We start from the raw sequence: 57,671 nt of genomic DNA, 5'->3' as shown, positions 1-57,671 counted from the left end.
GTCCGGGGAGTAATCCCGCGGTACTCGCTACATTTAAAATCCTGCCGCTGTTTCGCTCAACCATCCATGGTAAAAATAATCGGGTAAGTTTTGTCAAAGCCTTAATATTCAAATCTATCATCCGCTGCTGATACTCGTCATCCTGCTCGTGAAAATATCCATGACCGCCAAAACCGGCATTATTAATCAGGTATTCTACATTAATTCCTTCTCTCTTGATCTCCTCATGAATTTCCTCACAAGCATTTTCAGCAATCAGATCTTTAGCAATAACCTTTACTTTTACACTATATTTGGCCTCCAGCTCTGTTTTCAATTCCTTGAGTTCATGATCGCGCCGGGCAACAATAATTAAATCGCTCCCTTTTTCAGCATGAATAGTGGCGAGATCTCTTCCAATTCCGCTGGATGCTCCGGTGATAAGTGCTGCTTTTTGCATGTGTGATTTTTGGGGGATTATTGTCTTTAATTGATGAATCTTTATAAAGGAAGGTTTTTTTAGCCTCTTTATCTAATCTCCTTTACCTTTCAGCTAACGCTTATTTCAAAACAAACATTTAGATTTAGCCTATGAAAACCATTGCTCAGCTTACTTACATTCCTTTATCAGAAGAAGATCCTCGTGAAAAAGTTCAAGACTTGCTCGAACATCTGGCTCAATATGATGTTGAAATTGAGGTAGGCTATTTGTCAACTACGGTAATTGGGGCTCCGAAAACTATTTTTGAGATTATCGAAGATCTCTACGACACCATGTCTCTGGAAAGTGAGAAGTTCCGTTTTCATATAGAATTGCTTAGTCCTGAGAAATAGGTTTTAGGGGCAAGGTGTAAGGTTTTAGTTTCATTAGTCATCCTGAGGATACCTCCGAAGGATCTGCAAAAGTTAGACACGTGAAGATTCTTCGCTATCGCTCTGAATGACTTAACTAAAACCTTGTCCCTACCCCCTATAAAAGTTTTGAAGCCAGGTTCGCCAGATCAGAGCGCTCTCCTTTTTCAAGGTTGATGTGCGCATATAGCTCATTGTTGTGCATTCGATCTACCAGATAACTCAGCCCGTTACTTTGGGCATCCAGGTAAGGCGTATCAATCTGGAAGATGTCTCCTGTAAAGACCACTTTCGTATTCTGTCCTGCTCTAGTAATAATGGTTTTGACCTCATGTGGAGTCAGGTTTTGAGCCTCATCAATAATAAAAATCACATTTGAGAGACTCCTCCCTCTAATGTAAGCCAAAGGCACAATCCGGAGTTTGTCCGTTTGCAGCATCTCGTCAATTTTCTTGAACTGCTTGCTGGTTTCTTTGTACTGATTTTTGATATAGCTCAGGTTATCCCAAAGCGGCTGCATGTAAGGATCTATTTTAGCATTTGCATCCCCGGGCAGAAATCCAATGTCTTTATTGCTCAACGGAACAATCGGCCGTGCCAGATAAATTTGTTTGAAGTTACTTCGCTGCTCAAGCGCGCTGGCAAGTGCTAACAATGTTTTCCCGGTTCCAGCTGCACCGGTTATGGTACTGCATAAAATGTTAGGGTTTTGAAGGGCATGCATCGCAAAAGTCTGCTCTGCATTTTTGGGCTGAATGCCATATGCATTCGTTTTTTCCACCACTTCCACATGCTTACTCTTAGCATTATACCAGCCCAGCGCAGACGACCCGTGGCTTTTCATGATGTAGTAGTGATTGCAAAGAGGGTCGCCTTCCATCAGGTCAGCAGGTTTAATTTTCCCTTTCTCATAAAACTTACTGATCACCGAAGGATCTTCGATTTCGAGCGTTGTCTTCCCCTTGTACAAATGCTCAATATCCTGAATCCGAATCGTTTCATAATCTTCTGATTCCAGATTCAGTGCACGGGCTTTCAGCCTTAGATTGATATCCTTGGAAACTAAAATAACCTTTTGATTGGGGTTTTCTTCTTTGAGGTGAAGAGCGGCGTTGATAATGCGATGATCATTCTTATCCGAACCGTACACTTTGGTGGCATCCAAAGAGTTCTTGCCGTTGGTGATAACCCGAAGTTTTCCGTGCGACCGGCCATTCATTGGAATCCAGTCCTGAAGCATATTGTCATCCGATATACCATCCAAGTACCGGATAAATTCCCGAGCATGTAGATTAATTACGTTGTTTCCTTTTTTAAAAGTATCCAGCTCTTCAAGAACTGTGATGGGAATTGCTACATCATTTTTCTCAAAGTTTCTAACTGCTTCATAGTCATATAAAAGAACGGAAGTGTCGAGGACGAAGATCTTCTTAGATTTCTTCTTAGGCATAGATGAGATGGTTTAATTAGTCTTGCCAGTGTACCAGCCATTTGTCTGTAGTCGATGATTGAAAAGAACGGCTCTCGAAATAAAGCTAAAGCCCAACCCATATGCAACGGGTGGAAAAGATTTAATCCAATTTTAATGGGGAGGTTTTTGAGGATCTTGATATGGTGATTAGGTGATATAGTATTCCCACCATATCACCTAATCACTTTATCACTCAAACACCACAGAGCAATACTTACCGCCACCCCCGCATTCAAACTCTCAACCTTATCCTGTCCGGGAGCCGATTCTATCCTGACTTTCTTTCTTCCCGAGTTCAATAAATTCGGGCTGATTCCATTTCCCTCATTCCCCACAACAATAATCGTTTTTTCTGCGGGTTGAACCGATCCGAGCTTCACACTATCCGCTCCGCCATCCAGCAGCAGGACTTCCCATCCTGATTTTTCCAGCTCTCCAAAAACACCTTCTAGCTCTCCACTGAACACCGGAATACTCCCCGTTGCCCCGGCCGTACTTCGAACTACTTTCGGGTGATACACATCCACACTCCCCTTTCCGGCAACTAAAGCCTTTGCTCCAAACCAGGCCGCTGTTCGCAAAATCGTACCCATATTTCCAGGGTCTTGAATAGCATCCGTAGCAACAATTATTCCGGAATCGCCGGCCAATTTCTCAGGCTGAATTTCTTCCGGCATCTTACACAGTGCCAAAACCCCTTGTGGACTTTCTGTATCAGCCACCTCAAACAATACATCCTCTTCTATCAAAACACTGAAAGCTGTCAGCTGATCGCTGATCGCTTTCCCATCAAGCACAAATATAGTCTCCACTTCCACCAGGCCATTTTCAACAACCTGCTCAACCGCCCGCTCCCCTTCAACTACAAACCGCTGTTCTTTTTCGCGGTACTTTTTGCGTCCGAGTTTGCGAAGTAATTTTATCTCATTGTTAGATGCTTTTCTCATACATCAAGAATACAGAACTCAGGATTCAGAATACAGTAATTAAAGTGAGGTTTGACTGCTGTATTCTGACACCTGACTTACCTATCTTCACCAAAAAACAACAGATAAATTATCGTTATGGAGTTTCTGAAGGCATTAGGCATCGAAGGCATCAATCCCGGAACTAGTACGGGGCGCAAACATCATGAAAGCAAAAACACGATCAGCAGTTTTACCCCTACTGATGGAAAGAAAATTGCGACCGTTGGTGTAACAACCCGCGAGCAATATGACAGTGTCGTAGAAGAAGCACAAAAGGCTTTTGAAGTATGGCGTGAAATGCCGGCTCCACAACGCGGCGAGATTGTCCGGCAGATCGGGGACAAACTTCGCGAATTCAAGGAGCCGCTTGGGAAACTGGTCACCTACGAAATGGGTAAAATCTATCAGGAAGGTCTGGGCGAAGTTCAGGAAATGATTGATATCTGTGATTTTTCAGTCGGTCAGTCCCGAATGCTTTACGGGAATACCATGCATAGCGAGCGTCCTCAACACCGTATGTATGAGCAATGGCACCCCCTTGGGATTGTGGGCATCATTTCGGCATTCAACTTCCCGGTTGCTGTGTGGAGCTGGAATGCTATGCTTGCTGCTGTCTGTGGCAACGTGATGATCTGGAAAGGCTCCGAAAAGACGCCATTGTGCGGAGTTGCGGTTCAAAAAATTGTTGCTAAAGTTCTGAAAGAAAATGACCTCCCTGAAGGTATTTTCAACTTGGTTACCGGAGACCGGGAAGTCGGCGAATGGATGACTGAAGACAGTCGTATTCCATTGATTTCAGCAACAGGCTCCATCAGAATGGGTAAAGAAGTCGCCAAAACTGTGGGCGGTCGATTAGGAAAAACCATTCTCGAATTGGGCGGAAATAACGCCATCATCATCTCCGAAAATGCCGATCTTGAGATGGCTATTCGAGCAACCGTCTTTGGTGCGGTAGGAACTTGTGGTCAGCGCTGCACCAGCACCCGCCGGCTGATTATACACGAATCGGTGTACGATCAGGTGAAAGAACGGCTGCTCAGTATCTATGAGAATATAACTATTGGTGATCCTCTGGATGAAAGCACTTTGGTCGGACCTATGATCGATCAGGCTGCAGTGGATCAGATGCAGAAGGCACTTAAAGAAATCGCTAAAGAAGGCGGAACGGTAATCACCGGCGGCGAGCCTCTTGATGAAGATGGGTTTTATGTAAAGCCGGCTATCGCTGAAGTGGAGAATCATTACGACATCGTTCAGGAAGAGACTTTTGCTCCTATCCTCTATCTCATCAAATACAAAACCATGGATGAAGCGATGAAATATCACAATGGTGTGAAGCAGGGACTAAGCTCCGCCATGTTTACCCTGAATATGCGTGAAGCTGAAAATTTCCTGAGTGCCCATGGCTCTGACTGTGGAATTGCCAACATCAACATTGGAACAAGCGGTGCTGAGATTGGTGGTGCTTTTGGAGGCGAAAAAGAAACCGGTGGCGGACGTGAATCCGGCTCCGATGCCTGGAAAGCATACATGCGCCGACAAACCAACACCATGAACTGGGGCGATTCGTTGCCGTTAGCTCAGGGTATCGACTTTGATGTTTAGGGCTTAGTCACAACCCAAATTATCAAATATTGTCATCCCGAGTGCAAAGTAAAGAATAAAGGATTATGAGCTTGAACACGAGGGATCTCAAGTTCTAAATTACATCCTAATACAAACTTTGAGATCCTTCGCGAAAACCAACTTTGGCCTATTTGTTCATTTAAGCGCTCAGGATGACATTCTTGTCCCTTAAATAGTATTTATGATAAACGAAGCGCAAAAATTAATCACCCACTTCGACCTTCAGGAACACCCTGAAGGCGGCTATTTCAAAGAAACCTATCGTAGTGAGGGTGAAATTCCGGAGGGAGTTCTTCCCGAAGAATTTGAAGGAGATCGAAATTATTCCACCGGTATCTACTTTCTCCTCACTTCCGATGCTTTTTCAGCTTTCCATAAAATCTACCAGGATGAAATGTGGCACTTTTATCAGGGTTCGTCGCTTACCATTCATATGATTAGTCCCGATGGTAAATATTCAAAGCAGGTTATTGGGTTGAACTTTGATGAGGGTGAGCTTCCTCAATTCACAGTTCCTAAAGAATACTGGTTTGCCGCGGAAGTGAATGAGCCTGACAGCTATACCTTTGTGGGATGCACGGTCTCACCCGGCTTTGATTTTCGGGATTTTGAGTTGGCGGAAAAAGATGCACTAACCAACCTTTATTCTAACCATTCAAAAATTATCGGAAGACTTACACGAAGCTAAACCCTCGTAATTCAAAAAGTACTCCTAGCCCAACTTTAGCCTTAATCATCCAAAGGACGGGCATTTTGTTTTTGATTCTGTTTTTCGGATAATAGAGTTAATGCTAAACCAAATGATCTGATTATGAATAAGTTTCTTCTCTTTCTCCGTGGATGTGCACTTGGTATTTTATTCTTCGGTATCATTCTTTTCTTTTCAGATGGTGGCCTTCTTGGTGAAAAATCCTTAAGCCACATCCTTGCGATTATTGGTGGCATTCTTCTTTTCGGTTATAGCTCTATGAAATTTCCGGAAGAGTTTTGGAAAGCTTGGCTTCCTAAAAAAGAAGCTTAGGCTTCAATTTTCTATTCAGCTGGTTAGCTCTTCAACAAATTCAGCTTGCTCGGGTATCATTTCACAGCTTAACAGAGCCTGATATCAAGATAAGTGGTAGGTATAGAATCAGAAATCACGCTATACAAAAAATTTCATCCAGCCAAGTGTTACAAATAGTAGTATGAGGCGATAGGTTTGAATCAGGGGTATGAAAGCGGCATTTAGTAAAATAACTTTCCCTGCTTTTTTCCATAGACTACCCGCAAAAAAGTCACGGTACAGAAAAAACGCATAGATATTAAGGATTAAAAGCAACGTAACTGATAAGCTCATCTCAGATATCAAATCCATCATTCCCGAAATCTCAAATTGTGTTGAAATCAATAAGTACGTTCCGGGTAGCACGGAGCACAAAATAAAAACCAGAAAAGCACTCAATACTAAGTTGTAATTAATATGATGCAGGAATGGCTTTTTCTCCCTTAAGCTCAGGTTCAGTATCCATGTAGCTCCTGAAAAAAGTAAAGGAATGAGAACCAGCAATGCCTTTGAAAGTATCTGAGTCAGCTCATCATATTCTACAGCAAATTCAGTATAGTTCAAACCAGATGCCGCAATGAATGAGTCAATAAAACCTTTGGTGTATTCGCTGTAAGGAAGCCGATTCAGCTGAGTATCTAATGAAGTTTTAAAGGTATCTACGGCTGGAAATATAAAGTAAAAGGCATTGGCAAGAATGAAAACCTTGATAGGTGAAAGATATTTTTTTCGTGCTCCGGATAAATACTCAGTCACATATTGATGTGGCTTAATAAGAAAAGCTTTAAAGGTATTCAGGAAGCTGTTTTCAAAATTGAGCCAGCCACTTAAAAATTCATTGAATAGAACGGTGACTTTATGATCTTTCTCAGATAGCTTCCGCTGCCCACATTGTGGACAATATGAGGTATTAAATGGCTCATAACCACAGTTTGGGCATTTTTCAATATCGACCAATTCCGCCATGGCCGACTATATAACTTTTTCAATCCTTTGGAGCAACTCCTCCGCAAAAGATTTCTGCTCCGGTTTCATAAACACGCTCCTCAAAATAGTGACCTGCTCCGAATCCACTTCATATTCCGGATGCAGCCGATGAAAAGTATCCGCCTGTATTTTATATAGCGAAAGGTAAAACGACTGCTCTCTCATCCCCGCATCAAACACCTCTTTTGACTTCGCTGAAATCTCTGATGTCGAACTTACATTGGCTGGGAAATATCCTAAGATATCTAATTCCGGTTTTTTGAAAGCCTTCAGCTTTTCGCTCTTTTCCAGCAATTCGTACATATTCCGAGCCGCTTGCAAGCACTTTTTAAGAACCGGTCCAAAACCCTCTTCTTCCTTTAAAGGAAACATCTGTAGCGTTGCCCAAAAAGCTACGGCTGCAGCTCCGGCTCTTGAACATTCCAGACTTATCTCCCCTAAGTGTAAATCATCGGAGGTAAAATAGGTGTATGGCGAATCGTGTTTATAAAACTTCCCAACAGCCGGATCTTTAAATAGTACACATCCACAACCATAAGGCTGCAATCCATGTTTATGAGGGTCCACAACTATGCTGTCGGCTTCCTCCATCAACCTCCAGGAAGTACCATCAATGATATCTGAATCCTTTAGCGCTCGGAAAAAACCGCCATAAGCCGCATCAATATGAATTCGAATTCCGTGTTCCTTTGCCCAGGGTAAAATCTGATCCAGCGGTTCAACTTCTCCCAGTCCGGTAGTTCCAAGCGTTACAACTATAGTCCCAATTTCTTTTGGGTTGATGGCATCGAGATCAAACTGACCATTTTCTTGAACCGGCACTTTCAATCCTTCAACCCGCAAAACGCCACACATTCGTCCATGGGTGTAATGAGAGTTTTCGGAAAAGGCGATTTTCTTCTTTGGATGAGATTCTCGTGCTACCCAAAGGGCTTCAAGGTTTGCAATGGTACCGCTGGCTGTTAAATGCCCAAGAAAACTATCTCCATATCCAAAGAAATTAGCTAATTCAGCGACCGCCTCTTTTTCCATCTCTGAAGATGGCGGACCACCATCCAGCGCGTGGTTATTGGGATTGATGGACATCGCCATAGCATAAGCCGCCCAGGTTAGTGGGTGTGGTGGCTTCAGCATTTGCCCGGCATAAACCGGATGATGAAAAGGGAAATTACATTTCAGGCGCTGGACCAATCTGCTGAAAACTTGCTCGACTTTTTCATCAGAAATAGAAAGCGTGGGATCTGTTTCCCACGCTCCAAAAGAGTTTTTCCATTCTGAGATTTGACTCAGAGCTTGATCTAATTTCTTTTTCGAAGATTCATCCATTAGTAAAGATTTACAGAAACACCGGCAGAAAGCACTTGTTTGAGCTGCACTTCGCTTGAAAAGTCATTGTCATACCGAAGCTCAAATTGGAAAGAAGCACTTACCACATTATTGATTTGTCCGACCAGCTCATTTCCCCAGGCTACGTCCGTCTCGCTAATGGGAATCAAGAAGTTCGTAAAAGTCTCAAGGCTGCTGGAATACAAAATATTTTCAGCAATCGCTTTCTCGAAATTAATACCGGTCGTCAAACCACCCTCACCCCTAAAATTATCGCCTTGATTCAGTCCATAATTTGGAGCCAGCTCGCCATCACTGATTATTGTTTGTTTCAGTCCAAGACCTGCCTCAAAAATAAAACTCTGGGTGGGTGCATACGCTAAACCAATTCCTTCATTGAAATAACCAGGCGCCATGAAATTTGAGATAAGAGAGTCACCACCGGCCACTTTGGCATCGTAATTAAAACCTCGGTCAAACTGGGTTTTAAAGCCTATTACACCATATGCAGAAAGCGTACCATCCTCTTCAAATGTATAGGTAAATCGATTTCGAATAGAAATAAGATCATCAGTCTTACGAACACCATCACCATTAATGCGTGCTTGTCCGTACTTTAGATTAGTTCGGAACCCATAGGCGAACTTTCCATCCCGAAAAAGGAGAGTAAATACTGAAGATCCTGTTCCACTTACTGAGCTTACCCCACCCTGAGACCAGTTACTATAGGCCGCTTGTGACCCATTAAGGCTGGCTACCCATTGTTGTTCCCATCCATTTAAGGTATCAGGAATTGACACTGTTTGAGCTGATGTACCGGTCGCTATAAAAAGTGCAACGATTAATGATAAAATTGATTTAATCTTAGAATCCATCTTGTTCATTTAGTATTTATTGGTTTTTAAATAATATTGCTTGATCCAGACTTCCATCTTTCAGCATTACTTCAATATGCTCGCCTAGCTTTGTAGGTAATGTAAGACCTGTTAAATCGGTTCTTAAAGGATACTTTCGATGTCCGCGATCCAACAGGGCCGCAATTTCGATACTGGTTGGTTCATATACATTGCAAACTGCAGAAAGAGCCCGGAACATTGTTTTACCTGAAAAAATCACATCATCAACAAGCAGCACAAATGTATCGTTGCAGTCTGGCAGGTTATTCTGTGAAGTACTTCCCTGAACATCATATCTATGAACAGTGATTTTTGTTTCCATCAGCTTTTGGAGTTGCTCAACCAAGAGTTGTGCCGTCGCCTCTCCACGCTCATTAATCCCAATTACAATAAGCTCATTTTCACTTTCCTTACTTAAGCGTTCCCATGTTTGAATCGCCATTCGTTTAATTGAGCGCTCTATTCGGGCACGATCCATTAAAACAATCTGCTTTTTCATATCCTCTATTTAGATTTCACTCCAAGGTAGCGTTTTCTGCACTTAGTGTTAAAAATATCAAAAAAATTAGGGTGAATTTCTTACATTAACAGTGTTAACCTAAACCTTAAAAAGAGAGATTTATGAAACGATTAATTGGAACCGTATTGGTTGGTGCTACTGCCTTTGCAGGTGGTGTTATTTCAGGACTTCTGCTAACACCAAAAAGCGGAAAGGTGAATCGCCGCTGGATTAGTATGCAAGGCAAAGAAACTAAAGACTGGCTGGAAGAAAAAGGCCGGAAGTTTAAACAAGAAAATGAGCACCGCATTGATAATTTTTCCAAAGGCGTTAAGAAGACCCTGAAAGATGCTGTTCCCAATCTCTATGAAGCCACTGAAAACCTTCACTTTTCTGAAGAAGAAGGGATTGAAGAAATAACACAGCATGGATAGTACCGGCTTTCAACATTCTGAAGCCTTCCTGCAGTGGATTTGGGAAAACCTGCTATTCGACTTTAGCCGGTTGGAAACCACTGATGGAAAACAAATACAGATTCTCGATCAGGGGAAATTGAATAATTCCGATGGTCCGGATTTCAAACGTGCCGCCATTGAAATTGACGGGTTAACCTGGCACGGGGATATTGAAATACATACTCAAAGTGAGCATTGGAATTCCCATGGGCACCATAATGATCCAAATTTTGATGCCGTCATACTGCATGTTGTTACAGATTACAGTGCCTCACCGGTTCAAACTCAAAATGGCAGCACTCCGAGTACCCTGAACCTATTGCCCTATCTTTCTCAGGAATTGCATCTTTTCTTAAAGAGTTTTGCCAGCCCTTCAGAACTGCCCTGCAGCTCAGGGCTCCATTTTATTTCCGAAGATGCTTTTTATGCTCAGATTGAGAAAGCTCATCATGAGTACTTTGAAAAAAAGTCCAATGACTTTATCCGATTTTATGATCCCAACCTGACACCATCCAAAGCCTGGAAACACGCTCTTGTTATTTCTCTCTGGGATGGGCTTGGGATTTCACACAACCGTGAACCAATGCAAACTACTGCAAAAGAGTTACTTGAAACGTGGGATGGACTCTCTGTTGAAGATGGGATTAAGATTGCTTTACAGATTGCCGGGCTCTCAGCTACTGATGCAAATACAGATTCACTTTTAGACTGGAGTTACAAATCAGTAAGACCGGCAAACCACCCAATAAAAAGAATTGAACAAGCCACATCAATCAGTCAGTTTATTTTAAACCAACCGTTTGAAGATTTTCTCACAAAAGACGCTCCTGATTTATGGAATAGCTGGCATCAAAAGTCCTCACTTAAAAATTCCGGACGCATGAAAATCCTCTATGGAACAGTTTTTTTACCGGCTCTATATATGCTTGGGAAATTGTTCGCATCTCATGCGTTAGCTGATGCTTCACTCTCAACATGGAAACATTTAAAAACACCAATACCACCAACTTTACTAAAAAAGTACACCTCACTAAATGTCGGCAACCCCGCTTATCGCAAAAAATTAGGCGCTGTTCACCAATTAAAAACCTATTGCGAGGCTTCTAGGTGCTCTGAATGTTTTGTACTAAAAAAAGCGATTCAGTCTTGATTGCTTTTAAAGTGATTTCTATCTTTGGAGTCTGTCAATGACACGTATTGCCCGGTCGTCTAATGGCAGGACACCTGGTTTTGGTCCAGGCAGTGGGGGTTCGAATCCTCCCCGGGCAACAATTAATACAAAGGATGACTGTTAAGCCATCCTTTTTGTTTATAAATCACTGATTCGATTTTAAACAATTTGTATGTAAACCTGAACTGAAGGCGCTCAAAGTGGACACACCTCTGGCGATTTTTTCCGGTACAAGTAACCCGGCTTTAGCAAGAGCAATTGCTGAAGAATATGGTACATCACTTGGTGATGTAACTATTAAGAAATTTTCGGATGGAGAACAGTACGTTAAGTACGAGCAAAGCATTCGGGGCGAAGATATTTTTGTAATACAATCTACTCCCCCTCCCGGTGATAACATTATTGAGTTATTGCTTTTGTTGGATGCCGCAAAACGAGCTTCAGTGAAGAGGGTTACAGCAGTAATTCCATATTTTGGCTATGCCCGCCAAGATCGCAAAGATCAGCCCCGGGTTTCAATAGGTTCAAAATTAATGGCAAACTTGCTGGTTAAAGCTGGCGCTGACCGAATCTTAACCATGGATTTGCACGCTGCTCAGATACAAGGATTTTTTGATATCCCGCTCGACCATTTATATGCGAGCCGGGCTTTTATTGATCACTTTACCTCGAATCCAATCGATAATTTGGTTGTGGTAGCTCCGGATGTAGGCAGTCTGAAAATGTCTCGTGCTTACTCCAAGAAGTTAGGAGCTAGTCTTGCTTTTATAGATAAAAGAAGACCTAAACCCAATCAATCCGAGATCATGAATTTGATTGGCGAGGTCGAAGGAAAGAATGTGTTAATTGTCGATGATTTGATCGACACCGCCGGAACGTTGACTAATGCAGCAGCTGCTTTGAAAGAAAGAGGTGCTTTAAACATTATTGCAATTTGTACACACCCGATTTTGTCGGGTCCGGCATTTCAGCGAATCGAAGATTCGCCCATTGACGAGTTGTTGGTAACAGATACAGTTCAGCTTCGCCAGCCTTCAGATAAGATTAAGGTGTTGAGCATTGCGAATATTTTTGCTGAAGCTATACAACGCATACATACTAACGACACTATCAGTGCACTGTTTGATAATTAATGATTAAGGTAAACGCATTATGGCATACCCAGAATTAGTAAAACTTGAAGGAAAAGTAAGAGATACCAGCAAACAAGCTAATAAAGCTCTCAGGGAAGAATTACGTGTTCCTGCTGTTCTCTATGGTCCCGAAGTTGAAGAAAACGTTCATTTCTCTATTGACGAGTTAGAGCTTGAGAAAATTTTACGCAAGCCTCAAACCAAGCTACAAGAACTTGTTGTTGACGGAAAAACCTACAAAACCCTTCTGAAAAGAACCGAATATGATCCTGTTACAGATCGTCCACTCCATGCTGACTTTTATGTATTGGCTGACGATCAAAAAGTAACACTCCGTGTTCCTATCAAAATTTCAGGAAATGCTAAAGGAGTTGTAGAAAACGGTGGCCGTGTATTTAAGCCAATGAATTTCATTCGTATCCGTGTTCTTCCAGCTGATATCCCTGCAGAATTTGAAATTGATATTTCACCTCTTGAAATTGGACAGTCATTCCATATTTCTGACTTAGAACTCGATGGTATTATTCCATTGGATGATCTAAGCCGAACTATCGTGACTATACGTCCTCCTAAAGGTGCTGACTTCCTCGAAAATCTTGTTGCAGGTATTGCTGATGAGACTGAAGAAGAAGCTGTTGCTGAAGGTGAAGAACTTGCTGAAGGCGAAGAATTGGCCGAAGGTGAAGAAGCTGCTGAAGGCGAAGAAGGTGCTGATTCTGAAGACAAAACAGAAGAATAGCATTCTCTTTTAATACGGAGAACCGAAACGTGATCCCCGCTTGATATGCCCCTTATTGTTGGACTAGGAAATATCGGGCAAGAATATGATGGGACACGTCACAACATAGGATTTGAAATTGTTGACGCAATCGCTGAAACTCTTTCCACAACATTTGGCCCAGGTAATGGGCCTTTTGTGGTTGCAGAGGGAAGGCACAGAGGGCGGAATGTAGTGCTTATAAAGCCAACTACTTATATGAATAAGAGTGGAGTCGCGGTACGAAAAGCTCTCTCTGAGTACAAAACTGATATAAGAGACTGCCTTATTGTTTACGACGATCTTAACCTGGATGTCGGGGATGTCCGGTTAAAATCTCAGGGCAGTGCAGGAGGCCATAACGGAATCTCCAGCATTATTGACCTTTTAGGCACTCGAGAATTTCCCCGATTGCGTTTTGGGATAGGAAATGATTTCCCCCGGGGCCGTCAGGTTGATTTTGTACTTTCGCCTTTTAACAATTCAGACCAAAAATATTTAGAAGAGGGCATTCAAAATGCCCATGATGCCTCCCTTTATTTTGCTCGGGAAGGAATCAACAAAACGATGAACAACTTTAATTAATGAATGCCGCCAGTGTTAACCTGTTGGCGCATCAAACATAAACTAACGTAACGGGAAACAATGCAAACTATAGTCTATTTAATACCGGTCGCCGGAGTCTTAGCGCTTCTGTACACCATATTCAAGTCATCTTGGGTATCTAAGCAGGAAATTGGAACAGAACGCATGGAACGTATCAGCAAGAGTATTGCGAGTGGCGCAATGGCTTTCCTAAAGGCTGAATATCGTGTTCTTGCCATTTTTGTTTTTGTAGTAGCTATCATACTTGGTTTAAGTGCTGATCCAACAACCTCAAGCTGGATGGTCGCCATCTCTTTTATTGTTGGTGCCATTTGTTCAGGATTGGCCGGATTTATTGGAATGAAAGTAGCAACCAAAGCAAATGTAAGAACAACTCAGGCAGCCCGTACCAGCCTTGGTAAAGGTCTTGAAGTTGCTTTTGCCGGTGGTTCTGTAATGGGATTAGCCGTTGTTGGCCTTGGTGTTCTTGGCTTAAGTTTGTTGTTTATCATTTTCGGAATGCATTTTGGACTTGAAGGAGCCGGTGCTGTTAACAAGGTATTAGCCGTTGTAACAGGATTTTCTTTTGGTGCTTCTTCTATCGCTCTTTTTGCTCGGGTAGGCGGCGGTATTTATACCAAAGCAGCTGATGTTGGTGCCGACCTTGTTGGTAAAGTTGAAGCAGGTATTCCTGAAGATCACCCCCTAAACCCTGCTACAATTGCAGATAACGTAGGTGATAACGTTGGCGATGTTGCCGGAATGGGTGCTGACCTTTTCGAATCTTATGTAGGTTCTATTATAGGTACAATGGTATTGGGTGCTGCTTTTATCGCAGGCGCCACCGTTGATGGAGCCGCTTGGGCTGATTCCTTTAACGGACTTTCTGCTGTAATTCTCCCTCTTGTACTTGCAGGTGTAGGAATCTTGACTTCCATTTTCGGAACCTTCTTTGTACGTGTTAAAGATGGTGGTGACCCGCAAAAAGCATTGAATCTTGGTGAATTCCTTTCTGCTTTTATTATGCTTGTAGCGTCCTTTTTCATTATCACCTGGATGCTTCCTGAAACATGGATGTTCAACGGTGAAACATATAACAGTACCGGAGTTTTCTGGGCTACTATATTTGGACTTGCTGCAGGACTTGGCATTGGCTTAATCACTGAGCATTACACTGGAACCGGAACTAAGCCGGTTTGGTCTATTGTAAAGCAGTCTGTAACCGGATCTGCAACAAACATCATCGCCGGATTAGGCGTTGGTATGATTTCAACTGCTATTCCTATTCTTATTATTGCAGTGGCAATTATCGGAGCTTACGAATTTGCAGGTCTTTACGGTATTGCAATTGCCGCAGTTGGAATGCTTTCAAATACTGGTATTCAGTTAGCAGTTGATGCATACGGACCAATTTCTGATAACGCCGGTGGTATAGCTGAAATGGCTGAATTAGAGCCGGAAGTACGTGAGCGTACTGACAAGCTGGATGCTGTTGGTAACACGACTGCAGCAATCGGTAAGGGTTTTGCAATTGGTTCTGCTGCCTTGACAGCTCTTGCTCTTTTTGCAGCTTTCATTACAGCATTTGAGGCTGTAAACCCTGGAGTAGAAGTGATTATTAGTGTTACTAATCCCTCCGTAATGGCTGCATTATTTGTTGGAGCAATGTTACCATTCTTATTCTCTGCACTTTCAATGAATGCCGTAGGCCGTGCAGCGATGAGTATGATCGAAGAAGTTCGCCGTCAGTTCCGCGATATTCCTGAATTGACAAAAGCTCTTGCTGCGATGAACAAAAACGAAGGCAAGAAATTAGCTGAATGGTCTGACGAAGATCGTACTACTTTTGAAGCTGCTGATGGAAAAGCTGAATACGAAAAATGTGTTGAGATCTCTACACAAGCATCTATTCGCGAGATGGTAGTTCCCGGACTATTAGCTGTAATTGTTCCCGTACTTTTCGGCTTTGTTCCTGGACTTATCAGTGACAGCCCAACACTTGGTGCTGAAATGCTTGGTGGACTTCTTGCTGGTGTAACTTCTGCAGGTGTTCTTATGGCTCTATTCCAGTCTAACGCTGGTGGTGCATGGGATAACGCTAAGAAAATGATTGAAGAGGGCGTAACCATCGACGGCGTTGAGTACGGCAAAGGCTCTGAGCCTCATAAAGCCGGTGTTGTAGGTGATACAGTTGGAGATCCTTTCAAGGATACTTCAGGTCCTTCGCTTAACATCTTGCTTAAGCTGATGTCAGTTGTTGCACTTGTTATTGCAACCATGATTTAAGCTTAGAAAGCACTTATTTTAAAGCCTCGCACATAAACTTATGTGCGGGGCTTTTTTGTTAGTTGAATCCATTACCTTTATTAGGTCATCCTGAGCATACTTACGAAGGATCTTCAAATACCTTTTTCAATGGTGAGGCAATATTATACTCGTGAAGATTCTTCGGCAGTAGCCTCAGAATGACTCAATTTGAAAAAACTTATCATTATGCCAAACACCGATATCTTCAAACTATTCTTCCACCACGACCAGCGACTGGATAAACTGGCGGACCGAAATGCGAACAAGAAGACCAATGAGATGGAATCGACACTCGCTGATTTCATGAAGCCGGATCCCACCTATTCTAAGTTTTACCTGACAGGTACTGATTTAGGAAAGGAACAATTCGGGCTAAACCGGATCTCCGGTTATCAAAAAGTGATTGATGCTTTAGAGAAAGCCTTCTCTAAGAAGAACGTATTTACTCAAGAAGGCAAGGTTGAATCAATTTCTGAAGCCATAGAAAAGCTCGAGCTTGGAGAAGTCTTTGTACTGACAGATAAGACAGAAATTGGATTGGATATCAAAGACCTTCATATTGATACCAACTCAAATGTAGGTCACCTTAAAGACGAGCTAAAAGAAGCTCTAGAAGATAAATTCATTGTTGTATATAAAGAGCAGGCCAAGAATGGTTTTGATTTACACCTATTCTCAAAGAAGAATATATACACCGATATGTTTTATCCCCTTCAGGAATTAGTCCCTGACAACTTCCGCTTCTTTAGCATTAACGGAAAAAAATTCAGATCCGAACGTCACTTCTATTTCGAAACGTGGACTCTCGACCGACCTCCCCACGGATTTGAAGAGGTATTTAAAGAGTCAGTTCTATAATTCTAAACTATTTATTCGTTAATCGTTATTCGTTAATCGCCCGCTCAACGAATAACGATTATACCATTAACGATCTACGCCTGGAACATCCATCGGCCCGGTGTTCTGCCACCAGAAGGTTGGGAGTTCTTTTTGATTAGGGAATACCTCATCAAGCGTTTCAGCTTCGTACAGATAGCCGTTTTTCATGATGTGAGAGATATCTGATGTGTTTCGAATATTATCCAGTGGATTGCTGTTCAGAATAACCAGATCAGCCAGTTTTCCTTCTTCAATGGAGCCAAGATCATCATCAAGACCAATTCCGTCAGCACCCTGAATAGTGGCTACTTTGAGGATGTCATGCTCAGAAATTCCTCCTGCTGCCATAGCCCATAATTCCCAGTGGTAGCCCAGTCCTTGTAACTGACCGTGACTTCCAACTCCGGCACGTCCGCCTGCTTCAACCAGATCTTTCACGAATACAGCCTGCTCTTCAAAAACATGCTCTTCTTCCATAAACCAACCGGCACCTCTTCTGCGGGTTCTTTCATCCAGATTTTGATGCGGCATAAAACGCTGAAGCTTTGGCTCGTCATGTGGGCGCTCAATTGCATAGAAATAATTCTCTGCCCAAGGTCCGCCGTAAGCCACTAAAAGTGTTGGTGTATAAACCGTTCTTGAGAAAGCTACCAAGTCTATGACATCATCATAAAGCGGGAAAATTGGGAATGAATGCTCATGACCCGGGTAACCATCAATTACCTGAGTCAGGTTTTCTTTGAAATCGAGGGCACCTTCAGTGGTTGGCATCAGCTCCTGCTCTTTGGCAGCCTGAATAATCCACTGGCGCTGCTCACGATTTCCGGCTCCATACATCTTGATGGTTTTGGTGTCGTAATACTTGCTGTATCTTTCCAGAACTTCACGGGCGTGATCCAGATCACTGATGTCTTCACTGCTAAATACGCCGGGACCCGTTGAATAAACGCGAGGACCCATAATTTTTCCACCTACCACTAAATCCTGATAGGTTAATACATCAGTGGTTGCTGTCTGGGGATCTCGAGTCGTAATAACTCCATAAGCAAGGTTCGTTAAATACGACCAGAATTCTCCTCGATGAAGATTTACAGGATGACGAAAGTGAGCATGAGTATCTACAAAACCAGGTACGATAGTTTTGCCATTCATATTCATGACCTCAGCGCCGGACGGAATTTCAACTTCACCCCGAGCACCAACCGCCGTAATTCTATTATTTACGATTACCAGATCTGCGTTCTCAATGATTTCATCACCATTCATCGTGATTACAGTAGCTCCTCTTAGAACCAAGGTTCCTTCCGGAATATCACGATCTGCCATTACAGAGATCTCAATTTCCTGAGGCTGATAGCCTTTATTCTCTTCAGGTTCTTCTTTCTCCTCTTCTTCCATCTCTTCGTCAGATTCTCCCTCTTCTTCAGCTTCCTCTTCCTTAGCCTCCTCCATTTCTTTAGCAGCTTCCACACTATCCTCATAGGCTTCTTCAGCATCGAAATCATAAATTACATGTGCGTTACCAATCGACCAATGCACTTTATTTGCGTCCCAGCTCCATGCAGGAAACTGTCCGCCAATATCAGTAAGCTGCTTACTTGGAAATGAGCTGGAAGACCCTCCTACTCTGATACTCGGAGCATCACCGCCTACTTTTGGCACTGTTACTACAAACAGATCGTTTCGGATCTGTGCCAGTGCCTGATCTCCTTCCGGAGCCATTCGTATCCAAGAGGCGTTACCACCTCCGCTTCGGGAGACTTCAAGAATCTCTTTCTCATCAGTACCATCCCAACGAATAGAAACAAGTCCACCCCAGCTGGAAAGGAAAATTCGGTCATTACCTTTTACAAAATGGGGATTACCTCTGTTGTTAGTAAAAGTGATGAAGTTATTCTCGCTACCATCGGCATCAATCCAGATTAAGTCACTGGTTCCCTGAAAAGCAGAGCGACGGGTTGCATTTCGGAAATCCTGAGGCTGACCCTTGATCAACACAATTCGGCTTCCATCGTTATTCCAAACCGGATCCTGGAAAACACCTTCTTCCTCATTAAGTTGCTGAAGTCGGCGACCATTCGGGCGGACTTTATATAATTTCCCGCTTTCAGGAGTCCACGATACAAATGCAATCCATTCTCCATCAGGTGACCATACCGGCTGTGCCTGAGTTTCATCCAGATCTACTAATTTCTTAGGCTCACCATCCGGCAGAACCATGGTATAAACTTCATTCAATGCAGTAAAAGCGATCTTCTTCCCGTCTGGTGAAGGGACTGCATCCCGAATTTGTGTAATTTCAAACTGCGGAGTGTCTTCGATCGGATAATCGAAATCGAGCTCCGGACCCAGCTCAATAGTCGCCTCAACTGAAAACGGAATCTCAACGGCATCTCCACCATCAATAGGTAGTTTCCAGATTTTGCCACCGTAAGAAGCAACTACATGCTTGTTATCCGGGGTGAATGACATTCCGGGCAGAACATCACGAGAAGCCCGCGACTCCTGATCATCATGCTGTACAGGATAGGCCAGCCAGCTTTCATCACCTGTTTCCAGTTCTCTTTTTACTAAACCGGTATGCTCATCGTGGCGAGATGCATATACCAGCCATTTGCCATCACTTGAAAGTGTTGGCCGGAAAGAAGAACCATATCGGTCAGACTGTACCGTAATTTCACCGGTTTCGCGGTCATAAGTCGCAATCTGATATTGTGGCATGCTGGCGTTATAATTCCAGGTTCCAAAACGACGAGAGAACCAAACATATCTATCGTCTGCTCCAAAAGCTCCTTCCAACATTCTCAGGTTACCAGGCTCATCTGTTAAAGCAACACCGGAACCACCATCCACATGGTACATCCATATTTTGTGGTTACCCGGATCATCTTTAGAAGCAATTACATATTTGCCATCAGGCATCCATTCCGGCGACTGGTATTCATTATCCTTCCCCTTTGTAAGCTGCTCTTTCTCTTCGGTCTCAATGTCATAAATCCAAACACCCTCTCCACCTGAAGCATCAGAAATAAACACGATTTTGTTCCCATCCGGGCTATATCGGGGCTGACTGTCAAACTGCATACCGCTTGTAATCTGTGTCGCTTCTCCACCATTCATAGGTATGGTATAGAGATCACCCAGATAATCAAAAACGATGGTTTGTCCGTCAGGGCTTACATCCAGAGCAATCCACGAACCTTCATCTAAATCAAAAGAAAACTCCCTACCCGGTTCAAGGGGTAAATCGTTGTTCTTTTCTTCTTCGGTGCTGTCGGCATCCGCTTCAGCATCTTGGGCAAAACTGAGCTGCGGCATAATCGCTGCAATCAGAAGCATCATTAAAAATTTCATTCCTTTTGAAAAAAGTTCGTTCAGTTTCATAGTGTTTGTCGCTTTTTGAATTGAGAGGTAGAATCTAAAAAAATTGCGGAACCACCCCAATCGTTTTACAAGTATATACATGTCCTTTGAGAGACATCAAAATCATAAAACCATTCCGATATTGGGATAGAGAAATGTTATCTTCATCAAAAATTTGAAAGTATGACATTTACAGAAAAACTTAGCCAATCCATACAAACAACTAAATCCACCTTATGTGTAGGTTTAGATCCCAATCTGGACCTTATCCCAAGGCCTGTTAAAGATCAATTTAGCAGCCCGGAAGAACAGGTTACGTACTTTTGCAAGTTGGTGATTGACTATACCGCAGAGCATGCGGCGGCTTTCAAACCCAATCTTGCCTTTTTTGAAGCTTTAGGGAGAAATGGCCTGGCTGTTTTTGAGGAAGTGATTGATCACATCCCTACCGAAAAAATTATCATTGCTGATGCAAAGCGGGGCGACATCAGCTCGACGGCCGAGCACTACAAGAAAACTTATTTCGACGAGTTTGATGTGGACGCCATCACCATCAATCCACTTATGGGTTTTGAAACATTGGAGGCATTTTCCAAAAATGAAGAGAAAGGAATGTACGTGCTCGCATTGACATCCAATTCTGGAGCTACTGATTTTCTCAAACAGCCTTTCAAGAACTTTGACTCCATGTCAGAATACATCGCCGATCAGCTTTCCAAAAAATCACGCTTTTCAGATACACATTTAGGCATGGTGATTGGAGCCACGCAAGCCGAAGAAGCTTCTTCCGTTTTAAAATATCACCCCGAAGCTGCACTTTTGATACCGGGAATCGGAGCTCAGGGTGGTTCTATTTCTGAATTAGGAAAAGCACTTAAAAAGCACACTGGAATCCCTTTGATTAACTCCAGTCGAGGTATTATTTATGCCGGGAAAGATGAAGGCGATTGGCCAACCTATGTGGCTGAACAAGCTAAAAATATGAAACAGAAATTACATTCGATTACTCAACAGTATGTCTAAAAGACCCGAAGTTATTGTGTACACCGATGGAGCCTGTAGTGGAAACCCTGGTCCCGGGGGCTGGGGAGCAGTCCTAATTTGGAATGGGACTGAAAAAGAACTCTCCGGCGGTGAAGCCCACACCACTAACAACCGTATGGAGATGCAGGCTGTTATCGAAGCTCTCAAAGCTTTAACTAAACCTTGCCTGGTAAAAATTCACAGCGACAGCGCCCTCATCATCAACGCCTTTACCCAAGGCTGGATCGATAGCTGGATTAAAAGAGGCTGGCGCAAAGCCGACAAAAAACCCGTGGAGAACAAAGAACTCTGGCAAGCCATGCTCGAAGCCATGAAACCCCACAATGTTAAATGGGTTAAGGTGAAAGGGCATTCAGGGATTGAATTGAATGAAAGAGCTGACCAATTAGCAGTCGCAGCTTCGCAGAAATTTTAAATTGGAAATGTTGAATTTTGAATTCGCCTAAAGCCAATTCAAAAATTCATAATCCAAAATTTCCACTTCCTTTCACTCCGACGCAGAGCGTCAGGAGCGAGTCTAATGCTTAGTATCTGAAATAATCCCCAACCCCTTGTTCCGATCGCTCTGCGTCGGAACAAATTCATAATTCAGCATTTCCAATTTCTCAAAGCGAAGCATAAGGCACCATATCCAGATCATCAAACTGACCAAGCTCGGCTTTCATTTTTCCGGTGATGGCAATCATTGCGGCATTATCGGTGCAGTAGCTTATTTTTGGTGAGTATAGCTGAATGCCCATCTCTTCGCCCATTTTTTCGGATTTTTCCCGAAGCACGGAATTCGCTGAAACCCCTCCAGCCAGCACCACAGTTTTCACGCCAGTCTGTTTAATTGCTCTTTTCAACTTCTTAACCAGTACTTCAGCAATCGCAAAGGACACGCTGGCACAAATGTCATTTTTATGCTCTTCAATCCAATCTTCTTCTTTATCCTGAAGATAATAGAGCACGCTTGTTTTTAATCCTGAAAAACTAAAATCCAACCCTTCCTGCAATAGCGCTTGAGGAAATTTGTGGAATTTTGGATCACCATCTTTCGCCAGTTTATCCATATGTGGTCCGGCCGGATAAGGGAGCCCTAATAACTTTCCGATTTTATCGAAGGCTTCTCCGGCAGCATCATCTCTGGTCTTTCCGATAATTTCGTGCTCAAAGGCGGACTTCACATGAACCAGCTGTGTATGTCCACCCGACACCGTTAGTGCCAGCAGCGGGAACTCAGGGCTGTGATCAATGAAATTAGCATAGATATGCGCATCCATATGATTGATTCCGATCAACGGTATGTCTCTCGAAAGTGCGAGTCCTTTGGCAAAGCAGGTTCCAACCAATAAAGACCCGAGCAAACCAGGTCCCTGCGTTACGGCAATAGCACCCATTTCCTCTAAAGAAACATCAGCTTCTTCAAGGGCTTGCTGTACCGTTTGCGTAATTGTTTTTTGATGAGCCCGTGAAGCTAACTCCGGCACTACGCCTCCAAATTTGAGGTGTATAGACTGCGAAGCGATGATATTTGATTTTATACCATCGGCTGTTAAAACTGCCACTGAGGTGTCGTCACAAGAGGACTCAATTCCGAGAATATTCATACTTCAAAGATAAGAACATTGGGCTTGAAAGACATGCGTAATGGACCGCTGATTTTGCGGATTTGATGAAAAGTCACAGATTGGGGATATAGAACCTAAATCAAACCAAACATTCAGCCTATTTCAGATCCTGAATCAAGTTCAGGATGACAACGCTGGAAAATCCTACACACCCTTTAATCCTATAATCATGGTTCAAAGCTGGAACCTTGATTATAGGATTACCAGGATCTAATAAGCTCAATTAAAAACCCTCCAAGGGTTCAGAACCCTTGGAGGGTTTGGCAAATTTTAAACAAAAAAATCCCGCCTCGGAAAACCGAAACGGGATTTAATCTTGTCTTCGAGTAAGTGAGTTAAGTCTTACTTCTTATCTTCGTCGTCAACTACTTCGTAATCTGCATCTACGGCATCATCGCCTTCGTCAGACTCTTCGGAAGCTTCTGCTCCGTTTGCTGCGCCCGCTGCACCTTCCGGTCCCGCAGCGCCGCCTGCGGCAGCTTCTTCCTGAGTAGCTTTATAGATTTCTTCAGAAGCACCGGACCATGCCTGATTAACAGCTTCAATCGCTGAATCAATCTCGTCCATGTTTTCTTCTTTGTGTGCTTTCTCAAGGGTTTCAAGAGCATCTTCGATGGCTTTCTTATTGTCATCGGAGATCTTGTCGCCATATTCGTCAAGCTGCTTACGGGTAGAGAATACCAGACTGTCTGCCTGATTCAATTTCTCAACACGCTCTTTGATTGCTTTGTCTTCTTCTGCGTGCTCTTCGGCAGCTTGCTTCATTTTTTCGATTTCCTCATCAGATAGTCCTGAAGAAGATTCGATTCTAATACTTTGCTCTTTTCCGGTTCCTTTATCTTGTGCTTTAATGTTCAGCACACCGTTTGCATCAATATCGAAAGTTACTTCGATTTGAGGCACTCCGCGTGGAGCCGGTGGAATTCCGTCTAAGTGGAAACGGCCAAGCGTTCTGTTGTCCTGTGCTTTGGCACGTTCACCCTGCAACACGTGAATTTCTACGCTAGACTGATTTGCAGCCGCTGTAGAGAATGTCTGTGACTTGCTGGTTGGGATCGTGCTGTTGGCTTCAATTACCTGGGTCATAACACCACCTAAGGTTTCAATACCTAAAGTAAGCGGAGTTACATCCAGAAGAACAACGTCTTCTACATCACCTGACATTACACCACCCTGAATGGCAGCACCGACGGCTACAACTTCATCAGGATTTACGCCTTTACTTGGGTCTTTGCCAAAGAATTCTTTTACAGCTTCCTGAATTTTCGGAATACGTGTTGATCCACCAACTAAGATTACCTGGTCGATTTCATCTTTTCCAAGACCGGCATCTTTCATAGCCAGTTTACAAGGATCGATAGATCGTTTTACAAGGTCATCTACCAATTGCTCAAATTTTGCACGGCTTAGATCAATATTCAGGTGCTTAGGTCCTGAATCTGTAGCCGTTACAAATGGCAGGTTGATATTCGTTTTTTGTGAACTTGAAAGCTCAATCTTAGCTTTTTCAGCAGCATCTTTCAATCGCTGCATAGCCATTGGATCTTTTCGAAGATCAATACCTTCATCCTTCTTGAACTCATCGGCTAAGAAGTTGATGATTCGCTGATCGAAGTCATCACCACCAAGGTGAGTATCACCGTGAGTTGACTTAACTTCAAATACACCGTCGCCAAGCTCAAGAACAGATACATCAAATGTACCTCCACCTAAGTCATATACTACAATGGTTTGGTCTTCATCTTTCTTATCCAAGCCATATGCAAGAGAAGCTGCTGTTGGCTCATTGATGATACGCTTCACTTCAAGTCCGGCAATTTTTCCGGCTTCCTGAGTTGCTTTACGCTGCGCATCGTTGAAATAAGCTGGAACGGTAATTACCGCTTCCGTTACTTTTTCGCCGAGGTATTCTTCAGCAGTTTGCTTCATCTTTTGAAGCACCATTGCTGAGATCTCCTGCGGTGCATACATGCGATCTTCAATTTTAACACGAGCAGTATTATCATCTGCTTTGTCAATTGTATAAGAAACCTGTTCGGTTTCATCTTTTACTTCATCGTACATGCGCCCCATGAAGCGTTTTACGGAAGCAACGGTTTTTTCCGGATTAGTGATTGCCTGACGTTTTGCAGGAGCACCAACAAGTCGCTCACCATCTTTGGTGAAAGCAACTACAGATGGAGTTGTTCTTCCACCCTCACTATTCTGAATTACAACCGGCTCGCCACCTTCCATTACGGCAACGCATGAGTTCGTAGTTCCTAAGTCAATTCCTATGATTTTTCCCATTGGTCTAAATCTGAGTTATGTTTGTTTGTTTTAATATTTTTTCTATTTGTGATATGGTGATAAAGTGGTTTGGTGAGTTTGCTTGTTCAGAACTTTAATGCCTCTGAATACAATTTAAACTTGTCAAACAGGTGCTTTGTGTTTAATACCACATCCATCACCATATCACCTAATCACTTTATCACTCTACTTAACCGGAATGGACTGTGAGTCCTTCAACGCCTCCGATTTGGGCATCCCTATTGTCAGTACGCCATTCCTGAAGCTTGCCGACACTTCGGCTGCATTCACATTTTGCGGAACCGCAAACGCACGGGCAAAAGCTCCGCGACGACGTTCCTGACGCTTAAATTCTTCTCCATCACCAGCGATGATTTCACGCTCACCTTTAACAGTCAGCACATTGTTCTTGAGAGAGATCCCAATTTCTTTCTTGGACAATCCCGGCAGATCCAGCAGAATTTTAAATTCTTCTTCACTTTCTACAATGTCGCAATCGGGAGCAAAGTCTTTATCTTCGTTGGCCAGCGGCACTACCTTTTCTACAAACTGCTGAATATCCTTTCCCAGCTTGGAGAGGTGTCGCTCAATTTCAATACCAAATTCTGTGAAGTCTCCCATATGCGTGATGGTTTGTTCTTGTTCACGAGTATTAAAGCAATAGCAATGCCAATTGGGTAGGGGAGAAAGAAAACTGACGTATTGACGGACGTATTGTCAGAAGTGAGAGTTGAATGTTGATAAAGTGATAGGCTTGCCTTCCTATAAGCTTATGTTCCTTTAAAGTAATCGTTCAAGCGTCCGCTTGCGCTAGTTCTGGGTTTAAACTTTAACACGTCAACACACTGTCACATTGATACTTTAGCAAGGTCTTCCCAAAAGCTGGGATAGGAAACAGCCGCGCTTTCAGCATCTTTGATGATGCACTCATTTTGAGCTTTGAGTGATAATACCGCTGAAGCCATAGCAATGCGATGGTCGTGGAAAGATTCAAACTTGGCGGACTTGAAACTAAAATCTGGATTCCCGTGGATGATTAGCCCGTCTTCTTTTTCTTCGAAATCTGCGCCTACAGCTTTCAACATTTTAGACATAGCCATGATACGATCCGTTTCTTTATGACGAAGTTCTTCCGCACCGGCAATCTCTGAGGTACCTTCAGCATATAACATCGCAACGGCAATTACCGGAAGTTCATCAATGCAGTTGGGGATGATTTTCGGGTCAATATTAACCGCTTTTAAATCGGAACCTTTAACAATAACATCTCCCGCAGGTTCAGCCCCTTCCATTCGTTCATTTTCTATGGTGATATCAGCCCCCATTTCCCCCAGAATATCCAATAAAGCATTTCGGGTTGGGTTCAATCCTACATTTTCAATCTTGATTTCAGCATCTTTTTGAATGGCCGCTGCCACTAACCAAAATGCCGCTGCTGAAAAGTCACCAGGTATCGTATAGCTTTGATTTGGAACCTCATCAGCAAGGCTTGCAGATATAATTTTCCGGTCATGAACGATCTTCTGATCTAAATCCAACAAGCGTTCTGTGTGATCACGGCTTGGAAGTATTTCAATAACCTGAGTTAGTTCTTCCCCAAATAACCCCGCCAACAGCACGCATGATTTAAGCTGCGCACTGGGAATAGGCAACTCAAACTTCATGGGTTTCAGCGCCTCATTTCTGTTGATAAAAAGTGGAGCATAGGCACTGTTTCGAGCCAAAATATGGGCTCCCATTTTTTCGAGCGGATTTATGATACGTGTCATCGTTCGTCCACAAAGTGACTCATCACCCACCAGCTTCGCCGAAACTCCTGCACCAACCAATACTCCCGAAAGCAGCCTCATAGCTGTACCTGAGTTCCCGCAATCTAAATCCTTAGCCGGCTCTTGAATTCCTTCTCGCCCGGTTCCTTTAATGATGAGCTTACCGTTCTCTTCTTTTACTTCCGCCCCAAGCTGCTGAACACAACTCAATGTACTTTGGGGGTCCTGAGCCTGAGAATAATTTCCAACTTCAGAAATACCATCATGCAATAAAGAAAAGATGGCAGCACGTTGAGAAATAGATTTGTCAGGAGGAAGAGTGAGTTCGCCTCTCAGTGAAGAGGCCGGAGCAACGGTTTTTATCATTTATCTAAAATATATTGATATAAGTCATTTCTAAAACGACATAGAATACAAATTTTTTAACCAAGTCATCGCGAGGAGTCTCTTTGTGTAAACTCGAGCTTTCCAGTGTTCCGACGCAGCGATCTCCCTGATTTATTTGGGATATCGATTCTGGGAGATTGCTTCAGGCTGTGCGTTGCAGCATCCTTCGCAATGACCGTCTTTACGGAATCATGAATCAGTTTGGTTTAGCAACGTCTGGGCTTTTTTCTCAGCATCGGTACCCGGATAGGTATTTACGATAGAATTAAGGATCGTCATTGCTTCTCCTCTATTCCCTAAGCGGATGTGACATTCTGCACTGCTGAACATAGCCTCAGAAACCCAATAATCAAAAGCTTCAAATAACACTTTTACTTTGGAGTATTCCTGAATAGCCTCATTATATTCTTCTTCTCTTTGGTGAATGTCACCCAGATAGAACTGGGCTTCTGCCCCAATTTCAGTAGTACTTCGTTCAGCAACGGGAAAAAACAGGTCGCGGGCTTCTTCAAAATTACCGTTCTTAATGGCAACCTTGCCCAATCCTACTTTTGCCGCTTCATTGTTGGCGTTTACTTGTAATGCCGAGTCATACTCTTCTTTGGCCTGATCAACTTTGTCTTGAGCGAGGCTCGCATTCCCCATTCCAACATAGGCCTCCTGTCGAAATCGCGGTGCGGACTCTAACAATTGATTGTAATTAGCATGAGAAAGCTCATATTCGCCTCTCTCAAAATTCAAAGTTCCTAAGGAAGTCAATGCAGATGAAGCAAGATCATCCCCGGGAAACTCACTTACAATAGTTTCATAAGCACCGATGGCATTATCAATTTGACCAAGCTGTCGGTAGGCTTCTCCAAGGTTGGAATATGCTTCTGGCATCAGCGATTCGGAATTGGTTACCCGCAGATACTGTCGAAATTCTTTAACAGCATTTTCGTAATCACCGGACTGAAAAACATTTAGAGCTTGTCGATACCGAAGCTGATCAGCCGTAGAACTCGTTGGGTTATCACTAAGGAAATCTTCCAGAATTACCGAACTGCTGTCAGATCTGCCGGACGATAATTGAGCATATTGAATTCCATTGATAGCCTCGATGATGTAATTACTTTTAGGGTATTCATCCAACACCTTCTGATAGGCTGCAACGGCTCGCTCATACTCTCCCGCATTGTAATAAGCATCTCCAATATTGTACTGAGATCGGGCGGCCCAGTCGGTTCCCGGATATTTGTCAATTACGGTCTGGAATTCTTCAATTGCCTGAGAATAGTTATTCGTATTCAGATATATATAAGCGATGTTGTACTGAGCCTGCTCACGCAGTCGGCTAAAAGGATAAATTCGGAGTGTTTTACGGAAATTGGAAACGGCTTCGAAAGTTCGTCCGGCTCGGTAATAACTGTTCGCAACCTGAAACATGGCATAATCCCCACCGGGCTCTGCTCCAATAGCTTTGTTGTAGCTTGCGATCGCATCTCTGTATTGGCCTAAGGCGTAGTAAGCATCCCCGATCCTGAGCTGTACATCTGTGTCGTAAGGGAAAAGAGCTATTGAAGGCGCTTCGTAGTTATTGAGAAAATCTCCTAAAGGACCAACCGCATTATCATATTGCCCCATCTGAAAATAACTCCAGCCAAGGGAATATAAAGCTGCCCCCATCATGTCACTGTCGGGATAGTTATCTGTATAAATTTTAAATCGCTGTGCTGCACTGCTGAACTGGTTCATCTTGTAATGACTGTCAGCACTCCAGAAGAGAGCCTCCCTTCCAACATCAGAATTCGGAGTTTCTGCATAAACAGCTTCAAAAATGGGTTGTGCTTGCTGATAAGCCTGATTACGGTATAATATCCAGGCTTTTTGGAAACGTGCCTGCCGCTTTAGCGCCGGATCGATGTCGGCTACTTTTTCAGCTTCGTCAAAAGCCTGAGTAGCACGTGTATATTCTGCATTCGCAAAAAAGGCTTCACCCAACATGGTATAAACCTTGCCCGGTTCTTCCAGATCAACATCACTTCGCACTAAATCCAGAAGAACTTCAATAGCTTCCCCATATAAAGAAGCCTGAAAAGCAGATACTGACCATTCATAGTAAGCTTTTTCTACCCACAGCCCGGAATCATATCGCTCACCAAATTCACGAAAAGAGTTAATCGATTTACCGTATTGCCCGCCCAGCTTTTCGTTTACTGCTTTATAATATTGAGCCTTCCGAGCAATTTCATCATCGCCAACTGCTGCTTTTCCAAAAGATTCAGCCGCCCAGTGATAAATTTCCTGTTTGTTGTAAACCCACCCTAAACCATAGTGAGCAATGCGTTCCTGAGGCGTACCTTTTGTCATGTTGATATAACGCAGGTACGATCTCGAAGCGACGTCATATCTGCCGAGATAATTCTGACTTTCCGCAATCAGGAATACTGCTTTATTCTGAGATTCTCCATCCAGGTAAGGCAGAGCGCTGTTTAAAGTCTCAATAGCTTCCTCATACTTGGCCTGCATGTAGTAAGACTCACCAAGCGCCGTACCAACCTGCCGTGTGATTGGGTTATTCGGGTATCGCTCCTTTAAAACTTCAAATGCAATGGACGAGGCATTATACTGCTGCTGGGTTAAATACAACCGGCCACGAGCATACAGTGCTTTTGGCGCCCATTCTGAATCCGGGAAATCATTCGCTAATTCCATGAAATAAACCCGCGAGTCAGAGTAATCTCCATTTTCAGCAGCGGCTTCAGCAATCCAATATTTGGTTTTAGCCGATTGTGAATCCGTCATCCAGGAAGAAATGGCTTGCTGGTAATAAGTAATGGCCTCTTCATATTGGCCATTATCCGTAAAACGGTGAGCAATATCTTTAAGCAAAATTTCCGACAAATCACTTCCGGGATAGTTTATAACAAACTTTTTGTAATAAGACTCAATGTTAGCCGAGTCTACTGCCGTATTTGAACGGGCTACATAGAAGTCAGAAGAAACCCGAAGATCATGTTGTGGGTAGGTTGAGCTGAATTCTTGAAAGTGCTCAGTAGCTTCTTCAAAAAAGCCATTTTCATACAGATCAAGGGCTGTATTATATAGGCGGGTTTGTGGTGATTGAATATCCTGAGCTGAAATCAGGTTCACCAAAAAAAGGGTTATAAGAAAAGTAAGAAGGCTGCTTTTAGGGACGAAGTGCATGAACTCGTCAGGATAAATAGGGTTAATAGTTACTTCTTATATGTCAAGATAGCGAATAAGTTCATCAGCACGGTCAGAAAAATTCCCTTCCAGCACCTCACTATTGGCTTCGGAGGTAATTGTGTATCCAAAACGTCGTAATCCTGCGCTTACTACTGAGGAGTCTTCGAGGTTTAATTTGAAGGATACCCGATAGGATGGATTTTTAGCATTGGGCTGCTGAACAGCAATACCCAAAATTTTAGCTCCTTCCAATTCGATAATGCGGACAAGATCTGACAAGCTGAAATCAACCTGATCTAATTCCACCGTTATCACCGAGCCAAAACTAGAAAGGTTAAAGATATCGCCCAGCGCACTGAGGACATCTCGCTTTTTGATCATGCCCTGGAATTCCATTGATTCTGTGGTTACAGGCAAAATGAATAATTCCTGAGCCAGCATAATCCGGGAAGCCTCAAACAAATGCTGGTTGTGGGGCACATAAACAGGATCATCTAATTCTATCTCAGATAATGGCGCTTCTTCGTCTACGACTTCAATGAGTTTTTCAAGCGATGCCATACCAACCACACGGTCATTACTATCTACTACCGCAAATTTTGTGGTATGAAGTAAATCGATCTTCATCAGAGCAGTAGCTACGCTATCTTCTAAATGAAGCGGGGAAATGTCGGTATTTAGGATTTCGTTTACTAGCATAATTATCTATACAACTTCGCCATTAGTACCAATAGTATCCAACAAATGGGATAATTGCTTAAAATCTTTTTTGGCGATGTTGAAAGTGAGTTCAACATCAGTGCCTTCGTATGATTCTTCTTCTACCGTCGCATTTTCGTGAATAAAGGCCACTGCCTTATATTTTGATACCGGAATCTGCATGGTATGACGGCTATAGTCGAGCTCAATCATTTCTTCAATACTGCGCTCGAGTTCCTTTAGCCCAATTCGCTGCTCCGCTGAAACAAACACCGCATTGGGATACTCTCGTTTCATATCCGCAACCTGATGTGCATCCATCCGGTCTACTTTGTTGAACACCAAAATGGTTCTTTTGTTTGTAGCCTCAATTTCTTCCAGTGTTTCTTCTACCACTTCAATGTATTCATGTGCCATCTTGGATGAAGCATCTACCACATGTAATAATATATCGGCTTCCCGGACTTCATCTAAAGTAGATTTAAAACTTTCTACAAGGTTGTGAGGCAATTTCCTGATAAACCCTACCGTATCGGAAAGAAGCACGGAGTGATTCTCGAGTTCGTGCCGTCGTACAGTAGAATCGAGCGTTGCAAAAAGACGGTCTTCAGCAAATACACCTGATTCTGTTAATGCATTCATCAGGGTTGATTTCCCGGCGTTGGTATATCCAACCAACGAGATGCGGTTCATTCCTTCCCGCCCTTTTCGCTGAGTGGTTCGTTGCTTGCTGAGTTTTTCCAGTTTTTCTTTAAGTACTGAAATCCGCCGGCCAATTAATCTTCTATCGGTTTCAATCTGTGTTTCACCGGGACCTTTAGTACCAATTCCACCCGACTGCCGGGATAAGTGAGTCCAGTAGCGAGTCAACCTTGGTAATAAATACTCTAGCTGAGCAAGCTCCACCTGAGTTTTGGCAGCGGCTGTTTTAGCACGGGCGGCAAAAATATCCAAAATTAGTGCACTTCTGTCCAATACTTTTGCATCGGTGCCTTTTTCAACATTTCGGATTTGAGTTGGAGACAGATCATCATCAAATATTACCGTACTGATCTTTTTATCCCCCATAATCCTTTTCAGCTCATTCAGCTTACCCTTACCAATGTAAGTAGAAGGGTCTGGATGGGTTTTATTCTGAAGTATTTTTTCTACGGTGATTCCCCCGGCCGTGTCGGCAAGGAGTTCGAGTTCGTCTAAATATTCTTCCGCTTGAAATCGGGTTGTCTCGGGTCCGTATAATCCAACCAATACAACACGTTCACGTTCTATATCGGAATTTTTAACGTCGTCTAACAAATGGGTATGTCCTTAATTAATCTTCTTGAATTCTCTTGAGGTCGATATCAGGGATTTGCTGCCCGTCAATCTTGTTATCCAGCTTTAAAGATACAATTTTTTTTACTGCATTATATCGGTTCTCGGGTACGAATAATTTGAGATGTTTATACCCTTCTGTTAAAGTTTTATCCATTTCTGAATAGGTAAAAAGGTATTCAACTCCATCTTTTTTGGTACGCTCTACATAATCCAATATTTGGAACCAGGGAATAGTCTGTGATGGTTCGTTAATATTCTTCACGATTCCATAGTCAGTTATGTAATATTTTGAAGCCAGATAGCTCGAAATAAACCACATGCTACCAATCCACATATAGGCAAAGAAAATAGGGAAACGAGCGATATCACCGCTGAATAAAACAATGGCACTTAATGAGATAATAATTCCCAAAAAAACGGTGGCAAATAATGGATAGCCTCTGAGTTTGCCAGACCTCCAGCTAAGACGCACTTTTCTAAGCCGCAATTTATTCTGAAATGAATAAGCTGAAAGAAGTGTAGATGCGATGGAAAACATCACAATAACACCTCTAAAAAAAATGGCTAAAAGTTCTTCCATTAGCTTATTGATTCTGCTTTATACCAAATAGATACCAGCGACTCCGTTATTAAAAATAACAAGCCTGCCAACATAAACCAGTTCCATATTTCTTTTCCAAAACCAGAGGCCATTATTTCACTTTGTAATTCCTCTTCATCAATTTCAGAAGCATTTACCCAGGTAATTGCAATCCCGTCTATTAGATTCTCCAGCTGCTGCTTGCCTGTTTCTGTAAAGTTGGATTCTTCGGTACTCATATTCGATGAGAGTACATAAGATTTACTTTCATCTTTTACTGTGATCCATCCAGGAGTCCATTCTTCCGCCGGATATCGAAGCCGAATTCCTGATGAAACTACATCGATGGTGGGTTTGATTACATCATCAGCAATTTCGATAACGGCTTCTTCACCCTCAATATTTCCCATCCAGCTAAATGTATTCCCAAGTTGATGATTGGCAAAACCACCCTGATCGGATGAGGCCGAATACAGCAATATTCTGTAATAAAAAGGTGCAAATAATGGTTTAACGGGAAAGTTAGACCAGCCCGGATCGTTGCCAATAGCTGCGATCACTAAATTCCCTTCTCCAAAACGCTTTTCATGAACCAGCACATCGCCATTATTCATTGAAAGTAAATCAAAGCCGGTTCCGGTGTTTGATGTGGCGAGCTTCAGGTAATAATAAATTTCAGGACTGGTAAATCGTAACTGCTCATCCTGGTCGCGTTCAAACAATCCGTTAAATGCAGGATGATCTTCGAGAAGCTCATCAGCTGTAGCCACCGAATTAAAAGAAGCATATTCGCCTTGAATTCCAACAAATCGGCCGGCGTTAAACTGTGCCAGCAGGTCGTTATAGTTACCCAAATCTCCATTTTCTGAGGGAAAGAATATGACCCCACCACCGGCTTGCACAAATGACTGTAGTGCCTGAAAGCTGTATTCAGGAATATCCGTGACTCCATCTAACAAAATCGCATCAAAATCACTTAAATTGGCCGTATCAAAAATATCTGTTGTTGCCTCTTGATAGGTTAACTGAGCATCATTTTCTCCAGCCACCCTGAGCATAGCCCCGGTGTAGGAAATGAAATCCTGAGCGGGTTTTTCCTCACTAACCCACAATACATTCTGTGCCTCAGGCACCTGTACCGTAAAGTAGTATTCATTGTCAGGCTGAAATTCATCGCCCTCAATAATTAGTTTTCCTTTCGAAGAACCTGTTTGTGACGGGGTTATTTCGAAAGTGTAGATTTTACGCTCGCCTGGGGCCAACGCAACTGAGTATTGACCGGCATTTTGCCCCTCAAATTCAAGCGATACAAACTGGTTAACTGCCGCTACATCGCTTTGATTTGCGAGCTCAACATTAAGCGAAAATGGGATGTTTGTCCCAATCATATTCGTAGATGTTGTTAAATCTGAGACCATGGTGTTTTGAACATCAACTTCTCCGACATCTATTACTGTGAGTGAAATGTCATCTTTTTCTAAATCCTGTAAGTTGCTCAACTGACTAAGCTGCCCATCCGTAATCACAAATATATTCTTGTTTTGATAAGGAGCTTCTCTTACCGACTCAATCAGACCATTCAACCGATTCAGTATAAAATTACCTGCCGGTTTTATTTCTGTCTCATCGAGGGTATTTAGCAAATTAGCAGGACTCAAGATATTCGTGTACTCGCCTTCGCCATTGGTCAGCTGTAACATAAATCGGTCTTCATCTTTCGCGGATGCTTCGATGTCTTCAACAATTTCACGTGCATATTCAAAAAGCGGACCTTGTTTACCGATACGGCTCATACTGATACTGTTATCCAATAAAATTGCATTCAGTGCCGGAGCCTGTGAATTCCCTCCGCTAGATAATGCAGGTGGTAAAAATGGGCGTGCTAACACAAAGGCAAGGCAAGCTATAGCTAACAGGCGCAATAAAAGTAACAAATATCGCTTAATACGTATGCGCCGGATGGTTGTGTTTTTCAATTCCTGGAAAAAAGCCAGTGTAGAAAATGCTACCTTTTGAGGGCGTTTTAAATTCAGTAGATGTATAAGCAGGGGAAGTCCTACTGCCATCAGTGCAAACAAAAAAATTGGATTTAGAAAACTCATTTAGCGCTCAAAAAATGTTACCTTTGTTTTTAAGTAGCGGAACTTTTTATCGTTCCTGAAATTAGTCCTTACAGAACCAAGACCTTAATCTGTTTATTTTCTTATTGATGCAACGTATCGCTCAGCTCATAATTACTTCTTTAACCATTTGCCTGTTGGCCGCTTGTTCTTCTGTTCCAGACAAAGAATGGTTTAATCTCATTCCGGAAAACTCAACTTTTGTAATTGCACCTGAACAAGGCTTAAATGTACAGGATATTGTAACCAAAGAATATATTTCTTACCTGGATGATCTTACCCCTACTGCCATTCAACATATCTCCGGACTGGATGCTGAAATAAACAGTCGCATTCAAGTTATTGCATTGGCTTTATATCCTGCAACATCTTTGAAATCTAATTTCCTTTGGATTGCCCAAACACCGGATAGTCAATTAAGTAAATGGGCTTCGAGTTTATATCAGCCCTTCACGCAAAATAACTACGATTTTAAAGGTCTAATCATTCACAAGCTGTTCTTTAATAAAAGCGATGTTTTTGCAGCTCAGGTTGGCGATTACCTCATTATGTCAGAATCGAGTTTAATTCTTGAAAACTCTATCCGCTCCTATTTAGGGGAGAAACCTGCCATTCAACTTGACCAAAACCCAGCTCCTTCCTCTTTTGTATTGAATACTCCTAAGCTCGACTCCTGGATTGAGCAGTTTGCGAATGTGAATAACCGTCCTGCTATACGTTCTATGTTTTCAGGTACCAAACCGGTATCTCTGAATTTTGAAAGCTATTCTGATTCAACGAACGATTTACAGCTTTCAGGTAATATAGCACTGACTCCCAATAACCGCTCTGTTCTTGTTGATGCCTTTTCGTTCGAGAACAAACCGGTTTCTTTAGACCGTCACATTGCCGGAAACGCTGGTGCTTTCGCAATTCTTAGACTTCCTCCCGTGTCTGTTCCCATCAAACCAACTGAAGGATTTCTTACCGCTCTTGATTCTACCCTTCTTGATGATATTTCACTCTACCAAAATTTGGTTGATGATCTTGATTCAGAATTCGCTTTTGAAGCTTTTCCGGAATCAGGACTTCTCTCAAGTGGAGAGTTTTTGTTTATGCGGAAATTAAAAGACCGCAGTAGTTTTCAAGATCAGCTGAATGAATTAGTTCAGGAAGGTTTAGCAACCTATCAGGGTAATTCCTACCAGATTGCCAGTAGCGTAATGGGTAAACTCATCGGCTCTGAGCTAAGCACTTTAAGGGATTTCTACCTTGCCTTCTCAAATGATGTAGTTGTGATAGCTAAGAGAAAAGGGCTTGCCGAAAGCGTAAATGCAGATCGTATTCGTCGTCGTGTTATTTATTACGATGAAAACTATTCAGACATTCGCGATAGCATGCCTGATGAAGTTAGTGGTTTCGTTTGGTCTGATTCTGAAAATTTCATGGAATACATCAACCCTTTCCTCAAATCCGGTAATTCTGCAGAAGGATTACTTAGCCGTTTTGATATCACAACGATGACAATGACTGCCCAGGAGAGTTCAGTCAATTTCACCTTAAACACATATTCTAAAGAAGGTTCCAGTTTACCTTATGAAGAAATGTGGGTACTACCTCTTTCTAATTTCGAGCTGAGTGGCAAACCTGTTTTGGGCGATTTGGTAGGAAGCAGTGCAAATGAGATTATATTTTCTACTCAAGACGGGCGTGTGATGGCTTTAGCTATCGATGGCACCATTGCCATGCAAACCTCCACAGATGGGTTAGCTCCGGTTGGCGGACCGCAGCTCTACGACTGGTATGGAAACGGAGAGCAAATTGTATTCTTAGCTGCAGGCTCTAAAATCTTTGCCTGGAATGAAGCGGGTGACTTGTTACCCAGGTTTCCTCTTGAAATGAATGAGCAGATCACAGCTCCTATTTTGGTACAGGATGTGCTGCGTAATGGAGTGCCTGAAATTGTAGTGGCCACTGAAGACCGTAAAGTTCACGCACTCGACGGCCGTGGAGAAAACGTGCGCGGATGGCCGCAAAATACAAACGCTACTGTTCGTACACAGCCGGTTTTTGCTCAGCTTGATAATGTGTGGTCAATTTGGACGTTCTCTGAAAATGCCCTTCATGGCTGGTTAAGAAGTGGCGCCACCCGCCCCGGTTATCCTCAGTTTGTGAATGCTCGATTCACGAATTCACCCCTCATATTTGATAATCAAATTACAGGAAGTGCTGCCGACGGATATTTATACTCAATTGGGCAAAATCCTTTGTTCAGTGACTCATTGGCAACCATCAATTCGGAAGACTCGGTATCTGTGCGATCACTTTATGTGTCCAATAGTGAGTTAAACTCTGTTTCTTATCAGGAAAATATTTTATTGAATGACAGCACTCAGTTTTACCGGAATGATTTACTGATTACTCAAAGTGTAAATGGTTCTTTGTTCTTATATAATAAAGAAGGAAAGCTCAGACTTACCGAAAGTCTTGGACAGCCGTCATCTCAATCATTTCCTCCTCAAATAATAGATATAAATGCAGACCAGAATCAGGAGCTACTTGCATTAGCTGAATTTGGGCGTCTCTTTGCGTGGGAAGTTTTAACTGAGCAACGGGTTTTCAGCATCCCAACTTCAGGAATGAAATATCCAATCATTACCGACCTGAATGGCGACGGACAGAAAGAATTGATTGCTCAAACAAGAGAAGGTCTGCGCTGCTGGACGATCAATAGGGAGTAAGTTTTTAGTGACAAGGTGTAAGGTTTTAGTCGGCAAAGCCAACACTAAGACCTAACACCTTAAATCTTGTAGCTACATTATTTCCGCGAGTGCTTCTTCCAGCTCCTCATAGTGAAATTCAAAACCCGTAACCTGTAGCTTTTTTGGTTGCATTCGAATGCTATCCGTTACCGGCTTTGCTGCTTCACCTAAAACAACATCAAGCGCAAATTTGGGGACGCGGAACAGGGAAGGACGATTCATTATATCGCCTAAGGTATCCGCAAATTCGTTCATGGTTGCTGGATTTGGAGAGCATACATTGTAAGCTCCGGTCAGCTCATCGTTATCTAAAGGAAAGATAAGTGCCTTACATAAATCTGTCCGGTGAACCCAGCTCATATATTGGTTGCCGCTTCCGATTGGTCCCCCAACTAGAAATTGAAATGGAGGAATCATTTTTTCTAAAGCTCCACCACCTTTTTCTAAAACAATCCCAATTCTTGGGTTTACAACCCGGACACCTAAATCAGTAGCTTTTTGTGATTCGGCTTCCCAAGCTTTACAAACTTCAGCTAAGAAATCATCGGCAACTTCAGCACTTTCATCCAACACGTCATTTCCACGATTGCCATAAATACCTGAAGCCGAAGCTGAAACAAATACTTCCGGTTTTTTGTCAGCTTCACGCATAGCATCCACGAGTTTTTTTGTAGTTTGAACGCGGCTATCCATGATCCTCTTCTTTACCTCATCCGTCCAGCGTTGCCCAAAAAGGTTTTCTCCGGCCAGATTGATCACGGCATCTATGTCACCCATTTCTGCAGCTAAGTCTTCATCCCAACTAATAAATCTTAGGTTCTTAGCTGACTCCCCTTCGTATTTCTTTGGACTCCTCGTGATGATAACAAGGTTATGACCTTCTTTTAGAAGAAGCGTTCGAAGTTCATCTCCTATAAATCCTGTTCCGCCGGTAATTAGAATATTCATGTCTATAAGTCTTTATGTTTTTACTATAAACCAGTTATACAGGCAAAACCATTCAGTTCCTGTCTACTCCCAACCCGGGTAGATTAGACAGAATTACTTTCCCATCTTTATTAACCTGAAGTTCAGAGAAAGTATCATTCGATATCAAAAGATGACCATCCAGATCAGCATACTCAGCATCGAGTGCTAATAGCGCCCCGGCAGCATTTGCTAGCGAGCTTTCAATCATGCAGCCAATCATCACTTCTAACCCAAGCTGATGAGCTTCCTTAATCACGTTTCTTGCTTTCACCAAGCTCCCGATTTTCATCAGCTTTATATTAATAATATGAAATGCTTCCGAAATCTGGGCTAGGTTTTCATCTCCAATAAAACTTTCATCTGCAGCAAGTGGCAAAGGAGACCACTTTTTTAACTCTTTCATCTGGTCGAATTCTTTAGCCGGCATGGGTTGCTCAATCAGCTCTACATTTTGGGATGACAGAAACTCGATTTCTTTTCTTGCCTGTTCGAGTGTCGTCCAGCCTTCGTTGGCATCTACCCGCAAAGGCTTATCGGTTACATCCCGAATAGCCTCTATAATCTCTCGATCTCTATCTGTTCCCAGCTTAATTTTGTAAACCGGATATTGGTCAGCTGCCCTAATCTTCTGCTGCATCTTTTCCGGTGTATCCAGCCCAATGGTATAAGAAGTTACAGGACCGACCGGTAAATCATTTCCCCATAATTTCCACAAAGGCTGCTCTTTTGATTTTCCCCACCAATCCATCCAAGCCATTTCTATGGCTGCTTTTGCTGATTGAACATTCGGCGATATTTTTAAAACTTCCAGCTCTGTGGCAATTTCATCGGCAGAAGAAATCGAATCAAAAAATCCTTCAGGAAGTGCTTCGAGATATTGGATTACTTTATCTGCAGTTTCATCATAGCGAGTGTTTGGTCCGGCTTCCCCATATCCTGTAATACCATTTTTTGTAATCGAAAGGAAAACATTCGGAACTTCAGATTTAGACCCGCGGGAAATGGTAAAGACTTCCTTCAGTTTAAGTGGAATGACTTCCCAGTTGATTTCAAAACGCGACATATCCAAATTCCTGGATGAGCTGTAAATAGATATAGACGGCAGGTGCAACTAACAACAGGGCATCAAAGCGATCAAAGAAACCGCCATGCCCGGGCAGTAAGTTAGAGGAGTCTTTAGCTCCGGCTTTTCGCTTGATCTTACTTTCAATAAGGTCTCCAATCGGGCCGAATGTTCCTACTAAAAGAATTAAAGGAAGAGCCATTTTCATAGTGAAATTGGTTTCTAGGGGAATTGCATATAATGCGATCGCTAATCCTACAAAACACCCAAAGTATCCTGAAATAAATCCTTCCCAGGTTTTATTTGGGCTGATGTCCGGAGCCAGTTTTCGTTTACCAAAAGAACGTCCACCGAAATAGGCAAATACGTCACCGCCCCAAACCATAAGGACTGTAGCAATGGTTAGGATAAACCCTGTTTCATTGGTTCCGAGGTCCCTGATCATCATCAGGCATAACAGCCCAACCGGGGCGTAGAAACCGGCGAAAAAAGTGGTGCTCAGCTGAGTTACGCTATCCTCAGCTGTATTAAAAGTTTGAATGGCTATAAATGCCAGCAGTATGCCGAGTCCAATTTCCACTGCAAAAGGGATGGATGGAAATAACATGATCCACAGACCGATGGTGTAAGGAAAGTATTGGTCGGTAGGATTTCCTGAGTTGCTCAACAACCGCATGACTTCTTGCTGAATGAAAAAGCCAATCACAATAATAAAACCTTTGAAGTACCAATCACCCATCCAGGTCAAAAATATAAATAGAATAGCTGCCGGTACCGCAAAAAGAATACGCTTCAGAAGTTCACTCACTTTACACTCCGGTTATTCTGAATCGGGTTTAAACTCTTCGTTTGATTCTTCTAAATCATTTAGGGCTTTTCGGGCTTGTTTCTCATAATCGACGGGCACATATAAATACACCATGGCCATTTCGCTAACATTGAGACTATAGGCTGAGTCTCTTTTCGATAAGATATTTGAAGGAATCTTAAGATTGGAGAGGTAATTCTTTGCCATCTCAATTTCTAAATCTGTACTTCCTTCTAATACACATACCCAGTTTTCAATGTCATTGGGTTTCGGCTTGTCGGAGAAAAAACTCATTCTTCGGCCTCATTTGGTTTCAGCGTTTTCAAGTAGTACAAAATTGCTGCTGTTAAAATCATACTCCCAAAAACTAATAAATAGGGAATATCCATATCCGGTGTGATTTTTTCATCCAGCATTTCAGGATAGAAACTACTGGCGATAACCTGCCCTCCATTATTCACAAAATGAGCAACCATCGCAGGAATTAAACTGTCAGAAATATAGGTGACATAAGCCAGAAAAACTCCAAGCGTTGCCAGGGGTAAAAAATTTGAAATCTGCAGGTGATATGCCCCAAAAATAGCCCCTGAAATCAGAATAGCGGCTACAATGCCCCAGCTTTTTTCGAAAGCTCGCTGCACATACCCCCGATACATAATCTCTTCGCAAACAGCGGGTACAATTCCAATATGGAAAACACCCAGCAGTAGTACATTATCGGACTTGAGAAAGGTGGCTATCATTTCAGCCATTGTTTCCTGCATTTGTGCCATTGCTTCAGGTACAGGAATAAAAGAATTCAACCATCCTAAAAACAAAATAGTAGGCTGGGCTACTACAAAAAGCACAGCTGCTATAACAGTAACTACCCACGTATTTTTAGTGATATTAAGACGAAGGAAATCTTTTCTTTCCCCTTTCACAGCATGAAGACGAACCACTAACAGTGTTGCTAAAGCCATGATGAGAATTTGGCCAGATGAGTTTGCCAGAAACAGAATATCAAAGTTCGTGGAGAGCTCTTCCATCATAACTTCCATATTCAAGTTATCAGAAGTAGCTAAGATACCAATAACTCCAACTATGGCTCCAACCACATTGAATGCTATCAAAGCTACTAACACCCAAGTGAGCGCCATCGCCCAGTGGGCAAAGCCGTTTCGCTCTACCCAGGGACGCGGTTTACTGTTTTCATATACTTCCTGATACTCACTGTGTGACGCTGCTTCTTGCTGATCCATTAACTTCTTTTATTCTTCTGATGCGAAAATTTTAGCACCAACCAATCCTGAAATTACGTTCATTACTCCTAGCCCTACAAAAGTAAAAACCGCCTGTAGACCAATGTTCTTAAGCGAATTTGGATCTTCCATTCCGGCAATAGCTTGTTCTTTAGCTTCTGCAGGCATTTGCATGGCTTCAAAATTTTGAATGTTCCAGTCAACTAAGGCCTGCTGGTAACTTGGATCGATTATATTCCAAATTTGTCCCAGAATGACAGCAACTATAGTAGCGCCTAAACCAACAAACAAACCGATTAGAGCACCCTTTCCGATTTTATAAGTCACATTGTACTCTTTGGTATAATGCCAGTTTGCAATAACTCCACCAATAGCTCCAACTAAGCACCCAATAGTTCCCCATAATTGGGCTGAGCTAAAAAATGAACCTGTTGGTTCAGTCCCTAAAGTCATATAACCCCCAATAAGGGCAAAAGCTGTTACTACAATACCCACCACCAGTGATGCAATAATTACTGAACTCCAATAGCTTGGGTTTTCCTGTGTGTTTTCTTTTTCCATATCCATCATCTACTCCGATTTATTTATTGTGAAAAATTCGTTTGTCAATATTAATATCACAGGCAAGCCTACTATACAGCCTAAGATAAATCTTGAGATCATTGTATTCGTCCAGAATCCAAAATAGTTACCTGATACGTCGGCTAAATTTAAAAGAATAGCGGCAATTAACCAGTTCTTTTCTGTATTAATTGTACTTCCTGAAAGAAGACTGTAAACAGGCATTATCAGTGTACCTACAAGCAATGCTGCGTAGATTCCAAGACATCTGGAACAAACCGCCATTTTAACCCCCGAAACCGAAAATGAGCGAGCCGGGTCTTGATGGCATAAAACTTTAAAAATATTATGCTGCCAGCTGATTAATGTGTTAGATGCGTCTGAGAATAGTCCGGGGCCCATTGCTGCAAGACTTAAAAAAAGGGTGGCGATCAGAAGTCCTGCATACAGGGCTTTATTATGTGATTGAATGCTCCACACTATGCCTTAAGTCTACTTTCCAAACTCTGGATAAAAGAATCTGGTGCTCTGCATGGCTTTCTGGAGTCAGCGTTCATAAAACAGAGACTTACCTCACCGTACACATGTACTTCGTCTGAATTTGGTGTAGTTACCTCATAAAATGTTTGTAGGCGGACGGTAGGTATTTCAAATACCATCACCTTTATAAACATTTCTTCGTCATAGGTGATTGGTGCTTTGTAATCTAACTCGGCATGAGTCACGGGTAATAAAATCCCCGAGTCTTCCATTTCACGGTATGATGTGCCATATGAACGAATCATTTCCGTTCGGGCTACTTCAAAGTACTCAAGATACCTTCCATAATATACATAGCCCATCCGGTCGGTTTCCCCATAGCGACTTCGCAGTGTATGGGTATATTCTATGATGGGAGATTTATCGGGAAAGTTCAAAATAACTATTTAACCACTTGCCATTCGCCCATTGCTGCGTACTTGTCGATTCGTTGCTCAACGAGCTTCTCCGGCTTCAATTTTTTAAGTCGCTTCAGGCTTTGCATAAGTTGCTTTTTAAGAGCTGCTGAAGCTTCATCATAATTGCGATGCGCCCCACCCAAAGGTTCCGGAATTACTCCATCAATTACCTTGAGCTCTTCTAAATCTACAGCAGTTAGCTTCAACACAGCCGCAGCTTGCTCCTTATAATCCCAGGTTTTCCAAAGAATGGAAGAACATGATTCAGGAGAAATAACTGAGTACCAGGTATTTTCCATCATGTACACTTCATTCCCCATGCCAATACCGATGGCTCCGCCACTTGCTCCTTCTCCAATCACAACCGTAACAAATGGCACTTTAAGCATCGCCATCATTTTAAGGTTTTTGGCGATGGCTTCCGCTTGTCCTCTTTCCTCGGCCTCTAGCCCAGGAAAGGCACCAGGTGTATCCAATAATGTTATGATGGGAATATCAAATTTTTCAGCAAGCTTCATTAAGCGATACGCTTTTCGGTATCCTTCGGGATTAGCCATACCAAAATTCCGGTATTTCCGGCTAGTTGTGTCTCTCCCTTTTTGGTGTCCGATTATCATAACGGACTGACCGTCTATTTTACCTACTCCACCAACAATAGCTTTGTCATCAGCATGATAACGGTCCCCATGAAGTTCAATAAATTCTTCGGTAATCTTCTTAATGTAATCCAGCGTATAAGGCCGGTCTGGGTGGCGGGCAAGCTGAACGCGCTGCCAGCGGGTCAGGTTTGAAAAAATAGACTTTCTAAGCTTGTCTACTCTTTTTCTAAGGCTTTCTATTTCCTTATCAAGAACTCCATCACTGACGTTTGAGAGGTCTTTCAGTTCCTCAATTTTGCTTTCAAGTTCAGCTATGGGTTGTTCAAAATCTAAATACTGCATATATGCTTTTTAGTTTTATTCTGAAATAATATAAGAAATACTAACCTGAGGTGAGAGTTTTCTGCGCACCTTTAAAGTGTTCCAAAAAGGCTTCTGAACTTAAGCGCCCAGACTCTCCAAATAGCTTCACGAACAATCGCTTTCGACATCTTCGAAACACCTTCTTCACGCTCCCTAAACACTATTGACACCTCTTGTAGGTTGAATCCTGCTTTCCATGCCCGAAAGTGAAGTTCAATCTGAAAAGCGTAGCCATTCGACTTTATGCGTTCGATTGAAATTTTCTCGAGTACTTTTCGGTGAATGCATTTAAATCCGGCCGTTGTATCAAAAATTGGAAGACCTGTTATTGTTCTTGCATAGATATTTGCACAGTAGGAAAGTATCAACCTGCTTAAAGGCCAATTAATGATACTGATACCGTTCGAGTAGCGGGAACCGACCGCAACGTCAGCATCTCCTGATTTCACCTTATTGATGAGTTTTTCTGCATCGTTCGGGTCGTGAGAAAAATCAGCGTCCATTTCACAAACATATACATACCCATTGTCGAGCGCATACTGAAAACCTTTGACGTAAGCCGTGCCCAGTCCAAGTTTACCTGCTCGTTCAATTAAAGCTACACGATCTGAATATTTTTTTTGAGCTCCCCTTACAAAATCTGCCGTGCCATCTGGCGAGCCATCGTCAATAACAAGTACATCCATTTTGTTCTCTAAGTCCATGAGCCTATCGATGAGTCTAGCAATATTATGAGACTCATTATATGTGGGTACAATAATCAATGTATCTGATGTCATTACTACTGCCCCTTTCCTTTTATGACGGTGATCATAGTATTAATAAGAATTTTGGCATCCATTCTAAGAGATGCGTTCTCAATATAAAAAAGATCAAATTTAGTCTTCTCCTTTACATCATCCAGAGAGGTATCATACTTCCATTTCACTTGAGCCCATCCTGTAATACCGGGACGAACTCTTAAACGACGTGTATAAAGTGGAATTTGTGTACTAAATTGTTCCACGAAATGAGGTCGCTCGGGGCGTGGCCCCACTAAGCTCATATCTCCTTTCAAAACATTGAGGAATTGGGGTACTTCATCAATTCTTAGCTTCCTCAACCAATATCCTAACTTAGTAACACGCGGATCGTCTTTAGTGGCCCAGGTTGGCCCACTATGTTTTTCTGCATTATCAAGCATGGTTCTGAATTTATAAATCGTAAATATTTTGCCATTTCTACCCACTCTTTTTTGCCTGTAGATTGCAGGCCCCGGTGAGCTAAGCCGAATAGCCAGACCAATCAAAATTAAAAAAGGAAGGGTTAAAAGAAGCATCACAAGCGAAACGAGTATATCAAACACTCGCTTAACTGTTTTTTCCCACAACGGCATGGGCTCTGGTGATATTTCCACCAGCGGCATTCCAAAAATCTGATTCGTTTTGCTAAGTCCGCTTACCAATTGATAAAAATCGGGCAGTAATTTTAGAGATACATCAGGTGAATCTACTTTAGAAATAACATCCACCAAATCTTGCCTCCGGTCTGGCTCCAAAGCAACTAGAATATCCTGAACTTGCCGTTCATTCAGAATTTCTTTGATATGATCTAGATTTCCAATTACATCCTCAGGCAGAATACCTGTTTCTGGAGCCGGAGCCTTCCCATTTACCTGAATAAAGCCAAGCACTTCCATACCCAAGGTTTTATTTCGGTTCAGATCATCGTAGGCAGCCTTCGCGGTATGGCCCGTCCCTACGATTACAGTACGGTGAAGACCTTTCCCCTTTTGAGCATAATGCCGCTGAATAGTCCGAACCACAAATCTATTTATTGCGAGAAGTATGAATATGGTTGCCCAATAATTAATGATTATCAGCCGCTGATCATAGATAGAAATATTCTCATTAATATTGATCACAAAATACAAGATCAATGCTCCAAGCAGGCTGGCTTTTAGTACTTTTATAAATTCATCGAGTCGGGATACGAGATAGAGCTTCTTATATGAGCCCATAACTACAAAAATGCTAAGCCAATAAAAGCTTATTATTACCCCCCCTGCTATGAAATTCAGGTTAAAATCCTGAACCAGCATATTCATGGTATTAGGATAGAAGGAATGGAATACAAACCAACTTGCCAGTATAATTAGAAAATCTAATACACTGGTGAAAATAACTTCCCGATATCTTTTTAAATTCAGCACTATGATTTCTATTAGGCCAAGTAAATTTTAAGACTGCCAAAATAAACATTTTTAGACAGGCTGCATAACTTCTAAAACTTAAATTTAGTTAGATTGTACTCACTTAAAAAAACCGCTTCTTCTACAAAAGCACGTCTCGGAGAACTTGAAACTGCTCACGGAACCATTCAAACACCCATTTTTATGCCTGTGGGTACACTTGGCACCGTTAAAGGAGTATCTCAAGATACTTTAGTTGATCAGGTTAAAGCGCAGATTATTCTCGGAAATACCTATCACTTATACCTAAGGCCCGGATGCGATATTATTCAGGAAGCCGGTGGACTGCATAAATTCATGAAGTGGGAACTACCCATTTTGACAGATTCTGGCGGATATCAAATATTTTCGCTTTCTGATATTCGGGACCTTGATGAAGAAGGTGCACATTTCCAAAGCCATATTGACGGCTCAAAGCATTCCTTTACTCCGGAAAATGTTGTTGAAACCCAGCGTATTTTGGGGTCCGATATAATGATGCTCCTCGATGAATGTCCACCCTATCCCAGCAGCTACGACTATGCAAAGAAATCTATGGAGCTAACGCACCGATGGGCTAAACGTGGCAGAAAAGCTTTTTTAGAAACGGAACCGCTATATGGACACAAACAGGCTCAGTTTGGAATTGTTCAGGGAGGAACCTACAAAGACCTCAGAATTGAATCTTCAAAATTCATGGCAGATCAGGATTTTGAAGGAATAGCCATTGGCGGACTGAGCGTAGGCGAGCCCATTGATTTAATGTATGAGTTCACTGACCTGAACACCGATTACCTTCCCAAAGACAAAGCCCGGTACCTGATGGGCGTAGGAACTCCGGCCAATTTACTGGAAGGTGTTGCCCGAGGAGTAGATATGTTTGATTGTGTGATGCCTACTCGAAATGCTCGAAATGGCTCAATATTTACACGGCATGGTAGAGTTAACATCCGCAATGCCCAGTGGAAAGAACATCACGATTATCTCGACCCTGATTTCCCCAGTGATTTATGCAGCAAATACACAATGGCTTACATTCATCACCTCATTCGAAATAATGAGATATTTGGTTTAGTTCTGGCTTCTATTCATAACCTGACATTCTATTTATGGCTAATGGAAGAGGTGAGAGATAGAATTGAAAATGACACTTTTGGAGAATGGTACCCTGGAATGGTGGAACAGCTTGAGCAAAAGATCTAGCCTGTTACTTAAGCGTTTTTTGCCAATAGTTCGAGTGGATATGGCCCATTAAACAAGGTTTTGATGAGTATATCTATATCCATCCACAACGAATAGTTTTGGAGGTAATACAACAAAAAACTCTCGGCTTCTTCCTCTTCCTGAATCCTATTCTGGCTAATTTGCACCAAGCCGGTAATTCCTTTTTTGATGGAACTTGACTGGTTAGATCCAGGATCAGAAATAGGCGCTCCCACCAAGCTTAACTTTCCAGAGATGACGTAGCCTAATAGACGTAATCTATTTTTCCAGGTATGTTTAGGTATGTCAGCATACAATTTCACCCCTTGAATAGATTTAAAATTTCTCTTTTTAAATAGTAAAGCCGGCCATATTACTACAAACAATAACAGATATAATGGAATAGCTACCACTAAATCCATTGCTCGTTTTAGAAATTGGTTAATGGGTTTTGAGAACTCAAACTCTACTTCAACAAGGGGGATGCTCTCTAAATACTCCACGTTCGACTTTCCAAGTATAAAGTCCATTGAATCAGGAATCAGCTTAAAAGTAACTCCTTCACTCTGAAGATTAGATATTTCTTTTAGCATCCTCTTATAGCTGATCGAATTCAATGCAAAGAAAACCTGATCAATTTCATAGGCGTTTATCAAATCTTTAAGTTGGGAAAGGGATCCAAATGCTACTTCTTCTTCTCTCTCTTCGGTTACTGTTACATTTCCAACTACTTCATAACTCCAGTCAGGTCTGGAATGAATTTTCTGAATAATTCGGGATGCCTCTTTTTCTTCTCCAACTATAATCACTCGTAAACTTCGGATTTTACCTCGGTGGTTATTACCGGAGTCAGCACGATTTAGCCTGTATAGTTTATAGCTTACAAAAAGTATCACCCCAAAAATAAATCCTAATATTAATCCAAGCCGGGTATATGCAAGGTTTCTTACAAAAAAGGTGAAAACAACTACTCCAAGGTAGGTGATCGATAATGCTTTTAGAGCAGTAGAAATAGACTCTCTTTCTTGTTTAAACATTCCAAGAAAGCTTCCGCTAATCAAAAATAACGCCGTAGAAAGGAGGTTTATCCAGAGATATTTTATTCCCTCAGGATTTAAAATATTTACGCCTTGTAAACCATATCTCAGTAAAAAACCAAAAGCCACTGACAAATTTAGAATAACTAAGTCGGCCAGAATAGGTTTTAGCTTTTTTAAGTTTGAGGATACGAACGAAAGTAGGGTCTTCAGCCAAATGGCCAGATATATAAAGATCCGGAAAAACCCACTGTATCTTGAACTGTAATGTTTATCAAAAAATTGATACAAAGCCTTATTAAAAATACGAATGTATTTTAAATCTCCTTTCTTGGTACTCTCTCCTTTGTAGTGAATGATAGAAGTGTTAGGAACATAATCGATATGGTAATCTGTATTCTGAATGCGATAACACAGATCAATATCTTCACCATACATAAAAAAGCGTTCATCAAAGCCTCCTAATTTCTGGAGTAAATCAGTTCTCCAAAACATAAACGAACCAGACAACACAGGTACTTTTGAAGCCTCATTTTCATCAAGCCAACTCAAGTAGTATTGACCGAAGAGTTTACTATCACTGAACAAGGAGTTCAGACCAAATACTTTTGCAGATGCTGACCAAATTGTTGGAATAGATCTTCTTGATTCCGGTGCAAAAGTCCCATCGGGATTTAGAATCTTACATCCGGCTGCTCCACATTCAGGGTTTCTTTGCATGTGCTTTACAAGCACTTCTAGAGTATCTTCACTAACAAGGGTATCAGGGTTAATTATTAACGTAAACTCGCCTTTTGCTTGTTGTATGGCTTGATTATTTGCTTTTCCAAAACCCACATTTTCTTTATTCGAAATGTAGGTAACCTCTGGATATCTCTCCCTCAAATATGGTATGGAATCATCGCCGGAATCATTATCAACAACAAAAACCTCGATCTTATAATCATGCTGCGCCTTCCTAATGGAGTTAAGTAGATTTGCTATATACTCCTTAACCTTATAGTTAACGATGACAATCGAGATATGGGGCTGATTACGATCCACAGTTTAAAATCCTTTGCCTAAACCAGCAATTAATGACATCAGTTAAGATTAGGTATGAAGTTTCCATGCTATTTAACAATGACTACTTTTCCTATTCCCGTTTCCCTTCCGCTCTCTTCAAACGCTATCAAAAAATAGATACCGGTTCCTATTCTGTTCCCATTGTAGTCATAACCATCCCAACTTATTCTTCCCCCCTGGGCAGCCAGTTCATTAACTACAATCCCATCTACACCCAATACTTTAATTCGGGTTGATTCACTTAAACCTTCCACTTTAATCTGTGTATGCTTCGAATATTGAAACGGGTTAGGGAACACTTTAAGCTCGTTCATTTTCGAAACCGGCCCTTTCGGAATTTCGAAATAGCTCACCAATCCAAGATCAGTAGCTATAAACACTTCCCCGCTTTCGTCATCAATTGTAATTGAATTAATGTTATTGGAAATTAGATTACTATTCTCGGTCGTAAATCGATTTATAATTCTACTTCCCTCATCATTCAAAACCCAAATCCCCTGATTCACACTACCCACCCATTTTTGGTTGGCTCCATTTACGGCCATTGAAGTAACACTTATATCCCTCAACAAAAACCTGGAAACAGCAGAAGTATCTTCATTTATTAGCCACTGAGCCTGTCTTTCGTCCGGACCACCTTCAATCACTAATTCGGGAAATATAAATCTTGCAATCCCTCTATTTGTGCCAATCCAAATTTCTCCATTTTTATCCTGGACGATAGCATTTACTTTTTCATCCGGCAGATTTCCGTTACCAGCATCTGAGGTTAACTTTACGCTTTCATCGTCGTTAGCGTCTTCAGGATCACCGGTATCTAATATGAATAGTCCCTGGCCAACGTTGCTGCTATTAATAAGCGATATCCACTTTTGGTTAAACGAATCTATAAATATATCAAAGTAGAGATCACTTCCAGCATCAGACCTATAGGGGAGCCAATCATCGCTACCATTTAGTTGCACATTCAAAGGGAAATCTGATAGAAATGAAACGGCCCACATGTTGCCTTGAGTGTCATTATCTAATCCTGAGATAACAACAAAATCTGGACTTTGCCCAATACCTAAAAGGTTTGAGTTCTGCCGATCAAATACGGAAATCTCATTAGAATTCCTGTTGTGCCGTGCGATACCTTGTCCCCAACTGCCAAAGTAGTAGGAAGAGTCGGTCTTCCCGATTGAAAATGCCGTACTGTATTCTGAAAGATCTGTGCTTGTATTCCTATTGTAGTTTTTCCATTGATCATCTTCATATATATAGTAGCCCCTAATTAAATTAAAGGGATCTATTCTAGGAAAAGCTAACGTAGAAGTACCAATTAATACTTCATCTGTAAATAACAGCTTGCTGAAAAAATTCAAATAAGGTCCTGTAGGCAGGTAAAATTCCAACTCAGTATTTCCAGTGTTGGTAGTAACCAATCCTTCGTTTGTTGTGCCTACAAGAATTTGCTCTCCATCCAAATTCAAGTCTAGAATATTACTTTCAAGGTCCAAGGCAAAAGTTATTCTATTTTGATCTGTATCAATTACCGTTATCGCTGAACTTGTTGCTGCTGCCAGGCTTTGCTGATCGTTGTTTTTTTGAAGGCTCTGTATTCCCTCATCCGGAAAGTTGGTGTTTAGTGACCAAACGTCATTCTGTTGTACATAGATGCTTTCATCAACCAGCGCATTTATTTCGCCATTAAAAACACTGATTTCCTGAATGACATTAACAGGCAATCCATCCGCTTCGGTATAGTTGAGCCAATTTCCACTTTCCACAAGGTTACTAGTAAGTTCGCCTACTGCTATTCCCTGAGTTGTAGCTGCATAGATTGTACCCTCAAGAATATCAAGGTCATTCACTGGAGCGCCAATATCTGCACTTCCCAATTTCAAAAAACTGCTTTCGACCAATAAGTTTTCAAGATCATAAACTACGATACCAAAACTGGTAGCTACGTAAAGACGACCTTCAAAAATTTCAAACGCGTTTATACTTTTTGAATTAAACCTAGTAACACGCTTAATGTCCTCAACCCTTTCAATATCTGATGATTCACTTTCTATGACATCAATAGTTCCATCAATATAGCCGGCAAAAAGTCTATTATTCTGTGTATCAAAAATGATCTCCGATGGATTAGAGCGGTATAGCCCATCAAGGGTTGTCATCAGTTTGACGATCTCATTCCCTTCAACTACAAATATTCCACCAAGAGTACCAGCATAAGTGGTATTTCCATCAACTGTTATTGAATTAACGGTAGAAAATGATGGATAAACGTTCCAAGATTCCAAATTCTGAGATGAGACCGAGAGAAAGTAGAGTGAAAATAAAAGAAGAGAACAAAATTTCTTAATCATATCAACCAATTGAATGTCTGTTTACTATCAACCTAACCCATGCTCAGGTCTTTTTAATTTGAATTGGTAGCTGTTGTTCTATTAACTAATAATTTGATTAAGGAATTAATTCAGCCAGAACTTAAGGAAAAAGAACTGGTAGATAAATTATTTCATAATATTTATTTACCAAACAAAAAAAAGCCTCTCTAGCAAAACTAAAGAGGCTTATAAAAAATAAAGAAGGCGACGACCTACTCTACCGCGTGTGCAGTACCATCGGCGCTGCAGGGCTTAACGTCCGTGTTCGGGATGGGAACGGGTGGAACCCCTGCGCTGGAGTCACCTTCAAAAAGGGTTGAACAATAAAAAATAGATGTTCTTTGACATGATGAGCAAGCAATAATAACAGGATTTGTTACTAGCGAATTATAGTGGTTGGCACGGGGACCCGTGCAAACCATATAAAGGAAGCCTGTGGCCTAATTAGTACGACTCGGCTAACCATGTTACCATGGGGACACCTGTCGCCTATCTACCTGGTCGTCTACCAGGAGGCTCTTAGGGAATACTTATCTTGGAGCGTGCTTCGCGCTTAGATGCATTCAGCGGCTTATCACTTCCGCACATAGCTACCCTGCGATGCATGCGACCACACAACAGGTACACTAGCGGTGCGTCCACTCCGGTCCTCTCGTACTAGGAGCAGCTCTCCGCAATATTCCTACGCCCACAGCAGATAGAGACCGAACTGTCTCACGACGTTCTGAACCCAGCTCGCGTACCGCTTTAATTGGCGAACAGCCAAACCCTTGGGACCTTCTCCAGCCCCAGGATGCGATGAGCCGACATCGAGGTGCCAAACCTCCCCGTCGATATGAACTCTTGGGGGAGATAAGCCTGTTATCCCCGGAGTACCTTTTATCCTTTGAGCGATGGCCCTTCCATACGGTGCCACCGGATCACTAAACCCAACTTTCGTTCCTGCTCGACCTGTATGTCTCGCAGTCAAGCACCCTTATGCTTTTACACGCTACGCACGATTGCCAACCGTGCTGAGGGTACCTTTGGGAGCCTCCGTTACTCTTTAGGAGGCGACCGCCCCAGTCAAACTACCCACCATACACTGTTCCTCCGTTGCCCGGAGGTTAGAATTCACCTGAGGCAAGGGCGGTATTTCACTGGGCGACTCCCCCCAACCTAGCGATCAGGGTTCAAAGTCTCCCGCCTATGCTACACATGCATCCGGTAAAGCCAATGTAAAGTTGTAGTAAAGGTTCACGGGGTCTTTTCGTCCCGCTGCGGGTAATCGGCGTCATCACCGATACCACAATTTCACCGAGCTCATGGCTGAGACAGTGCCCAAGTCGTTACACCATTCGTGCAGGTCGGAACTTACCCGACAAGGAATTTCGCTACCTTAGGACCGTTATAGTTACGGCCGCCGTTTACTGGGGCTTCAGTTAAGGGCTTCGCCGAAGCTAACCCCCTTCTTTAACCTTCCAGCACCGGGCAGGTGTCAGTCCCTATACATCGCCTTGCGGCTTAGCAGAGACATGTGTTTTTGGTAAACAGTCGCTTGGGCCTTTTCACTGCGCCCCGGATGTCCGAAGACACCCAGGGGATCCTTCTCCCGAAGTTACGGATCGAATTTGCCTAGTTCCTTAGCCATGAATTACTCGAGCACCTTAGGATACTCTCCTCACCCACCTGTGTCGGTTTGGGGTACGAGCGATTTTAACAAACTACGACGCTTTTCTTGGCAGCGGGATTACCTCCATTATCTCCTCGCCCGCAGGCTTGGAGTACTGTCAGGTTTCAGCCTTAACGGGAAGCGGATTTGCCTGCTTCCCGGCCTACGCCTTTTAACGTGCATTCGTCAGCACGCAGGAGTGTCACTTCTGCGTCACGCCTTAGCCTGGCGTTAAAATCGGTACCGGAATATTGAACCGGTTTGCCATCGGCTTCGCCTTTCGGCTACACCTTAGGTCTCGACTAACCCTGATCCGATTAGCGTTGATCAGGAACCCTTGGGTTTATGGTGGACGGGTTTCTCGCCCGTCTTCTCGTTACTCATGCCTACAGTTTCGCTTCCAGGGGCTCCACCGCAGCTTACGCCACGACTTCTGCGCCCCTGGAATGCTCCCTTACCGAACTATTAGTTCCCACAGCTTCGGCAGTATGTTTAATGCCCGTGTATTATCGACGCCGGGCCGCTTAACTAGTGAGCTATTACGCACTCTTTAAAGGAATGGCTGCTTCTAAGCCAACCTCCTAGTTGTCTGGGCAACCCAACTTTCTTTGTTCAACTTAACATACATTTGGGGGCCTTAGCTGGTGGTCTGGGTTGTTTCCCTCTCGCGACGGGACGTTATCACCCCGCCACTGACTGCCTGGTGGCTCTCTGCCGGTATTCGGAGTTTGTCTAGGGTTGGTACCCGGTGAAGGGCCCTAGCCTAATCAGTGCTCTACCTCCGGAGAGACAAAACCAGACGCTATACCTAAATATATTTCAGGGAGTACGAGCTATTTCCAAGTTTGATTGGCCTTTCACCCCTATCCACAGTTCATCCGAAGACTTTTCAACGTCTGGCGGTTCGGGCCTCCATGGGGTTTTACCCCCACTTCACCCTGACCATGGATAGCTCACTTGGTTTCGCGTCTGCCCCGCTGTACTGCACGCCCTATTCAGACTCGCTTTCGCTGCGGCTCCTCCGCTTAGCGGATTAACCTCGCACAACAGGAGCAACTCGTAGGCTCATTATACAAAAGGCACGCCGTCACCCCTCAAAGAGAGGCTCCGACCGCTTGTAAGCACACGGTTTCAGGTACTATTTCACTCGCCTTCTCGGCGTTCTTTTCACCTTTCCCTCACGGTACTGGTTCACTATCGGTCATACAGATGTATTTAGCCTTACCGGATGGTGCCGGCAGATTCACGCAGGGTTTCACCAGCCCCGCGCTACTCAGGATACCCGCCAGATTGCTCGCCGTACGCCTACAGGCCTTTCACCTTCTATGGGACTGCTTTCCAGGCAGTTTCGACTTAAGCTAGCGCTCATTATGCAGGTCCTACTACCCCGACTCCCCGTAGGAAGCCGGTTTGGGCTGCTTCCCGTTCGCTCGCCGCTACTAGGGAAATCACTTAATTGTTCTCTTTTCCTGAGGGTACTTAGATGTTTCAGTTCCCCTCGTATGCCCTCCCGTAGGAGTACTCCAGTAAACTGGAGTGGGTTGCCCCATTCGGAAATCCACGGATCATTGCTCGTATGCAGCTCCCCGTAGCTTATCGCAGCTTTACGCGTCCTTCATCGCCTCTGTATGCCTAGGCATCCACCGTGTGCCCTTAGTATGCTTCTACTATATGGTTTGCACGGCGTCTCCGCCGGCAACCTACTCGTATTCATGCTATTGGTTTATTGTGGGCCAGATGGGGACGAACCACACCTGGCTACCTTGGCGTAGTACGCAATCCTTAGTAAACTAAGAAATGCGCCCTACTATCTTCTAACTTGTTACAGTTATCAGACCTATTACTATTGCTATATTGCTTCATCATGTCAAAGAACCCGCGCTCGGCGCGGTACGGCCCGTTCGACGGGCAGCGTGTTTTTGGCGGATGCATGCGCCCGGTCTCGAAAGACCAGCAAAATACATCCTAAACAATCTTATAAAGAACATTGTGAGTCTTCCCGGGGCTACGCCCTCTCATATCTTACGACTCACATCAAATAACTATCAAAAAAAATTGTGGAGCTACGGGGATTCGAACCCCGGACCCCTGCCTTGCAAAGGCAGTGCTCTAGCCAGCTGAGCTATAGCCCCATACTGTTGTGGGCTTGGGAGGACTTGAACCTCCGACCTCACGCTTATCAGGCGTGCGCTCTAACCACCTGAGCTACAAGCCCCCGTAATGGCAGGCCTCGGCTGCAGGCGGTATTCGCCGGCTGCGGCGAGTGTGTGACCCGCCGGGTACACAGTTAAAAAAAGTACAGATCAGATTGTTTGTAACGAGCGTTAGCGTAGTGTCGTACGGCCATATTGCAGGCCGGCTCTCCTTGAAAGGAGGTGATCCAGCCGCACCTTCCGGTACGGCTACCTTGTTACGACTTAGCGCCAGTTACTAGGCTTACCCTAGGCACCTCTTGTTGAGGCGACATCAGGTACTCCTAACTTCCATCGCTTGACGGGCGGTGTGTACAAGGCCCGGGAACGTATTCACCGCGTCATTGCTGATACGCGATTACTAGCGATTCCACCTTCATGGAGTCGAGTTGCAGACTCCAATCCGAACTGAGAATGGCTTTGTGGATTTGCTCCTGCTCGCGCAGTGGCTACCCATTGTACCATCCATTGTAGCACGTGTGCAGCCCTGGACGTAAGGGCCATGATGACTTGACGTCGTCCCCACCTTCCTCACTACTTGCGTAGGCAGTCTGGCTAGAGTCCCCACCATTACGTGCTGGTAACTAACCACAGGGGTTGCGCTCGTTGCGGGACTTAACCCAACACCTCACGGCACGAGCTGACGACAGCCATGCAGCACCTTCCATAGTGCCCCGAAGGGACCCTCCTTTTCGGGAGGTAACACTGTAGATTTAGCCCAGGTAAGGTTCCTCGCGTTGCATCGAATTAAGCCACATGCTCCACCGCTTGTGCGGGCCCCCGTCAATTCCTTTGAGTTTCATCGTTGCCGACGTACTCCCCAGGTGGCATACTTACTGCGTTAACTGCATCACTGGCCCCAAAGGGCCAACAACTAGTATGCATCGTTTACAGCGTGGACTACCAGGGTATCTAATCCTGTTCGCTCCCCACGCTTTCGTGCCTCAGTGTCAGTTACAGTCCAGCCGGCCGCCTTCGCCACTGATGTTCTTCGTAATATCTATGCATTTCACCGCTACACTACGAATTCCACCGACCTCTTCTGTACTCAAGAAACCCAGTATCCATGGCAATTTTACCGTTAAGCGGCAAGATTTCACCACAGACTTAGGCTCCCACCTACGCACCCTTTACACCCAATGATTCCGGACAACGCTTGCACCCTCCGTATTACCGCGGCTGCTGGCACGGAGTTAGCCGGTGCTTATTCAAATGGTACCGTCACTACAAGACGAATCTCGTACGTTCTTCCCATTCAAAAGCCGTTTACAACCCATAGGGCCGTCTTCCGGCACGCGGCGTGGCTGCGTCAGAGTTTCCTCCATTGCGCAAGATTCCTCACTGCTGCCTCCCGTA

45 protein-coding genes, 3 tRNA genes and 3 rRNA genes (1 of these 51 running past the window's edge) are annotated in these 57,671 nt (G+C 43.0%); 16 read left to right on the top strand and 35 right to left on the bottom strand.

Translation table 11 applies throughout. The features are described from left to right. A protein-coding gene (locus CL667_05820) for a short-chain dehydrogenase (protein MAL17208.1) crosses the window boundary here: on the bottom strand, positions 1-439 show its 5' portion. 341 nt of this gene lie to the left of the window's left edge; only the first 439 of its 780 coding nucleotides appear in the window; the start codon lies at positions 437-439; its stop codon lies off the left edge, out of view. Between the two features lie 131 nt (positions 440-570). Here CL667_05820 and CL667_05815 point away from each other — a divergent pair, with 131 nt between their 5' ends. Next, complete coding sequence (locus CL667_05815) at positions 571-813, top strand: hypothetical protein (GenBank protein MAL17207.1); 243 nt, start codon at positions 571-573, stop codon at positions 811-813. Positions 814-949: 136 nt separating this feature from the next. Here the strand turns inward: CL667_05815 and CL667_05810 are convergent, their stop codons facing one another. Together CL667_05810 and CL667_05805 are read right to left on the bottom strand one after the other, a co-directional pair. Beyond that, positions 950-2,281 (bottom strand): ribonuclease, encoded by a 1,332-nt coding sequence (locus CL667_05810; protein MAL17206.1) that lies wholly within the window; start codon positions 2,279-2,281, stop codon positions 950-952. A gap of 194 nt (positions 2,282-2,475) precedes the next feature. Further along, positions 2,476-3,249: a hypothetical protein gene (locus CL667_05805; protein ID MAL17205.1), complete on the bottom strand. Its 774-nt coding sequence runs from the start codon at positions 3,247-3,249 to the stop codon at positions 2,476-2,478. A gap of 117 nt (positions 3,250-3,366) precedes the next feature. On the opposite strand from CL667_05805, the gene CL667_05800 reads away from it, so the two are divergent. The 3 genes from CL667_05800 to CL667_05790 all read left to right on the top strand — a co-directional run bounded on the left by CL667_05800 (position 3,367) and on the right by CL667_05790 (position 5,917). Then, positions 3,367-4,875 (top strand): aldehyde dehydrogenase family protein, encoded by a 1,509-nt coding sequence (locus CL667_05800; protein ID MAL17204.1) that lies wholly within the window; start codon positions 3,367-3,369, stop codon positions 4,873-4,875. A 202-nt stretch (positions 4,876-5,077) separates the two neighbouring features. Continuing rightward, complete coding sequence (locus tag CL667_05795; protein ID MAL17203.1) at positions 5,078-5,584, top strand: hypothetical protein; 507 nt, start codon at positions 5,078-5,080, stop codon at positions 5,582-5,584. A gap of 123 nt (positions 5,585-5,707) precedes the next feature. Then, a complete protein-coding gene (locus CL667_05790; GenBank protein ID MAL17202.1) occupies positions 5,708-5,917 on the top strand; it encodes a hypothetical protein in 210 nt (69 codons plus the stop codon). Between the two features lie 120 nt (positions 5,918-6,037). Here the strand turns inward: CL667_05790 and CL667_05785 are convergent, their stop codons facing one another. The 4 genes from CL667_05785 to CL667_05770 are packed head-to-tail and all read right to left on the bottom strand — an operon-like array spanning position 6,038 to position 9,625. After that, the gene (locus tag CL667_05785; GenBank protein ID MAL17201.1) at positions 6,038-6,904 is read right to left on the bottom strand and encodes a hypothetical protein; all 867 of its coding nucleotides are present in this window, start codon (positions 6,902-6,904) and stop codon (positions 6,038-6,040) included. Between the two features lie 6 nt (positions 6,905-6,910). Continuing rightward, positions 6,911-8,251: an aspartate aminotransferase family protein gene (locus CL667_05780; GenBank protein ID MAL17200.1), complete on the bottom strand. Its 1,341-nt coding sequence runs from the start codon at positions 8,249-8,251 to the stop codon at positions 6,911-6,913. Then, positions 8,251-9,126 (bottom strand): hypothetical protein, encoded by an 876-nt coding sequence (locus CL667_05775; protein ID MAL17199.1) that lies wholly within the window; start codon positions 9,124-9,126, stop codon positions 8,251-8,253. The genes CL667_05780 and CL667_05775 overlap by 1 nt, the downstream gene beginning before the upstream one ends. A 16-nt stretch (positions 9,127-9,142) precedes the next feature. After that, positions 9,143-9,625 (bottom strand): hypothetical protein, encoded by a 483-nt coding sequence (locus CL667_05770; protein MAL17198.1) that lies wholly within the window; start codon positions 9,623-9,625, stop codon positions 9,143-9,145. Between the two features lie 143 nt (positions 9,626-9,768). Here CL667_05770 and CL667_05765 point away from each other — a divergent pair, with 143 nt between their 5' ends. The 8 genes from CL667_05765 to CL667_05730 all read left to right on the top strand — a co-directional run bounded on the left by CL667_05765 (position 9,769) and on the right by CL667_05730 (position 16,912). Beyond that, positions 9,769-10,080, top strand: coding sequence for a hypothetical protein (locus tag CL667_05765; GenBank protein MAL17197.1), 312 nt, complete (start codon positions 9,769-9,771; stop codon positions 10,078-10,080). Then, positions 10,073-11,251, top strand: coding sequence for a hypothetical protein (locus CL667_05760; GenBank protein ID MAL17196.1), 1,179 nt, complete (start codon positions 10,073-10,075; stop codon positions 11,249-11,251). The genes CL667_05765 and CL667_05760 overlap by 8 nt, the downstream gene beginning before the upstream one ends. A gap of 48 nt (positions 11,252-11,299) precedes the next feature. Then, positions 11,300-11,373 (top strand) — tRNA-Gln (locus tag CL667_05755). Positions 11,374-11,472: 99 nt separating this feature from the next. Continuing rightward, a complete protein-coding gene (locus CL667_05750) occupies positions 11,473-12,405 on the top strand; it encodes a ribose-phosphate pyrophosphokinase (GenBank protein MAL17195.1) in 933 nt (310 codons plus the stop codon). Positions 12,406-12,424: 19 nt separating this feature from the next. Next, on the top strand, positions 12,425-13,144 hold the full coding sequence (locus CL667_05745; GenBank protein ID MAL17194.1) for a 50S ribosomal protein L25: 720 nt from the start codon (positions 12,425-12,427) through the stop codon (positions 13,142-13,144). 45 nt (positions 13,145-13,189) lie between these two features. Next, a complete protein-coding gene (locus CL667_05740; GenBank protein ID MAL17193.1) occupies positions 13,190-13,747 on the top strand; it encodes an aminoacyl-tRNA hydrolase in 558 nt (185 codons plus the stop codon). Positions 13,748-13,807: 60 nt separating this feature from the next. Then, positions 13,808-16,033 carry a sodium-translocating pyrophosphatase gene (locus CL667_05735; protein MAL17192.1) on the top strand — a complete coding sequence of 742 codons (2,226 nt, stop codon included), beginning with the start codon at positions 13,808-13,810 and terminating at the stop codon, positions 16,031-16,033. A 207-nt stretch (positions 16,034-16,240) separates the two neighbouring features. Beyond that, positions 16,241-16,912, top strand: coding sequence for a hypothetical protein (locus tag CL667_05730; protein MAL17191.1), 672 nt, complete (start codon positions 16,241-16,243; stop codon positions 16,910-16,912). Between the two features lie 66 nt (positions 16,913-16,978). On the opposite strand, the gene CL667_05725 is transcribed toward CL667_05730, so the two are convergent. After that, positions 16,979-20,317 (bottom strand): amidohydrolase, encoded by a 3,339-nt coding sequence (locus CL667_05725; GenBank protein ID MAL17190.1) that lies wholly within the window; start codon positions 20,315-20,317, stop codon positions 16,979-16,981. A 162-nt stretch (positions 20,318-20,479) separates the two neighbouring features. On the opposite strand from CL667_05725, the gene pyrF reads away from it, so the two are divergent. Both pyrF and CL667_05715 read left to right on the top strand, forming a co-directional pair. Further along, positions 20,480-21,319: an orotidine-5'-phosphate decarboxylase gene (gene pyrF / locus CL667_05720; GenBank protein MAL17189.1), complete on the top strand. Its 840-nt coding sequence runs from the start codon at positions 20,480-20,482 to the stop codon at positions 21,317-21,319. Next, positions 21,312-21,755, top strand: a complete 444-nt coding sequence (locus tag CL667_05715) for a ribonuclease HI (GenBank protein ID MAL17188.1) — start codon at positions 21,312-21,314, stop codon at positions 21,753-21,755. The genes pyrF and CL667_05715 overlap by 8 nt, the downstream gene beginning before the upstream one ends. 190 nt (positions 21,756-21,945) lie before the next feature. On the opposite strand, the gene tsaD is transcribed toward CL667_05715, so the two are convergent. From tsaD to CL667_05670, 9 genes are all read right to left on the bottom strand, one after another. After that, on the bottom strand, positions 21,946-22,929 hold the full coding sequence (gene tsaD / locus CL667_05710) for a tRNA (adenosine(37)-N6)-threonylcarbamoyltransferase complex transferase subunit TsaD (GenBank protein ID MAL17187.1): 984 nt from the start codon (positions 22,927-22,929) through the stop codon (positions 21,946-21,948). A 363-nt stretch (positions 22,930-23,292) separates the two neighbouring features. After that, entirely contained in the window at positions 23,293-25,239 is a 1,947-nt protein-coding gene (locus tag CL667_05705) for a molecular chaperone DnaK (protein ID MAL17186.1), read from the bottom strand. 186 nt (positions 25,240-25,425) lie between these two features. Continuing rightward, entirely contained in the window at positions 25,426-25,860 is a 435-nt protein-coding gene (locus CL667_05700; protein ID MAL17185.1) for a hypothetical protein, read from the bottom strand. Positions 25,861-26,087: 227 nt separating this feature from the next. Next, positions 26,088-27,374, bottom strand: a complete 1,287-nt coding sequence (gene aroA / locus CL667_05695; GenBank protein ID MAL17184.1) for a 3-phosphoshikimate 1-carboxyvinyltransferase — start codon at positions 27,372-27,374, stop codon at positions 26,088-26,090. A gap of 210 nt (positions 27,375-27,584) precedes the next feature. Further along, positions 27,585-30,530, bottom strand: coding sequence for a hypothetical protein (locus CL667_05690; GenBank protein MAL17183.1), 2,946 nt, complete (start codon positions 30,528-30,530; stop codon positions 27,585-27,587). Between the two features lie 87 nt (positions 30,531-30,617). Next, positions 30,618-31,283: a CBS domain-containing protein gene (locus CL667_05685; protein MAL17182.1), complete on the bottom strand. Its 666-nt coding sequence runs from the start codon at positions 31,281-31,283 to the stop codon at positions 30,618-30,620. Between the two features lie 6 nt (positions 31,284-31,289). Further along, positions 31,290-32,579 (bottom strand): GTPase HflX, encoded by a 1,290-nt coding sequence (gene hflX, locus CL667_05680; protein MAL17181.1) that lies wholly within the window; start codon positions 32,577-32,579, stop codon positions 31,290-31,292. A 16-nt stretch (positions 32,580-32,595) separates the two neighbouring features. Then, positions 32,596-33,180 (bottom strand): hypothetical protein, encoded by a 585-nt coding sequence (locus tag CL667_05675; protein MAL17180.1) that lies wholly within the window; start codon positions 33,178-33,180, stop codon positions 32,596-32,598. Beyond that, a complete protein-coding gene (locus CL667_05670; protein ID MAL17179.1) occupies positions 33,180-35,282 on the bottom strand; it encodes a hypothetical protein in 2,103 nt (700 codons plus the stop codon). Before CL667_05670 ends, CL667_05675 begins: the two co-directional genes overlap by 1 nt. A 107-nt stretch (positions 35,283-35,389) precedes the next feature. On the opposite strand from CL667_05670, the gene CL667_05665 reads away from it, so the two are divergent. Further along, entirely contained in the window at positions 35,390-38,020 is a 2,631-nt protein-coding gene (locus CL667_05665; GenBank protein MAL17178.1) for a hypothetical protein, read from the top strand. A gap of 72 nt (positions 38,021-38,092) precedes the next feature. Here CL667_05665 and CL667_05660 read toward each other — a convergent pair whose 3' ends face one another. From CL667_05660 to CL667_05610, 11 genes are all read right to left on the bottom strand, one after another. Then, complete coding sequence (locus CL667_05660; protein ID MAL17177.1) at positions 38,093-38,989, bottom strand: TIGR01777 family protein; 897 nt, start codon at positions 38,987-38,989, stop codon at positions 38,093-38,095. Between the two features lie 52 nt (positions 38,990-39,041). Continuing rightward, positions 39,042-40,073 (bottom strand): dipeptide epimerase, encoded by a 1,032-nt coding sequence (locus tag CL667_05655; GenBank protein MAL17176.1) that lies wholly within the window; start codon positions 40,071-40,073, stop codon positions 39,042-39,044. After that, a complete protein-coding gene (locus tag CL667_05650; GenBank protein ID MAL17175.1) occupies positions 40,060-40,881 on the bottom strand; it encodes a phosphatidate cytidylyltransferase in 822 nt (273 codons plus the stop codon). Before CL667_05650 ends, CL667_05655 begins: the two co-directional genes overlap by 14 nt. Before the next feature lie 12 nt (positions 40,882-40,893). Beyond that, complete coding sequence (locus tag CL667_05645; protein MAL17174.1) at positions 40,894-41,175, bottom strand: hypothetical protein; 282 nt, start codon at positions 41,173-41,175, stop codon at positions 40,894-40,896. Continuing rightward, positions 41,172-42,122 (bottom strand): CPBP family intramembrane metalloprotease domain-containing protein, encoded by a 951-nt coding sequence (locus CL667_05640; protein MAL17173.1) that lies wholly within the window; start codon positions 42,120-42,122, stop codon positions 41,172-41,174. Before CL667_05640 ends, CL667_05645 begins: the two co-directional genes overlap by 4 nt. Positions 42,123-42,131: 9 nt before the next feature. Then, a complete protein-coding gene (locus CL667_05635) occupies positions 42,132-42,692 on the bottom strand; it encodes a hypothetical protein (GenBank protein ID MAL17172.1) in 561 nt (186 codons plus the stop codon). Continuing rightward, positions 42,693-43,085 (bottom strand): hypothetical protein, encoded by a 393-nt coding sequence (locus CL667_05630; GenBank protein MAL17171.1) that lies wholly within the window; start codon positions 43,083-43,085, stop codon positions 42,693-42,695. A gap of 77 nt (positions 43,086-43,162) precedes the next feature. After that, a complete protein-coding gene (locus CL667_05625; protein ID MAL17170.1) occupies positions 43,163-43,603 on the bottom strand; it encodes a hypothetical protein in 441 nt (146 codons plus the stop codon). 2 nt (positions 43,604-43,605) lie between these two features. Next, positions 43,606-44,562: an acetyl-CoA carboxylase carboxyl transferase subunit alpha gene (locus CL667_05620; protein ID MAL17169.1), complete on the bottom strand. Its 957-nt coding sequence runs from the start codon at positions 44,560-44,562 to the stop codon at positions 43,606-43,608. A gap of 71 nt (positions 44,563-44,633) precedes the next feature. Continuing rightward, positions 44,634-45,362 (bottom strand): dolichyl-phosphate beta-D-mannosyltransferase, encoded by a 729-nt coding sequence (locus CL667_05615; GenBank protein ID MAL17168.1) that lies wholly within the window; start codon positions 45,360-45,362, stop codon positions 44,634-44,636. Positions 45,363-45,364: 2 nt separating this feature from the next. Further along, on the bottom strand, positions 45,365-46,774 hold the full coding sequence (locus CL667_05610) for an exopolysaccharide biosynthesis polyprenyl glycosylphosphotransferase (GenBank protein MAL17167.1): 1,410 nt from the start codon (positions 46,772-46,774) through the stop codon (positions 45,365-45,367). Positions 46,775-46,867: 93 nt separating this feature from the next. Here CL667_05610 and CL667_05605 point away from each other — a divergent pair, with 93 nt between their 5' ends. Further along, positions 46,868-47,995: a tRNA guanosine(34) transglycosylase Tgt gene (locus tag CL667_05605; GenBank protein MAL17166.1), complete on the top strand. Its 1,128-nt coding sequence runs from the start codon at positions 46,868-46,870 to the stop codon at positions 47,993-47,995. A gap of 8 nt (positions 47,996-48,003) precedes the next feature. Here the strand turns inward: CL667_05605 and CL667_05600 are convergent, their stop codons facing one another. The 7 genes from CL667_05600 to CL667_05570 form a co-directional block, all read right to left on the bottom strand. Continuing rightward, positions 48,004-50,076 (bottom strand): hypothetical protein, encoded by a 2,073-nt coding sequence (locus tag CL667_05600; protein ID MAL17165.1) that lies wholly within the window; start codon positions 50,074-50,076, stop codon positions 48,004-48,006. 68 nt (positions 50,077-50,144) lie between these two features. Continuing rightward, positions 50,145-52,451: a hypothetical protein gene (locus CL667_05595; protein MAL17164.1), complete on the bottom strand. Its 2,307-nt coding sequence runs from the start codon at positions 52,449-52,451 to the stop codon at positions 50,145-50,147. A gap of 220 nt (positions 52,452-52,671) precedes the next feature. Further along, positions 52,672-52,780 (bottom strand): 5S ribosomal RNA (rrf, locus tag CL667_05590). A gap of 121 nt (positions 52,781-52,901) precedes the next feature. Further along, positions 52,902-55,790, bottom strand: a 23S ribosomal RNA gene (locus CL667_05585). 388 nt (positions 55,791-56,178) lie between these two features. After that, a tRNA-Ala gene (locus CL667_05580) sits at positions 56,179-56,255 on the bottom strand. A 6-nt stretch (positions 56,256-56,261) separates the two neighbouring features. Next, positions 56,262-56,338, bottom strand: a tRNA-Ile gene (locus tag CL667_05575). A gap of 152 nt (positions 56,339-56,490) precedes the next feature. Beyond that, a 16S ribosomal RNA gene (locus tag CL667_05570) occupies positions 56,491-57,671 on the bottom strand; the annotation flags it as partial.

It is taken from the genome of Balneola sp. (assembly GCA_002694685.1).
Lineage (GTDB): Bacteria > Bacteroidota > Rhodothermia > Balneolales > Balneolaceae > Gracilimonas.
This window is presented reverse-complemented; position numbering and strand designations above follow the sequence as displayed.

Coding starts and splice junctions, on each gene's coding strand:
- CL667_05815 (MAL17207.1), top strand. CDS start 571: ATGAAAACCATTGCTCAGCTTACTTACATTCCTTTATCAGAAGAAGAT.
- CL667_05810 (MAL17206.1), bottom strand. CDS start 2,281: ATGCCTAAGAAGAAATCTAAGAAGATCTTCGTCCTCGACACTTCCGTT.
- CL667_05805 (MAL17205.1), bottom strand. CDS start 3,249: ATGAGAAAAGCATCTAACAATGAGATAAAATTACTTCGCAAACTCGGA.
- CL667_05800 (MAL17204.1), top strand. CDS start 3,367: ATGGAGTTTCTGAAGGCATTAGGCATCGAAGGCATCAATCCCGGAACT.
- CL667_05795 (MAL17203.1), top strand. CDS start 5,078: ATGATAAACGAAGCGCAAAAATTAATCACCCACTTCGACCTTCAGGAA.
- CL667_05790 (MAL17202.1), top strand. CDS start 5,708: ATGAATAAGTTTCTTCTCTTTCTCCGTGGATGTGCACTTGGTATTTTA.
- CL667_05785 (MAL17201.1), bottom strand. CDS start 6,904: ATGGCGGAATTGGTCGATATTGAAAAATGCCCAAACTGTGGTTATGAG.
- CL667_05780 (MAL17200.1), bottom strand. CDS start 8,251: ATGGATGAATCTTCGAAAAAGAAATTAGATCAAGCTCTGAGTCAAATC.
- CL667_05775 (MAL17199.1), bottom strand. CDS start 9,126: ATGGATTCTAAGATTAAATCAATTTTATCATTAATCGTTGCACTTTTT.
- CL667_05770 (MAL17198.1), bottom strand. CDS start 9,625: ATGGATCGTGCCCGAATAGAGCGCTCAATTAAACGAATGGCGATTCAA.
- CL667_05765 (MAL17197.1), top strand. CDS start 9,769: ATGAAACGATTAATTGGAACCGTATTGGTTGGTGCTACTGCCTTTGCA.
- CL667_05760 (MAL17196.1), top strand. CDS start 10,073: ATGGATAGTACCGGCTTTCAACATTCTGAAGCCTTCCTGCAGTGGATT.
- CL667_05745 (MAL17194.1), top strand. CDS start 12,425: ATGGCATACCCAGAATTAGTAAAACTTGAAGGAAAAGTAAGAGATACC.
- CL667_05740 (MAL17193.1), top strand. CDS start 13,190: ATGCCCCTTATTGTTGGACTAGGAAATATCGGGCAAGAATATGATGGG.
- CL667_05735 (MAL17192.1), top strand. CDS start 13,808: ATGCAAACTATAGTCTATTTAATACCGGTCGCCGGAGTCTTAGCGCTT.
- CL667_05730 (MAL17191.1), top strand. CDS start 16,241: ATGCCAAACACCGATATCTTCAAACTATTCTTCCACCACGACCAGCGA.
- CL667_05725 (MAL17190.1), bottom strand. CDS start 20,317: ATGAAACTGAACGAACTTTTTTCAAAAGGAATGAAATTTTTAATGATG.
- pyrF (MAL17189.1), top strand. CDS start 20,480: ATGACATTTACAGAAAAACTTAGCCAATCCATACAAACAACTAAATCC.
- CL667_05715 (MAL17188.1), top strand. CDS start 21,312: ATGTCTAAAAGACCCGAAGTTATTGTGTACACCGATGGAGCCTGTAGT.
- tsaD (MAL17187.1), bottom strand. CDS start 22,929: ATGAATATTCTCGGAATTGAGTCCTCTTGTGACGACACCTCAGTGGCA.
- CL667_05705 (MAL17186.1), bottom strand. CDS start 25,239: ATGGGAAAAATCATAGGAATTGACTTAGGAACTACGAACTCATGCGTT.
- CL667_05700 (MAL17185.1), bottom strand. CDS start 25,860: ATGGGAGACTTCACAGAATTTGGTATTGAAATTGAGCGACACCTCTCC.
- aroA (MAL17184.1), bottom strand. CDS start 27,374: ATGATAAAAACCGTTGCTCCGGCCTCTTCACTGAGAGGCGAACTCACT.
- CL667_05685 (MAL17182.1), bottom strand. CDS start 31,283: ATGCTAGTAAACGAAATCCTAAATACCGACATTTCCCCGCTTCATTTA.
- CL667_05675 (MAL17180.1), bottom strand. CDS start 33,180: ATGGAAGAACTTTTAGCCATTTTTTTTAGAGGTGTTATTGTGATGTTT.
- CL667_05670 (MAL17179.1), bottom strand. CDS start 35,282: ATGAGTTTTCTAAATCCAATTTTTTTGTTTGCACTGATGGCAGTAGGA.
- CL667_05665 (MAL17178.1), top strand. CDS start 35,390: ATGCAACGTATCGCTCAGCTCATAATTACTTCTTTAACCATTTGCCTG.
- CL667_05660 (MAL17177.1), bottom strand. CDS start 38,989: ATGAATATTCTAATTACCGGCGGAACAGGATTTATAGGAGATGAACTT.
- CL667_05655 (MAL17176.1), bottom strand. CDS start 40,073: ATGTCGCGTTTTGAAATCAACTGGGAAGTCATTCCACTTAAACTGAAG.
- CL667_05645 (MAL17174.1), bottom strand. CDS start 41,175: ATGAGTTTTTTCTCCGACAAGCCGAAACCCAATGACATTGAAAACTGG.
- CL667_05640 (MAL17173.1), bottom strand. CDS start 42,122: ATGGATCAGCAAGAAGCAGCGTCACACAGTGAGTATCAGGAAGTATAT.
- CL667_05635 (MAL17172.1), bottom strand. CDS start 42,692: ATGATGGATATGGAAAAAGAAAACACACAGGAAAACCCAAGCTATTGG.
- CL667_05630 (MAL17171.1), bottom strand. CDS start 43,085: ATGGGCCCCGGACTATTCTCAGACGCATCTAACACATTAATCAGCTGG.
- CL667_05620 (MAL17169.1), bottom strand. CDS start 44,562: ATGCAGTATTTAGATTTTGAACAACCCATAGCTGAACTTGAAAGCAAA.
- CL667_05615 (MAL17168.1), bottom strand. CDS start 45,362: ATGACATCAGATACATTGATTATTGTACCCACATATAATGAGTCTCAT.
- CL667_05595 (MAL17164.1), bottom strand. CDS start 52,451: ATGATTAAGAAATTTTGTTCTCTTCTTTTATTTTCACTCTACTTTCTC.